Genomic DNA, 56097 nt, shown 5'->3' with positions numbered 1-56097 from the left:
GCTCGAAAGCCGCCGCCATCTGCGCCGATCCCTTACCCGCACCGATGACAATCGTGCGTCCCTTCGGCTTGGCCGGAAGATTGGCGCGGATCACAAGTTCAGGATCGGCAGCCGCGACAGCGGCATCAAAAAGGCTGGTCAGAAAGACACGTGGCTCTAATTTTGTCGTCATACCGCTTAGAAGGCTCCGGGCTGGGACAACCAAACATTGATTATATTCGGAGAGTTGTGGTGGCGTCTTATACTGCGCCACCGTAGCATGATGCTATTTTGCAATGCCGGATATCGACTTCAAAATGGAAGCCCCAAGTGTGTATTTTGGATCCACCATATTACCAAGGCGTACGCGTCCAGACTGGGTCAAAAGCATATAGGCATCGATTTCATCGAAACCAAAATCCGTGGCCATCCAGCGGATCAACTCCCTGTACGCCTGTCGAGCCGCATCTTCCATCGGGCGGGAAGAACCAACCGTCATATAGAATTTTTCATTTTCCAGACGCGGCGTCAGAATAGTCCAGTTCTTGATCAGATCGACCTGAATGGTCGTCACCGTCGGGTGTTCAACGGCCACACCACAAAGTTCGCCATCACCTTGCGCAGCATGACAATCACCGAGAAATAGATAGGCGCCCTTGGTTTGCACGGGCAGGTAGATGACTGCGCCCGGTGCAACATCAGGCAAATCCATATTGCCACCATAATAGTCCGGCACGAGGGCACTGATTGCTTCGATTTCCGGTGCCGTGCCGATTGTACCGATGAACGGTTCATATGGCAGGGTAATACGATCATTCCACTTGACGCCTTTCTCAGCATCTATGTGTAACTTCTTGACCACTTCCGGCAATGTTGGGTTCAGCATCGCGGTATCAGCAGTTGGCACGAGGCCGCCAAATTCTGGCATGATCACAGTCGTGCCGGACGGTTGTTCACCGCGTGGGAGAATTTCCTTGATATAAACCGCCAGAGTATCGCCTTTTTCGGCACCCTCGACATAGATTGGGCCATTCTGAGGGTTGAGAAATGGAAAATTCAAAATCTCCGAAGGTTTGTCGGTCTCTTTACGAATTTTTCCCTCAAAGGCATCATGTGTCTCTGCGGAAATGATCGCGCCCGCCTCTACATGCAATACAGGTTCAACAAAAGCTCCATAAACATACTGGTACTTTCCCTGTACTTCCTCACTGATGTGGTGAGATTTTCCAGCAACACCTTTTGCTACGCCTTTGCGGGCCATGATGGATTCATTAAACCAGGACATACAGGTCTCCTCTATTAAATTTTGTTTTGGCAAGTTCTCGAGCAATTCCCGGCCCGAAACAGACAAATATTGGGGGTAACTCAAAGAGTGGCATCTACCTTCGTCAGACAGCCAGATATCTGCGCACCGTATCGCGATCTTCCAACATCTCGGCTGTGAGAGTTGCCACGATACGTCCCTTGTCCATGACGTAGCAGCGCTGGGCCATGGCGCGGATCATATCGATATTCTGCTCAACGAGAATGATAGACACTCCAGTTTTCTGATTGAGTTCGACTGATAGCTTCGCGATATCCATCACGATGTTCGGTTGAATTCCTTCCGACGGCTCGTCAAGCAGGATAAGAGACGGGCGTCCTATCAAAACACGCCCAATTGCCAATTGCTGCTGCTGCCCGCCCGACATCGTTCCAGCGCGTTGATGCCGTCTTTCTGCGAGAACTGGAAAACGGGCATAAATTTCGTCGTAAAGTTCTTTGCTAGCACCGGGCGTTATAGATTCTCCAACAGCCAGATTTTCTTCAACGCTCATCCGAGGGAATACGTCCCGTCCCTGCGGAACATAGCCGATACCGTGCCGCGCCCGCTTGTGAGGCGGTAAATGCGTAAACTCCTGTTCGTTGAAACTTATTGATCCACGGTCAGCTGGCAAAAGCCCGATAAGCGACTTCATAAGCGTCGATTTACCCACGCCATTACGACCGATGACGGCTACGACTTCGCCTTTGTGCACATCAATGTCGACACCTTGGAGCACGGGCTTTCCACCATATCCTGCCCACAATCCGCGCGTTTGAAGTAGAATTTCCTTATGCATCGGCTTGCCCCAGATAGATTGCGGCGACCCGGTCATCCTTGATGATGTCCTCGATTGAGCCCTGTGCAAAAATTTTACCAAAATGCAGAACAGTAACCTGCTGTGCGATTTGCCGGACAAATGCCATGTCATGCTCAACTGCCAGCACAGTCACTCCCTGCGCGTTCAATTGGTGAACCATTTCGCCGGTGGCAAATGTTTCATCCGGTGTCATGCCTGCTGTCGGCTCATCAAGCAGCAACAATTCCGGTTCGAGGCTGATCGCCATACCGATCTCCAACCATTGCTTCTGGCCATGGCTAAGATTACCGGCAAGTTTTGTGGTGGAATCCTCAAGCTTGAGGAAGTCTAAAAGACGATCGATTTCGCGTTTGAGGTCCGAACCGCGACGCTTTCTCTGAACGGCTATTTCGAGGTTCTGGTAGACACTCAGTTCCTTGAATATTCCCGGCACCTGAAACTTTACACTGATGCCACGATCGATCCGATCAAACGATTTCAGTCGCGTAATTGTATCGCCTTTATAAAGGATGTCACCTTCGCTCGGCAGATACTCACCGAGAATAAGCCGGAAGAGGGTACTTTTCCCCGCCCCATTTGGCCCGATCAAACAATGAATCTCTCCCTTCTTGAGCTGAAGGTTGACATCATTGGTGACATGCAGACCACCAAAGCGCTTATACAGGTTGCGTGTTTCAAGAATATTCATGACGCTGACCTCTTCTGTTTGAAGAACAGAACACGTCCCACCAGATTAGCCAGCCCCAGCACAATACCTTGCGGCGCAAGGAGCACTGTGAACACAAGCAGAGCACCCATTACAATCAGTGCGTATTGAGCGCCATAAATAGTGAGTGCCTGAAACCCTGCGAGCACCAGAATTGTTCCAATCAGCGTCGCTGTGATGTCGCTACGCCCACCAACTGCAACCCAAACAATCGGGAGTGCGGCGGCCGTAATGCTCATGCTTGATGGTGTGATATACTGCCCCCATGCTGTGTAAAGAATGCCCGAAAGACCGGCCAGCATCGAACCTATGATAAAGGCGCCCCACTGATAGAGGCGGACATCATAGCCGAGCATCTCGGCTCTTTGCGGGTTTTCGCGAATGGCAACGAGAACATTGCCAAATGGCGAGTTCAACAGTATCCGCAATCCCAGATAGACGATCAAGACGAGGCCAAGAACGACATAATAGAGCCCAATATCGGGATATAGGGCAATACTGTCACCAAGCCACGGAATGGTAATTGGTGGCATACCGCTCATGCCGTTGAAGCCGTTAAGGCGTGCCTTTCCTATCGCCCATTCCGGACCCGCCGTCTGCGCCATGAAGCGTTCGAGTACCAGCGTTACCGAAAGGGTGACGATGCCCAGAAAGACACCGGTTATCCGCCCATAGAACAGAAAATAGCCAATGATTGCTGCGAACAGACCAGACAGGAGAATTGCCAAGACCAACGCGACAAGTGTAAGGCCGTAGGCATCCCCGATGTTGATTGTGAGCACTCCATAGGCATAGCCCGCAACTCCGAAGAATGCTGTTTGACCAAACGATAAAGCGCCGCCATAGCCCCAGATGACACTGAGTCCCATGGCCATGAATGTCCAAATCAGAAAGTAGACGTTATTTCCAATTGTGTATCCGTCGGAAAACATCGGATAGATGATCGCGAGCAGGACAACGGCAAAGAAGCCACTCCAGAAAACGGGGCCTTTTCCCTTGGTTTGCGGGCCTTCGAAATGCCCGAATAGCTTGATTGCCATTAACCTTTTCCTTTGATGAAAAGCCCTGAAAGGCCATTTGGCAGCACACGAATAACGATGATGACGGCCACAAGCAGTCCAATCTGGCCGAACAGCTGACCATACATGGACGTAAGACTTGCCTTGACGACCGCGAGAATGGCCGCAGCCGGTGCAGTGCCCAGAAAGACATCCGCGCCACCCACAACAACGGTCACGAATGACTCCACGATGAAGCTCGAACCCATTGTCGGCACCAGGGTCATGGTTGGAGCATAAAGTCCGCCGGCAAGTCCTGCCAGGCCGGCGCCAAGGCCAAAAGTCAACGCATAGATATAGTTCGTGTTCACACCGAGCGTTTTAGCCATGTCGGGGACCTGAATGGTCGCACGTGCAAGAATGCCGAAACGCGTCTTGTTGAAGAGGAGGTAGAGGCCTGCGAGAATCGCCAATGCTGCCAGCATCAAGACCATGCGATAAATGGAGAAGGACAGAGAACCCAGAGTGAATGACCCCAATGGAGTACCGATACCCTGCATCGTTGACCCCAGAAGAATGAGCGTTCCCTGTGTCGCGATCAGACTGATGCCCCATGTCGCCACGATTGTATCCAGCGGGCGGCCATAGAGATGGCGGATCACAAGCCGCTCAAGCAACATGCCGATGAGACCGGCCACCGAGGCGCCCGCGATTATCGCCAATGGGAGTGGTAAGCCGGCCTTTGTGGCCATCACGGTCACATAAGCACCGCACATGATAAATTCACCATGCGCGAGATTGATGACCCCCATCATTCCGAAAATGATTGCCAGTCCGCATGCCGAGAGAACGAGAAAAGCAAAAGCATCGCCAAATTGATAAAAGGCAGCGAAGAGAGAACCCAATAGCTCCATCATAAAAATCCTTAATCGGGAGACGTTTGGTCGGCCGGCACGCACCTGGTGCGTGCCGGATCAGACTTTACTGCTTCGAAGGCGGATTAGAGGGTGTGTACTGTTCGCCCGGATTGCTTTTTGTCAGATCGCAACCCGCTTCGCCCAGCCAATAAGGCTTCACGTCGTTCCAGACTTTCGGGAAAGAAACACTGTGGTCATCACCCACTTTAGCAAGATAGATGGTGTGTGACATATGCTGGCTCTTGGGATCAAGACAGGTTTTTCCCGACGGGCCATCAAAGCAGACGTCACCTTCAGCGATTACCTTGCGCAAGTCATCCCGCTTGGTTGATCCACCAGCACGTTCAACCATCTGCTTATAGAGATTGACTGCAATATAGGAATTGGCAGCTTCCTGATTGATATAAGGTTCATTAGGAAACTTGGCGTGGAAGCGTTCGATGAATTCCTTGCTGGCAGGCGTATCAACTTCTTCGATATAGTTTGTCGTCACGTGCATGTTGGCAAGGCTGGGCGGCGTAAAACGCTTGTGCTCATAACCCTGTCCGACATTGACCGATGAAGCCATCGGCAGTTTCAGATTGGCAGATGCGGCCTGTTCATAATAGGAGGCCTGCGCTGTTCCAACCAGCAAAGTCACAACCACATCGGGCTTGGCCGTCTGGATATTCTGAATGGTCTGTGAGAATTGCGACACACCGAGCGGGATGAACTCTTCACCCACCATCTCGCCACCATTCTCCTTGACGATATTGCGGACCCATTCAGCAGAAATCTGGCCGAAATTGTAATCAGCGGCGATGGTGTAAACCTTCTTCCCGTAGGTTTCCATCATCCACGGAATAAGGGTCGAGAACTGCTGTTCCGGTACAGCACCCGTAATCACCATGTTGGCATCGCAGACACCGCCTTCATACTGATTGTTATAAAAGGCAAAGCCATCAAACTGGCGCACGATCGGCCGATAGGCCTCGCGGGAAGCCGAGGAAAAACCTGCAAAAATCACATCAACCTTATCGCGTTGCAGTGCGCGACGCGTAAACTCCTGAAAACGTGTGTTGTCCGACTGGGTGTCATAGATCACCAGTTCAATCGGGCGTCCTGCAATGCCGCCTTTGGCATTGATCTCTTCGGTCGCAAGCTGGATCGCATGGACCTTGCCAATGACAGGCACGACAAATTCGCCAGATTGGTCTTCCAGAACACCGATTTTAATCGGCTCCTGAGCAAGTGCTGCACCAGAAAGAAGCGCAAGCGTTCCCGTTACCGCAAAAGCTGCGGTTTTCTTGATTATTGACATTCTCTATTCTCCTCGGAGGTTAGTTCGCGATCGTTGACCTTTGAGTGGTTTCTGTTTCGCGGTCGTCCACCTTCATCAGCTCGCTGATGAAGTATTCTGCGTATGTTTCAACATTCATTCGCGATTTCATGCTTTCCTTGCGAAGAAGGTTGTAGGCCTCGTCGTCACAAACATTGTGTCGATGCATAATCTCGACAATTGCCTTGATAAGACTCCTTCGTTGCAACCGGCGCATTTCATGAAGAGCGATCGTTGTCTCCATCTGCTGCCTCTGTTGGTAGGAGTTAATGCCAAGAACAATTGCGGAATAAACGATTGATCCGTAAACGGGTTTGCGCAGAAAGGCAGTCGCACCCGACAGCACAAGCCCCTTCAAACGACTGGGCGCTTCAACACCAACCAGGCCGATGATCGGTACACAAGCCAGGCCGCTAACGAGACTGACAGGAAGCGAAAGCGGGCTATCTAGATCACCATCCACAAACAGGACGTCACGATCAGCTTTAAGTTCCGGTTCCAAGAGTTCAGCATTGTCCGCTTTTAGAGGTACATAAGAGACACTCAGACCAAGTTTAGGTAAGGTTGAATCCAAGGCACTGATTGCTCTGAAATCACGTGAAACTATGATCCCTCGGCGGTTATTGAAATTCTGTATGAAGCGGCTGCTCATTGTACAACCCTCAAACTAGCCTGACCAATGGAAGTTACAGCGAGGCTATCGGCCGATACGAGATAGGGATCAGGCCGCACAGGTTCTGGTGCCTCGATGAGTACCTCAAATTCGGCCTCTCGGGTCGATCGTCCAATTCGTGGTGTCAGATAGGCATGATAGGTGTCGGGGTCTATAGTGACCAGTCCTTGAGGCGCCTGTAACTGCATTCCGGCAACAGCGTTTCTAACCAGCATGGGATCGATCGTCTTAGCCGCAGAAATGGCTCTTCCAAGCATTAGTGTGGCGATATAGGCAGCCTCGCCTTCTGCAGCAGGCGGCGGACCATCGGGGAAAGCCTGGTTATATTCGGCCACGAAGCGGCAGTTTTCGGGATTGCTCAGGGTTGAGAAATAGACGGACGAACTGATGTGTCCATTTCTGCATTCGGGTATTATTTCGGTAAGATCGGGTTCGGAAAGATTGCAACTTGCGATTGGAAAACGTTCCGTCTGATTGATGCCGCGTGCCTCACATGCCTGTCGAAACTGCTCGAAAAAGGCGTATGAAGAATCGCCGATCAAAGCATTGAATATAAAATCAGGCTGCTCTTCGAAGATGGTTTCGATGATCTTGCAAAAGTCCGTCTCTCCAACGCCGAGATAGCGCTCAGCCAGAACACGCCCCTTGCGCACATGGATATATTCGCGCAGGACGCGAATGCTTTCCCAGCCCCAGATATAATTCGAACCAACGCAGAAGGCTTTGCGACCATATCGGGTTAAAAGATAATCCATCAATGGTGACATATGATGGTTCGGCGAGGCCCCCGTATAGATCACGTTTGGGGAGCTTTCGAAGCCTTCATAATGGGATGGATGCCAAAGCTGGGCATCATATTTTTCAAAAAGAGGAATGACTTCTTTTCGGCTGGACGATGTATAGCAACCGACTATATGACGAATTCCGGCATCGATCATCTTTTTGGTCGCGACCGAGTATTCTTCCAGATCGCCACCGGGATTATAATGCACGGGCTCCAGAGTGATCCCCAGATCATCATCGGCATTTATTTGCGCACATGCCAGCAGGGTTCCATTCAAGATCGCACGTCCAACTGCTGCGTAAGCGCCAGTAGTTGAAATCAATATGCCGATCTTGCAGGTCAGTTCACCCATTCCACCTCACAAACGACAAAAACCCCGCTAACACGATGTGTTGCGGGCCTCATTGCCACCACGTCCCCTTAGATTATTTTTCTACGCATTTACGGGCAACGTTGCCCCCGCGTTTCGAACATCCAACAAGCTTTTAACCATTCTGTCAAGCTTTTCGTTACCGCTTGGTAATCGGCTGCCCGGTTCGGTCGTCAGGTTGCCAGCAAAGATTCTTAGCGGCTGCCCCTCGCCTTGAATGGAAATGGACCGCTGACCCCCGCATTGGGTTACGTGCTGATTACTAGTCAGGAATGAATTCTTCGCGGCTTGAACGGCAGCAATGGAGCCAAAATCGGCTTTGTCGCAAATTTTTCACTTCTGCTGAGGTATGTGACGCTTGGTTTATGTAGCTAATCGAGGAGATAGCGGATGACGGTTGATTTCAAAGGGACCCATTTCCCCAAAAGTGTCATCCTTTATGCTGTTTTCTTCTATGTCCGCTATTCAGTTTCCTATCGAGATCTCCAGGAAATAATGGCTGAACGCGGCATAGAGATTGATCATGCGACATTGAACCGGTGGGTTGTTCGATACTCACCGCAGATTGCAGCTCAGGCACAGAGACGTAAACGGCCGACACTCGGCTCATGGCGTGTTGACGAGACCTATATAAAGATCAAAGGAAAATGGAGCTATCAGTATAGGGCGGTTGATCGTGACGGACAAACGCTTGAGTTTATGCTCTCGGAGCGCCGACCTTTCGGTTCTGCACGGCGTTTCTTTAAAATGGCTATCGTAAGCAATGGCGTTCCACACAAGCTCGTCCTTGATGAAAGCGGAGCCAATTTGGCTGGGGCTCAGGCTGTCAACAATATCCTTGAGCAGGACCATCGTTTCATTAAGCGGATCACAAAACCGATGATGGGTTTCGAAGCATTTCACAGCGCAGCAGCAACAATCGCGGGCATCGAAGTCGCGCATATGATCCGCAAGAACCAATTTGCAAACGACAATCGATCACCCTCCCAGGTCTTTGCGGAACTCGCAGCATAAGTGCGACCGGAGATAAGGCCGCATTTAATCTGCTGAAAATTTTGCGACACTGCCTTCCCAACTGCTTCAACGACGGCCTTAACTTATGCATAGCGGCTTGCTCACCAGGTAAGGGTTGTGCATCGGCGAGATCGGCAGAAAGAGCATCAAAAAAATATTCGGAACCGCCCATAGCGCTTCGGCGTCGGCGCCCTCTGCGCCTTGAACTAGTCGATATGGTCCTTCCCTTTCCGATATGCCACGTGATAAACAGTCGAAGTTCTGTCTGGTTCACGTCCGACCTGCTACCAGCACGGAGCAGATACGGTTTGCTGACATACCGGTCGCAATCGACTTTGTCTGATAGAGCAGTTAACCTGACGTTCCGAGAGAAAATTTTCCGGAGCCAAGCAGGTCGTCTGTTGTCGTCGGAAATGAAAACTTTGGACCAACTGCCCAGATCAGGGGTGCGTGAACTGCCGGGGTGAGGGAGAAAGTCTATGTGATGTCGCCCAGCCCAAAACGACTGCCCAACTCGCCAAGCGGGTTGGTGTAAACCAACGGAATATCCGTAGGGGAGATGACATTCCAGCGGTCATTGAACCGCATTGGAATTACCGGCTCGATATCGAGCGGAAAGCCCCGCACCTTCCCCACTTCCGCGACCGAAAACCAGATCCGAGTGAACTGGAACACTGATCATAAACGAGGCTGGGTTGGAGACCTTACGCGCAAGCTCGTCAACATCATCATTTGCGGATTGAGCGAGCGATGCCCCCCGTCGTCAGAACCGAGATCATAGCGCCTGCGATAAGTGGCCGGGCTCGTGCACCGTGCCTTGATCGCGAAAAATATATCAATCAGGCAAATTCGCATATGTGCAGTCTCTACATTGATGTCTGGCTGGGACCTCATTATGCGATACGCTCAGAGCGTTATTTTGCCGTCGCTTGGGAGAACGCTACGCCGGTGATCCGGTCTCCATCAAGGCGGTAGACTAGCGATTGTTCTACTGTCGCTCCTGAAACTTTTCGCTCATTTGCATAGCGTGCAAATTGCTTGGCCTTCACCTTGCCCAACCGTTCCTCCAGAGCGCGTTTGTCATCCTTGAGAGCCGGAATGGGTAGTTTGAGACTGGTCAGATCAATACGCGGCTGATCACATTTTACAGCCTTATCTGTCGCGAATTCTGCCGAGATCAGATTAAGAACGGCACCCTGGTCCTTCCTCTTGTTCAAACCGTCCGATATGAACCAGATCCGTCGGGGCAAATTATCGCCCTTTATCTCGTAACAAAGCCAAGCGGTCTCAACCGATGACACGGTATGGCTATGAACAGTACCGCCCGCCACCGACTGAATTTCCTCTAGGGAAGTTTTCCCGAGCGATACATCCTTGTCAGCCAGGCTGATCAGATTATCAAAAGGAACGCTGAATTGAACAACCGTGGCCGTAGCCGTCTCACCACTCAGAACCATGGCCGGAAAGCCACTGAGCTTGTCATTATCTGCCTGCGCTGGGGAGTGTACAGAGACGGTAAATATCGTTCCAATCACGACCGCCAATCCGGCCATCTTACCTGATCCGATATTCATGCGTTTCTCCCTCATCAAGCGATATTGGAAACTGTCATGTGTATGCTGTCTTGTCAGCGGACACACATCTGCCCCATAGGTCCTAGTCTGCCGAAGCCACCGGTTTGCTCATAGAAAGAGGCATTGACAATGTCAGAATAACTGCGTCGCCTTCAGCCCGGTTTTCCGCCGCGAATTCGTGAAAATACTTAACGCGGGCAGAAAGCGGCGTTTCGCCCAACTCAAAATTCCAGCCCGCTGTCGCACCAATGGCAGCCACACGGCCCTTGAACGGGGCCGCGGCCCCATCTCCACTATCGCCGGAAAGCTGCTGATAGTAATAGCCAACCAAACCCGCATCGAACTTGGCATTGATGTGCTTTACGGCTGCCCATTCAAAATGGAACTCATTGCCGGTTCTATAGTCGGTAGCTGGATTTTCCGCATTGAATGTCATACCGACCACACCAGAGATATCCCAGCCGATTGCGGGATCCAGCCAGGTTCCGGCGGCATATATGTCTGCGCCCCAATGGTGAAACGCGATATTGGAAATCTCACCATCCTTATAGTCGCCAATAGGCACATTGACCATAGTGCCGACCTGATAATGAAAATTACCGGCCTGCCAGCCGAGAAATCCGCTAACAATCGGGTCGCCCATGGTAAAGACCGTATCCCGAACGCCCCTCGAAACCTCGCCGAAGCGCGGACCATTCAAAACGACATCGGCTTCGGTCTTCTTCCAGCCAAATGGCAACGATGCGCCCAAACCGAGAGAGCCTCCGGCAATAGTTTCCGGCAAAACCCACAGCACGGTCGGAATATCGATGGCTGCTGTACCCGTCACACCGACGGCCAGCTTGCCGCCTGTCGGAAGACTTTTGCTTCCGCCAAGATCCCCACGATAATAATAAAAGTCGTTTTGAAAATAGACGCCGGGAGGAGGCGTTATACCCGCTGCAGGACCCTTCGATCCCAAAAGGTAGAAACCCGCTCCTCCTTCCGCACTCATTGCAACAGACGGAACAAGCAACGATCCTGCAAGTGACCCCAGTGCCAACATATACAGCGAAATTCGACCCATGACATCCCCTCGACCACGAGCAAACTGCCCAGTATTCTTTCGAATCTATGAATACTTGTTTTCTTGATACTCGTTTCTTTTCGCTTTTCGCGCAATGTCTAATGAGTACGTTACGGTAAATCCCCACCGAAGAAGGATTTCGCACTTCGACTTTAAAAATAACAGCTCGACACGACGATCACCCAACCGTCTGAACTTACTATATAATCAATTCTGTACGGTCGATTTGGGCCACTCTGCCCGCGTCTGTCCAATCTGGATTTGATCCATGATGACATTCGCGACCATGGGTGGAACGCGCATTCCTTCCAGCTCGTTACCGACTGCTTGATGCAGGCCGGGATTGGACTGCATCACATCTTTCAATTCTGCAGTGGCTTCAGTCGGTTTCAGTTGAACGAGCGCCGCCAGGCGAAATCCGACCGCGAGATCATTCTGCGGGGGCAATTGATTGGCAAAGGACAATACATCATGCCAGTCACCCCGCCGGGCAGCATCGAGTGCGAGGACTGTGTGCGCTTTCAAAGCCATGTTGCGCTTCTGCTGTTCACTTTCGTTAATCAAGGCAATGGCTTGATCCCAGTTTTGATTGGCAAACAGGACCAGAGCCAAGGTCGCCTTGATCTCCAGATTATTGGGATTGAGAGCCGCAGCGCGCTTACCAGCCTCTAGCGCATCTCCAATCCTGCCTTTACGAAAACTGGCGTCCATCAAGGCAAACTCAGCTCGATCTGACCATGGCGCGATAGAGACAGCATTCTGTGCAAGTTCCAGACTGCGATTGAGGACATCTTTAGTGACGATTGGTCCGCTGGAGTTTACAAGAACACGGGAAAGAGCAGCCATTGCATCTGTCTGTCGCGGATCGTACCTCAGCGTCTGTTCAAGACAGTTTTGGCCGTCAGGCTGCGCCTGTCCTCTCGCCAGAGATATCTCTGCTTTCAAGACACATGCATTACCGATGAACCGGCTGTCCACATCTGCGGCTAACCGGGTGTTTATGACACCATTTGAAGCTGCCAGCTTTTGTGACAACGAGGACGACAGAGCTGCCCGTATCTGCTCTCCAGACCGCCCCGATCCAGATACCTCTTCGAGGCCTGAACTCACAATAACGTTCTTGATCGCGTCATTTACCTGCCACCAGATGCTTCTGGTCTGGCCTTCAACCCTATACCGCATGCGTACCGTATATGCGGGGAACCGCATCTGGGAAACAATGACCCGCTATCATTGGAACGAAGTGCCAGTGTGTTAAAATCGCCAAGTGCAATCAGCAATGAATCGCGAACTTTTTCAGCCTCGTCATCAAAAGCAGGGTTCTCAGCGCTGAAATCAATTGCAACCATCGGCTTGACCGTGTCAGTAGAGCGATTGGAGAGAAAATAGACGAGTGCTAAAGAGATCAGCAATGCGAAACTGGCAATAGCCAGATCGAGATATTTGAGACGATACTTTAATGTTACGGGCGGCATTGACGGAGGCGGAATCGGATTCTGCAGCAAAAGAGAGTCCGGCGCCTTCATCTTAGCAATTACACGGCGATGGAATGCCAGTGCATACTTGCCTTTTGGCAGCTCTAACTCAATTGGCTTTTCTCTGCCGAAAGCCTCATAATATTGCACCAGAGCAGCACGCAAACGGCTGACTTCTATGCGCACAATCGGATCGATGGAAGGATCGAAACTATCTGGCCGCCCCAGGACATCTATCGCTATTGAATATCCTTTTACCCCGTCGTCACAGCCCGCAAAATGGAGACCTGCGATGTAATTGAGTATGGCTTTGCCCCGATCAGTCGCACGAAAACGCTTGTCCGCAATCAGCTCAGCCAGAGCAGACTTAACTTCCTCATCTGAGATTTCTCGGCCATCAAACGCATTACTATTCCGTGCCATACCACCTCTCGCGGATCCGACATGAGAATAAATTAGCTGTTCGAGAGTATAAAATATGCTCCACATGGGTATTGTCAATATTTATGACGGTTAAAGAATAATGTTCCATTTCGGGACGAAATTACCGATGTGATAAGCAGTATTGTAATACCTCCTCCTCTATTTCCTCGCATATTGCCTCATATTCCAAGGAAATGGGAGTGACTTCCACTTCATCCCGCCGCAATTTCTCCAGCATGTTACTAGCTTCGTCATAAGCCTCGAAAAGACCAATCAGCGGATCGCCAGAAAATTGCTTAAGCTCCGAACGAACAGATGGCAGCTTTAACATGAGTTTACTAAGTCCGCTTCTCGACGCAGAACTAAAGTTACGGCGGACTGCATCATCCTGAGTCACGTGCCACGGTTCTCCCTCAACGGATTTTCATTGCGGAGAATGACACCAAGTTGGGCAGACGGCAGTACGTTACGGTAAATATCGCCGGCGCTGCGCCAGTTTTGCGATGCCTGGCGACGGGCGCCTGTCGGTCGGATTTAACGTAAATGCCGATCACCGGGCATGTTTACTGTAACGTACTTACGCTTACCCCGGATTTGTTCGAGCCTCCCAAAGTTGCCACCGATATGAGCATCGACGACATCCCAATTTGCCTCGTGAACAGGAGCACGGAATGTTGAATAAATCCATCTTGAGGAGGCCGCTATGAAGACGCCTGTCATCCGCAGACTACTTTCAGCGACCGCTGCTTTGGTCATGACAGTGACTTCTGCGACGGTCGTGACACCCGCTTATGCGCAGCAAAATGCACCCGCAGAACCCGCGGCGAAGCCGAACATCCTCGTCATCTTCGGTGACGATATTGGCCAGACCAACATCAGCGCCTATTCGTTTGGTGTGATGGGATATCGCACGCCGAACATCGACCGGATCGCACAGGAAGGGCTGATGTTCACGGACTATTACGCGGAAAACAGCTGTACTGCTGGCCGTTCGTCCTTCATCACCGGTCAGACGCCAAAGCGAACAGGTCTGTCGAAAGTGGGCGTCCCGGGCGCCACTGTTGGCCTGCAAGCTCGAGACGTTACGATTGCACAGGCGCTGAAGCCGCTTGGATATGCAACCGGTCAGTTCGGTAAAAACCACCTGGGCGACCGGGATGAGTATCTGCCAACCAATCACGGGTTCGATGAATTCTACGGCAATCTGTATCATTTGAATGCCGAAGAAGAACCTGAGAATCCAAACTGGCCGAAGGACGATGTAGCCTTCACTAAAATGAATTCGCCGCGCGGTGTGCTTAAGGCAAGCGCCGACGGGAAAATCGAGGATACAGGCGCTCTCACCAAGAAACGCATGGAAACCATCGATGATGAAACAACGGATGCTGCAATCGACTTCATCAAGCGTCAGGTCGACCAGAAGAAGCCATTCTTCACCTGGATGAACACGACGCGCATGCATCTGTTCACCCATGTCCGTCCTTCAATGATTGGACAGAGCGGCATGACCGGCAATTATTACGCCGACGGCATGATCGAGCATGATAACGACGTTGGCAAGCTGCTGAAGACACTGGATGATCTCGGCATCGCAGATAATACCATTGTCGTTTACACGACCGATAATGGACCGAACCGCTTTACGTGGCCGGATGCTGCGAATTCGCCTTTCCGGAATGAAAAGGATTCCAACTTCGAAGGCGCCTTCCGCGTACCGGCAATGGTCCGGTGGCCTGGCCATATCAAGTCAGGACAGGTCTCGAACGACATGTTCTCCGGTATGGACTGGTTCCCGACCTTGCTGGCCGCCGCTGGCGATAACGAGATCAAGGACCGCCTCCTGAAAGGGACGAGTGTTGGTGGCAAGCAATTCAAGGTGCACCTGGACGGTTATAACCAGCTGCCTTACCTCACCGGTCAGGAACCGAAGAGCGCACGCAACGACTTCCCATATTTCAACGATGATGGTGTGCTCGTTGCTTATCGACTAGGCGATTGGAAAGCCGTGTTTGCAGAAATGCAGTATCGCGGCGGCTTCGATGTCTGGCAGCAGCCATTCACGCCGTTGCGTGTCCCCAAGCTCTATCATTTGCGCATGGACCCGTATGAACGCGCCGATATCGTTTCCGATCAGTATTTTGACTGGCTGGTGAGAAACGACTTCAAAATGGCTCAGATCACCATGCACGCAGCCGAATTCCTGCAGAGTTTCATCGAATATCCGCCAAGTCAGGAACAGGCCAGCTTCTCGATTGATCAGATTTCTCGCGATGTCGAAGCGAAGATCAAAGAGAACGCTGCGAAAGCTAAAGCGAACTGACATTCGACACAACGGCACGCGCATCAGCGCGTGCCGTTTCCTCGTTGACAGGAGCTAAGCATGACTGCACGCGACGATATTCTGAAACTCGGCGAACGGGTTGGGCAATCCGTCATCGGGCAGGAGCAAATGGTCGAACGCCTTTTGCTGGGGGTCATTTCAAACGGCCATATACTAGTCGAGGGGCTTCCGGGTCTCGCCAAGACCCGCGCAATCAAAAGTCTGGCAAATAACCTCGAATCGGAACTTTCCCGCATACAGTTCACGCCCGATCTGCTACCAGCGGATGTCACCGGCTCTGAGATCTATATCTCAGACGGTACAAAGAGCGCGTTTCAGTTTCAGCAGGGGCCAATCTTCGCCAATCTCATTCTTGCCGATGAGATCAACCGTGCGCCCGCCAAGGTGCAATCCGCTTTGCTGGAAGCGATGGAGGAACGGCAGGTAACGGTCGGCGGGAAAAGCTATCCTTTGCCAGACCTATTCATGGTGATGGCCACGCAAAACCCGATTGAGCAGGAAGGCACCTATCCTCTGCCCGAAGCACAGCTCGATCGCTTTCTACTTCATATCCGGGTTGACTATCCCAATGAAGAGTCCGAAGCCGCGATTATGCGCCTCAACCGCAACGAGGAACAGGAAGCTCATAGCAAGGCCGCATCAAAAGAAAGGGCAACGCGCCTGTCCACGCAGAGCATCTTTGATGCACGCAAGGAGATCGGAACTATAACCGTATCGGAGCCTGTGGAAAAATACATGGTCGCGCTCGTCTTCGCGACACGTTATCCAGATCGATACAATGCCGATCTCGCGAAGCTTTTACAGGTTGGCGTCAGTCCGCGCGGTGTGATCGGCCTTGATCGCATGTCCCGCGCCTATGCCTGGCTGAAAGGTCGGGACTTTGTCACCCCGGATGATGTGAAAGCGATTGTGCACGACGTCTTTCGACACCGGCTGCTTTTGTCCTATGAAGCACATGCGTCCAACACAACGCCAGACCAGATCATCGACCGGATCACCGAACTGGTGGCCGTGTCATGAAGGCTGGCGCGAGCGTTGAGACCGGCGTTTACGTAGACACCTCTGCGCTCGTCGCACTTGAGGCTCAAGCGCGTGATCTCAGCTTCGTTCAAAAATCTCCCAGCCATCGCCAGCTTGCGGGGCGAATGCGCTCGGCAGTCCGTGGTCGTGGTCTGTCCTTCGAAGAATTGCGGGAATATCTGCCCGGCGACGATATCCGTTCCATCGACTGGCGGGTCACGGCGCGCACGATGAAGCCCGTGGTGCGGGTTTATAGCGAAGAGAAGGAACGCCCTGCGCTCGTGATCGTCGATCAGCGTATCAATATGTTCTTCGGCAGCAGGCGCTCGATGAAATCCGTCACAGCAGCAGAATGTGCAATGCTCTGTGCGTGGCGTATTCTGGGTTCGGGTGACCGGGTCGGCGGCATCGTATTCGGCGACGCAGACACGTCGCAGATCAAACCGCAGCGCAGCCGTAACGCGGTCATCGGACTGGCCAGTCAGATTGCGGAGAAGAACGCCGCGCTGAACGCCAGTTACGCCCCAGAACCCGCGCCCTCGATGTTGAATGACGTTCTGTACCGTGTCAGCGCCATTGCCTATCACGACTATCTCGTGATCGTCGTCAGCGACTTCGATGGACATGACGATGCAACCCGCGACTATCTGCTGCAGATATCAAGCCGCAATGACGTGATCTGTCTGCTGGTTTACGATCCTTTCCTGCTCGACTTGCCGACGAGCGGCGATCTGGTCGTCAGCGGAGGCACCACGCAGGCTGAACTAACCTTTGGCAAAGGGTCGATGCGCAATTCCATCGACAGTTTCGCGCGCAATCGCGGGCGCGAATTTCGCTCCTGGCAACGCGAGCTTGGGCTCCCCATGCTGCCTATCTCCGCGGCAGAAGAAACTACACCGCAGTTGCGCAACCTGCTTGAAAAGTCCATGTGGCGTCAAAGGAGACGATAGTGGATCAAACGACAGAGACTGCTCTGCGGTCACTTCACGATATTGCTGTTCCTCCGCCAGTCTCATGGCTGCCACAGACCTGGGGATGGGGATTACTGGCCGCCTTTCTGCTGTTGGGGATTGCCATCCTCACCGTCCGGTGGGTGATCCGCTATCGGCGCAATGCCTACCGGCGCGAAGCACTCCACGCTCTCGAGAGCATTTCCAACAGCACACCCACAGGACGGTCCCCGGCGATAGAAATTGCCGAACTCATGAAACGTACGGCACTATCTGCCTGGCCTCGTACTGACGTCGCAACACTTTCGGGCAGCCAATGGGTAGGTTTCCTTGAGCGCCACAGCCCGGAGCCGCTCGGAACCGACCTGAAAGCACTTCTGACGAGCCGGGAATATGAACCCAACCAGCAAGTTAGCGACCTGCCTGTCATCGTCACTCAGGCCCGGCTGTGGATCGAGAGGCATCATGTATGAACTCGATCATTCGTGGTTTCTGCTTTTGTTGCCGCTGCCGCTGCTTTTGTGGTGGCTCTTGCCGACCCATCGCGTCTCAACCGCTTCAATCCGGCTCCCCTTCTTCAAAGATGTAGCGCGAGCGGCAGGCGTAGAACCAACGGAAGGCTCGGTCGTTCCGCAGCGGAGCTGGTGGCAGATTGTTCTCGACATGCTGGCCTGGTGTCTGCTTGTGTTGGCTTTGGCGAGACCGCAACTGATCGAGCCGCCGATTGTCAAATCCATATCGCAGCGCGACATCCTGCTGGCGCTTGATCTTTCACAATCGATGGACACGCGTGATTTTGCGACGCCAGGCGGGACATTGGACACGCGCATTGATGCTGTCAAAACGGTGGTTGCGGACTTTGTTTCCAGACGCGCGAACGACAGGTTGGGTTTGATAGCCTTTGGCGACGCCCCCTATCCGCTGGCCCCGTTCACCATGGGCCACGATTTGATCCGTACAATGATCGGTTCGCTTGTGCCCGGTGAAGCCGGTCCCAGAACAGCGATGGGCGACTCTATCGGTCTTGCCATTCGCATGTTCGAAAAGTCGAATGTGCCAGAAAAGGTGCTTATCCTGCTATCCGATGGCAACGATACGGCCAGCAAGATGCCGCCGCTGAAAGCTGCAGAAATAGCAAAAGATGACCATATCGTTATTCACACCGTCGCCATCGGTGACCCGGACGCGACCGGCGAGGATAAAGTCGATACAAACACACTGCAGTCAATCGCTGCACAAACGAACGGCCGTTACTCCTTCGGTCAGGATCAGGCCAGTCTCGCCGCCATTTACGATATGCTGGACCGGATAACACCACAGGAACAGAAGGAGTTGGCATGGCGGCCGCGACGGGAACTATTCCAGTATCCGGCGGCGCTATCGCTCATGGTATTGATATTTTCTCTTTGTCTTAGTGTTGCACAAGCACGAATGGCGCGGAGAGCTGCAGCATGATCTCCGTTTTTCACTTCCTGCGCCCAGCCTGGCTGATCTTACTGGTATTGCCACTGATCATGGTTTGGCTCGCCGCTCGATCCTCAAACGTGAAACAGAAGTGGAAAAATATGATCGCTCCACATCTGCTCGAACGGTTGGTCATCGAAGGAGACACCAGACGAAGGTTTCAACCTGCAACACTGCTCGCGCTTGTTATGGTCGTCATGATCCTCGCAATCGCCGGTCCAAGTTGGGATAAGGAAACGCCGCCTTTCGTGCACGACACGGCATCACTTGTAATCGCAGTTGATCTTTCACAGACAATGGATGCGATCGACATCAGCCCCAGTCGCCTCGAGCGAGCCAAACTTAAAATTCATGACATTCTGGCAAGCAGAGCTGGCGCCAGAACAGCCGTGATCGCTTATGCGGGAACGGCTCATCTGGTTCTGCCGCTCACGGATGACGCCGATCTGATTGAATCATATACCGACGCCCTTTCCACCGGTATCATGCCACGTCCGGGCAAAGATACGGGCGCAGCCCTGGCTCTTGCCTCCGATCTCCTGAAAGAAGATGGTTCATCCGGCACGATACTGTTTCTGACGGACGGGGTGGAATCCTCAGCGATCAAAACACTGGATAATGAGCTGGATAACGGCGTCGTGGTACTGGTCATTGGCACAGAAAATGGCGGTCCGATCAAAACCGGCGACGGCGGCTTTCTGTCTTCGGACGGTGGCACACGCCTTGTTACCAGGCTCGATACCGAAAGCCTTGCGCAACTGCGCGCCTCAAACTCGATTGCAGTCACAACAGTCACCGACGATGATGCAGATATTCGCTGGATCACCGAACAGATAAAGGGAAATTTTGCCCAACAGCAATCGGATAAGGAAAGTCGATGGCGCGACGGCGGATGGTGGTTTCTCATCCCCGCCATGCTGCTATTTGCATTTACATTCAGGCGCGGCTGGGTGGTTCGATTGGGGAGCGTTGTCGTTGCTTTTCATCTGATTGGTAACGATTCAGCAAGCGCCGGTTCATTCGAAGATATGTGGCTGACCCCGGATCAACGGGGACAAATCGCCGTCAGGAACGGCGACTTTTCGAAAGCCGCTGGACTTTTTCGCGATCCCATGTGGCGCGGTGTCGCTGAATATCGTGCCGGGAAATATCAGGAAGCCATCAATGCGTTTGCCATCATCGACAGTCCCGACAGCTGGTACAATCAAGGCAATGCCCTCATGCACTTGAAGAAGTTCGAGGAGGCTGTCACAGCCTACGAGAAGGCGCTAAAGGCGAAGCCTGAATCGGAGGACATTCAGGCCAACCTTGCGACGGCGAAACGCCTTTTGCAAGCGCAGCAGAAAGAAGAACAGGATCAAGATGAAGATCCGGATTTAAAGCCGGACAGTGTACAGTTTGATGACAAGGGCAAGGAAGGCAAAGATGTTGAAATTGCCGCTTCGGAAACGACATCTCAAATGTGGATCAAGAATATAGCCGTCAGCCCGGCAGCTATGTTGGCGCGCCGTTTCTCAATCGAAGCGGAAGGCGGCGTCAAATGAGCATTCTGTTTCGCCTCGTCGCTTTCACCCTGCTTTTGACAGCCAAGTTAGTCGTCAGCGACGCCTTGGCGCAGGAACCTATCATACGTGCAAAGATCGAAGAAGCCGGCACTCTCGTGCCGGGTCAGCAAGTCCATCTCGTGTTGAATGTGCTTGCTCCAGGGTTCTTCATCTCACCCCCACAATTTCCGCTGTTCGCACTCCCGCACGCCCTCGTAACGCTGCCTGACGAACGGTCCCAGAACGTTACGGACACCATAAACGGCGTTCAATTCAGCGGCATTCAAAAGCGCTATTCCATCATACCGCAGGTCAGTGGCAGCTATAATATTCCGTCAATCCAGATTTCATTTGGCTATCTGGAGGACGGAAATCGCAAGCAAACAACCGTGACCAGTGCTCCAGTGTCTTTCACCGTCGATGCAGCTCAACAGGATGGCCAAACTGAATTTGCTGCCGGTTCTCTGGAGCTATCGCAAAATTTCGACAGGCCACCGGACAAGTTGCAAACGGGAGACGCGCTGGTCAGAACACTGATCATTACCGCAACGGATACGGTGGCGATCACCATTCCGCCCGTCGATGTTGGAACACCACAAGGGCTGGACCAGTATGTCAAACCGGCGACAGTCGCAGATAACGTTTCTGTCGGACGACAAACTGCAAGCCGTCGCATCGAAACAATCGTTTATACCGCTTCCAAGGCCGGAACCTTCTCCCTACCCGCAATTTCGTATCACTGGTTTGACGTCCAATCACAGCAGATTGAGACCGCCACTTTACCGGAAGCAACCGTAACGGTTGCCGCAGGCACAACAAAATCTGCTCCGCTCGCTGAGCCAGCCAGCAGTAGCTTGGCAAGTTGGCAGCTCCTTTGGAGGTTAGCGTTACCCGTGCTTCTGCTCGCAATCGTTCTGGCCCTTGTTCTGCGATATAGAGTGCAGCTCTCGAGGATTCTGCACGAATGGAATGAGCAACGCCGGAATTCGTTTCATCATCTGAAGCGGCAGACCCTGCGCATTATCAAAACAGGCGATGACGCCCAAATCAATGCTGCGCTGCAAGTCTGGTCGCGACGTCTTGGTTATTCTTCCATCCATGATTGGGCCGCAGCCGCGAACGACGGGGCGCTTGTCGCACAGGTCGAAACTCTCCAGCGGCAGTTATACGGAAAGGGCCACTGCGCGGATATCGACCGGCACGTTCTTGCTCACGGCGTTAGGAGCCGCCTTTCTCATAAACGCGCCCCAAAACCGCCCGCGCTTTTGGAACTGAACCCCTGACCTATCCGCCGATTTACCGTAACGTACTTCCCGCTGGAGCGACACAAAGGCAAGCTTTCTACAATTTCGCGGAGGATGACGATGGGTATGAACGCTTCGAGCAAACGTTATTCCGAGCAGGTTTCAGACGAAATGGCCTGGATACCAGGCGGCACGTTTATGATGGGGTCGGATGATCACTATCCCGAAGAAGCGCCGCGCCATCCCGTGAAGGTGGACGGGTTCTGGATCAGCACGACACCTGTCACCAACCGGCAATTTTCACGCTTCGTCGAAGAAACGGGCTATATCACGTTTGCCGAAAGAGCCCCGGATCCAAAGGACTATCCGGGCGCCCTCCCTGAAATGCTGCGTGCAGGATCTCTTGTCTTCACCCAGCCCAAAAGGGTGGAAGGCCACGATATCAGTCAATGGTGGAAATTCAAGTTCGGCGCCAACTGGCGTAAGCCATTGGGTGGGCTTAGCGATTTGCGCGGCAAGCTCGATCATCCAGTCGTGCATGTGGCGCACTGCGATGCGCTTGCCTATGCGCAATGGGCAGGCCTTGATCTGCCGACCGAAGCCGAGTTCGAGTTCGCGGCTAAAGGCGGCCATGAAAATCTTGAATATGCGTGGGGCGACGAACTCATGCCGGGCGGTGTTGCCATGGCCAATACCTGGCAAGGCGTATTTCCCATAAAAAGCACGAAGCCAAAGGGCCGTGAAAGAACATCTCCCGTGCGGTCGTTCCCCGCCAACGGTTATGGCATCTATGACATGATCGGCAATGTATGGGAATGGACCAATGACTACTGGACTTCCAAACATCCCGAACCTGCTCCAAGTCCGTGCTGCATCCCGCACAACCCACACGGAGGAGAAGCCATATCGAGTTTTGACACCAACCAGCCCGATATCCGTATAGCAAGGCGGGTGCTCAAAGGTGGGTCGCATCTGTGCACTCCGGACCACTGCCGCCGTTATCGTCCGGCAGCGCGGCATGCTCAACCGGAAGATACATCGACAAGCCACGTGGGTTTTCGTTGCGTGAAACGCTAAATAATTACGGGAGAAGACTGCATGCGTTTTTGTTCCACGGCACTGACCATTCTGCTCTTGTTATTTTCTACTCCCGTAGCATTCGCTGCGGACCTCGCCTTCTGGAATGATGTCAAATCCAGACAGCAGATTGTCGATTTTGTCGATAAAGTGACAAAAGAGGGAAGCAAGGATTATGTTGCGCCTGCGGACCGGATCGCTGTGTTCGATAATGACGGCACGCTTTGGACCGAACAACCCTATTACTTCCAGTTGGCCTTCACGCTTGACCGTGTCAAAGCTTTGGCACCCTCTCATCCAGAGTGGAAGACAACAGAACCGTTCAAGTCCATCCTGGCCGGTGATCTGGCTGGCATCGCAAAAAGTGGTGAGAAGGGTGTTGTCGAACTTGGCATGGTTACCCATGCCGGTATGACGACAGACGAATTCAACAAAATCGTCACAGATTGGTATGCAACGGCCAAGCACCCAAAGACCGGCAAGCCTTTTGCGGAAATGACCTTTCTGCCCATGCGCGAGCTGCTCGATTATCTGCGTGCTCACGACTTCCAGACATTTATCGTGTCCGGCGGTGGTGTGGAGTTCATGCGCCCCATGACGGAGAAGGCTTACGGCATACCTTCGCAACAGGTCATTGGCAGCAGTATCAAGACACAATATGCAATCGAGAACGGCCAGCCCGTGTTGAAACGCCTGCCGGAGATCGATTTTATAGATGATGGTCCCGGTAAACCGGTTGGCATCAATCGGGTCATCGGCAAAAGGCCGATTTTCGTCGCGGGCAATTCGGATGGTGATTACGAAATGCTGCGGTGGGGTACCAGTGCTCCAAACAGCCTCGGCATCATCGTCCATCACACGGATGGAGACCGGGAATATGCCTACGACCGGCATTCTTCATTCGGAAAACTGGACAAGGCATTGACCGAAGCCCCGGAGAGAAATTGGGTTATCGTCGACATGAAGAATGATTGGAAGAAGGTGTATGCCTTCGAATAAGCCTCTCATCCCCCATGTCATCTTTTGCAATCCATAGTCATTCAAGGAGGGCTCCAATGCCTATCGACAGGCGCATTCTCCGATGTACAGCAAGCGGGCTATTTTTACTCGGCATGATTACCATATCTGCCGCGCAAGATGGCAAGGCCGCATCCGACAGGATTGAACCTGCTTCAATTCAAGCCTTAGAGAATATGGGTAAACACTTGCAGTCGCTGCAGAAGTTCTCCCTCAACTCACAAACCAGCGTAGACGCTGTTCTGGATACCGACCAGAAACTTGAGATCGGTGGCGAGATTTCCTATGAGGTGGAAAGGCCGAACAAGCTGCGCATCGACCTGAAAACAGACGTCGTGCAGGGTGAGTTCATCTATAACGGAACAACATTCACCTATGTCTCCCCGAGCAACAATACATATGCTCAAGCTCCTGCCCCCGCGACAATCAAGGAAACGCTGGAGGAAGCCGCTCAGAAATATCACCTGACGTTTCCACTAGCGGATCTGTTCGCCTGGGGTACGCCGGACGCGCCCATCGGCGAAATCGCCGAAGGGTTCCATGTCGGCATTGCAATGGTGAACGGGAAGCCGACTGATCATTGGGCTTATCGTACTGGCGATCAGGACTTTGAAGTCTGGATAGCATCGGACGGCCCACCCTTGCCTCTCAAGGTTTCACTGGTGGACCGTGACGATCAAACCCGTCCACGCATGACCGCCGTTCTCGATTGGAACGAAGCACCCGATATTCAGGCGAGCGCTTTCGAATTCGCCCCGCCGGCTGATGCGCAGAAGCTCCGCTTCCTGGAAGAGGGGAACCAGCAATGAAACTCTTTCGCGTCACGATAGGAATTTTATTCGCCACGGCGATGATTGCCCCCCAGATTGCCGAGGCTCGTGGTGGCTTTGGCGGACGTATGCCGCGTATGAATTTGGGCGGTGGCGGAATGCACGGGTTCGGTGGCGGCTTTCATGGTCCCCAGATGGGCGGCTTCAACGGGCCAGCGCATTTCGCGCCGCGCTTTAATCCATCAATACCGCGTCCTCGCGGCGGCAATGTTCCACATGTGAGAACGGGCCCAAGCCTGCATCCAGCGCATCACCCTGCACCTGGTCCACATCCCGCACCACACCCGACTCCGCATCCAGCGCCGAAACCACATCCCGGACCGGGTCCTGCCCCCCATCCGGGACCAGGACCACATCCTGTGCCGCCGCCACCTCCACCTCCGCCGGGTCCATACTGGCCGGGCTATTGGGATGGCGGTTGGGGCCCCGCAGCAGCGGCCATTGTTGGCACCGCAGCAGCCGTGGCCATCGGTTCGGTCATTGCCAATGTTCCGCCGGATTGCACCAATGTTGTCGTCAACGGCATAAGCTACAAGGACTGCAACGGAAACTGGTTCGAGCCAAAGTATAACGGACACACTGTTGTCTACGTCGCGGTGACTCCGCCAAAGTAAAACAAAACGCCTGCTTCGTCATCAGGGGCGAAGCAGGCGAATAATTTTGTGAGAGTCGACCGGAATTATGGAAAAGTGGGCTATAGACAATTGAAAAGGACTTCATTTCCGATAATTTATACTCGCTCACAGATTGGCGTCAAATTAGGGGAAATCTGTATGTCGTTGGTTGTTCGCACAGGTCTCGTTCTGCTTTTTTCGGTCGCCATCAGCAAAGTCACCATCGCGCAAGAGCATCAGGCGGTCAATGATGCAAATAACCCCCTGACGCCAAAGATCACGGTTAACTTTCATAACTACTATGCGCCTGAAATTTACGGACTACCCGACCGTCGGTCCAATCAGTTTCTCCTGCGTGGTCTGGTGCCCGCTAAAATAGCCGGTCTGCCGCAATTATTGCGTTATACGCTGCCCATCGCCACTGCACCCGAGTTTCCCAACGGTTACGCAACGGGATTGGGCGATCTGACGCTGATGGATATTTTCATCCTCCCCAAACACGGCGACATCACATTCGGTGGCGGCCCGATATTAGTCATACCAACCGCTACCGACGACGCTCTTGGCAGCGGTAAATGGCAAATTGGTGTTTCAGGAGTAGTTGTTGCTCCACAAAGCTGGGGCCTATTAGGTGGTCTTGTGACGTATCAGGCGTCGTTCGCCGGTCATAGTGACAGAGACAACGTCAGTTTGGCGACGGTAGAGCCGATCATAAATTACAATTTGAGGGGTGGTTGGTATCTGCGTTCAACCGCAACATGGAATTTCAATCTAGAGGACAACGAAGGTTATATTCCGGTTGGTTTTGGTATTGGTAAGGTCTTTGAGCTGGATAAAGGCATCACTATGAATGCCTTTATCGAACCGCAGTACACAGTTTGGCATCAAGGTGATGGCCAACCGAAGTGGCAGATATTCGCAGGCGTCAATTTTCAGTTTCCGGTCAAAAAATAGGGTTCCATAGCAACACCGTTGCCAAAGCTGGTAAAGCCTTCTTTCTGCAAAAGGAGCCCGAACCAGCTTGATTGTGAGCGCAACGAATAGCCCACGTCTTTCGTGATTGACGGAATGGGTTTTGGCTGTCAGTCAGAACTTCTGCTTTGCCCGCTTCGGCATAAAGTAGGTCCGGATATTGACAAGTGCTTCGGCGACGTCAGTGACGTCCTTGCGGGTGGCTTTGCGTTTTGTCTCTCCGAGCTTTCGAATTGGCGCAATGATATCGCCAGTGACGGCATGACCGCGAAGAACCGGCTGCCAAAGTCTCGGCGCGTATCCTGTTGCCAGCAAAAAGCAGACGTCCCAATCGAACGGATCACAGGTTTGGTCATCGATCCTGGTGAACCTGGGCCGGTGGTCTTTCGGGGTTTCGGAAAGGCTTGTCGAGATACGGTTATATTCCGCAACGATAGTCTGCACGGCCCGATGTTCGGTTGTTTCCATCGGCAGGTTCAGGGCGTCCGGGCCGGTCAGTTCCGGGATCCATTTGCGTGGGTCAATGAACTTTGGGCCAATGATCAGAGCCGTAAGATAACCATCGAGACCGCTCATTGACCAGATTGGCGATGCCGGACGGCGTCCCCTGATAAAGGCTTCGAACGCCTCGTCATCGAGCTTCGGACGTGCCGTCATCTCCTGGCTGTTGTGCGTCATGCCGCCCGTCGCTCCTGCTGCATCATCGCTTCACGCTCAGCCTTCCAGGTCCACGGCAGGAGGCTTTCCATTTCAGTGGCTTTCACTTTGCCGCAGATGATGCGCTCCAGCACATCGGCAAGCCAGGTCTCAGGATCCACACCATTCAATTTGCAAGTATTGACGAGCGATGCGATGACCGCGAAGGACTTTCCACCCCGCTCGTTGCCCACGAACAACGAATTCTTCCTCGTCAGGGCCACGGACTTCATTGAACGCTCGACGACATTGGAGTCCACCTCGACCCGGCCATCATCAAGGAAGGCTGTCAACCCGCTCCAATGGTTGAGCGTGTAGCCGATGGCCTTGCCAAGCGCCGATTTCGCCGACACCTCCTCGCGCAGTTCAGTGAGATGGGCTTTCAGCTCTCTCATGACTGGAGCGGCCTCGCGACGTCTCACGACGAGCCGGGTATCGGCACTTTCGCCGCGCAGTTTTGCTTCAATCCGATAGATTTCCGCAACCCTGGCAAGAACCGACAAAGCCTCCGAAGAGCCCGTCAGCTTGACGACATCGACAAACTTGCGCCGAGCATGGGCAAGGCAGAAGGCCAGCCGCATGGGGGCGACATTGCTTTTGCCCCGACGTTTGACCATGGTTTTATAGGCTTGGTATCCATCGACTTGAAGCACGCCGGTAAACGACGACAATTGTCCCTCGATCTCGCGGGCGCTGCGGCTTTCGGCAAAGATATAGGCCACGGCCGGTGGTGCCGGACCATTCCATGGACGGTCGTCAACCGCCTGCGCCCATAACTGGCAGACCTTGGTTCGTTTGCGCCCCGGATCGAGCTGCGGCAACGGCGTCTCGTCACAGAACACCCTCGGCTGTGAGCGGATAAAAACGGTAAGCGTGTCATAGAGAAGCTCCAGCCACCAGGCGACCCGCGTGACCCAGGTGCCAAGCGTGCCACGATCAATACTGACACCACAGGAGGCCAGCATCTGTGCCTGGCGATTGAGCGGGAGATGCCAGGCAAACTTCGAAACAGCGACATGCGCGGCAAACGCCGTGGTCACCATGCCACCGTCCATCACCCGCGCCGGTGCAGGTGCTTGCACGATGGCACTCTCACAGGCCCGGCATGCATAGCGCGGCCGGATCGTCCGCTTGACCCGGACAACAGCAGGTACGATGTCGAGCGCCTCGCTGACGTCCGTGCCGATGCAATGCAGTTCGAACGAACAGCAGGGGCAAATCTTGCTCTCCGGCTCGATGATCTCTTCATGGCGCGGAAGATGCTTCGGCAAGCGGCCGATATTGCGGGCAGGTGACCGCCGTGCCTGTGTTTTGTCTTCACCGACCGGTGCGGCATCGTCATTGGCTGCAACGGGAATATCGCTTAGATCGCCCAGGTCGAGCGTTGCCTGGGCCGGATCGATGATCGTCATCTTCTCCGACTTCGTCCCGAAGAGCTGGCGCTCAAGGAAGGCAACACGCGCTTTGAGATCGGCATTCTCTTCGTCGAGCGAGAGAATAATCCGGGTCAATTGCGCAGCATCCTGGGGCAAGGGATCGGGTCGAAGCAGCATGACTGACCCTACCATATCAGCCTGAATTTTCAAGCAAAACCAATAGGATCAGCCTGTTTTTGAGGGGCGTCTCACCGCGTTTCGCCTGACCCGCGTCCAGTCAATGCCCGCCAGCAAAAGCGAGAACTCCTGGGCACTCATCTGTATTGCACCATCGCGGATCGGGGGCCAAACAAACTTTCCGCTTTCCAACCACTTCGTCGCCAGGATCATGCCTGACCCATCCCAGTAAATGCAGCGAAGCCGATCCAGACGCCTGGCGCGGAACACAAACACGTCGCCACAATAGGGATCGGCCATAAGTGCTGACGCCACCAACGCCACAAGGCCATTCATGCCGCGCCGGAAGTCGACCGGTTGCGTTGCCACCATGATCTTCACGCCACTCGGCGAAACGCCGATCACCGGCGACCTCGCAAGGCCGCCACCATCGCTTGCGCCAGTTCTGGTGCTATCGGGCCAATAACCGTCATGCGCGCGCCAGCAATCTCGACCTCAATTCGACCGACGCCAAAGTGGGCCACATCTGGCGGCGAGCCTGGGACCGACGCTTGATCGCCAGTCACCGTCACCGGCACGAACATCGCCTGTTGCGCACTGACCCTCGCGGATCGTTGAGACGTCAGCCCAGCGTCCCGACGCCAGACGTTCAGCAAGCCGCGATTGACGCCCCAGCGCCGGGCAACGGCTGAGATGTTCACATCAGGTTCCGCGCTTTCCGCAAGGATCCGTGCCTTCTCCTCGTCAGTCCAATTGCGCCGCTGACGCCGGCCGGTAATCACCTCGATCCGATGGTACTTTCCCTCATGCCTGGCTTCATCCATGTCTTCAAGCATGGCATCAGCGCGATCTCCAATCATCTCGGTCCGCTCCTATCAATAAAGAAGCTTATCTCGCGGCATCATTCACAAAAGAAAAGGTGGGCTGTTCGTAGCGCTCACGCTTGATTCGGGTTTTCTCCTCGAAAACGGTGCCTCATGGCGCCATCGGGTGGCGTCGCCTTAACGGAAATGTGCGGAGTTGGATGATACGCACGGTGCATGACCGAAGAGCACCAGCTTCGCTATCGCCGCCATCGTTTTCCAGCCGAAATCATCGCGCATGCAGTCTGGCTCTACTATCGGTTTCCGCTCAGTTTTCGCGACGTTGAAGACCTACTTGCCGAGCGCGGCATTGAGGTCTCGTTTCAGACCGTCTCGGAATGGGTTGCAAAGTTCGGTCTTAAATTTTCTTATCAACTGCGCCACCGCTCGCGAGGCCAATTTGCCGACAAATGGCAGCTTGATGAGATGGTAGTGACGATCAAGGGAAAGAAACATTGGCTGTGGCGCGCCGTTGACGCCAACGGCTACGTGCTCGATGCCTTGTTGCAGAGCCGGAGAAACAAACGTGCAGCCCTGCGGCTAATGCGCAAGCTGCTGAAAGTCCAAGGGATAGCCCCGCGCGTCATGATCACTGACAAACTGCGTTCCTACTCTGCCGCAAAGGCCGAACTAATGCCCGGTGTCGAGCATCGTTCGCACAAGGGGTTGAATAATCGGGCAGAGAATTCGCACCTTCCCGTGCGAAGGCGAGAGCGGCGTATGATGCGTTTCAAGTCAGCGCAACAATGCCAGCGTTTCGTTTCAACCCACGGCCAGATCGCAAACATCTCATTGCCGCCGCCCAGCGTCAACTCCGCTCCCAAGCCGCCGAGATATGGCGCGATATCGCTTTGTCCGGCACCGTCTGAAAATTCCGCCTAAACGCACTCAATATTTCGAAGATCCGTTAAGGCGACGCCACCCCCGTGCCTAACGCAATGACAAGACCGACAGAGGCGGAACTGTAGCCCGCCTTCACGGCGAAGACAGGTGTATAGACCGAATAAACCTGCCACCATGATGATCTGCGAACGGCTAGAAACCAAGCCAGAACCAGTCTTGGCTGCGAAGTAAAAAGAACCAGATCCTTATAGCTCGCCATGGGAAGCTTTATGGTGGATTGAATTTTCGCGGCCGACGGTATCAATATCCTGAGCAAGAAAGGGACCCCTTTGGGGAAACCTGACGGTGTTCATTACAGGACTGCGTATGCATCTGACTTCGTTGACAATGCGTGTTCGTGCAGCCCATCGCTGACAACGAATAAATTCGTTGGACCATAGGTTGTAAAACGTTGCATTGTATCGCGAGCTTCAAGATTTAAGTTCCTGGGACTACATGCTGAAATTATGCGAAATTCTGAACTGGGATAAGCTGTCCGGACATACCATCATCGCCGGAGCTGGAGCATTGGCTGCCGACGTCCATTCAGTAACGGTCATTGATGCTCCGGATGCGGTGAATTGGGTGAAGGCGCACGAATTCGTCGTAACCAGCACTTATCCGGTGCAGCAAAGTCCGGATGCCTTGCTGGGTCTGGTCGAACAACTCGCCGCACGCAATGCCGCTGGACTCGGTGTCAAACTAACCCGGTATCTTCTCGAATTCCCAAACGATGCGCGTCTGCGGGCAGAAGAGCTGGGTTTCCCGGTCATTTCCCTGCCAGGGCCGCTGGCATGGAGCGATCTGATCGGCAAGGTGTTCGCCGACGGTGGCCAGAAGGGGCGCGAAGCGGCTTCCCTCAGTGCTATCTATCGCGCTTTTTCCCAACACCGAAGGGCCCTTGGATCATTGCGCGAGTTGTTCGAATTGGTCGCCGGGTTCGTCAATCTGCCGCTTTTGATTGCAGTGGAGGATGAAACTGGTCTGCAGGTTGAAAGTCGGGGGATAAGTGCCTCTAAGGCAGAAACACTTGCCGAAACGCTCATCCACCGCGCTCCGAGCGACACGGATCCGGACGACTTCCCCCTGCGGCTCAAGGCGGGAGGTGAAAAGGTGGCTGTTGCACGATCCGCTATGGGCCCCGATGGTGGAGGCTTGGTAGCCGTTCTTGAGCGCGAGGAACCTGCATCCAATGTCGATCTCGAATGTCTTCGCCTGTCGGCCCATCTTTTGCAGTCACTGATCGATGCCAGTGCTGGCACGCGTACGCTGATGGCTGGTAATGCCAGAATGCTTCGTGATCTCGTTAACCCATCGCTGTCAAGGGAAGCCAAGGCGCTTATCGCCTCAAAATACATGTCGACCGCAAGCCTGTGGAACATCGTTGTGATACGCATATTTGAGATCAGTGATCCAGATCGTTCGTTGCTCAACCTGCGCTTGCGCCAGTTTTCGCGGCGGCATACGGCATTGATGCTTGTCGATGACGATGGTGACGAATGCATGCTGGCAATACCGGTGCCACAAGACAGTTCGCGCATGCCGGAAGCTGCATTGAAAGAATTGCAAAGGATTCTCGACGGGCAGGCGCGTCGCAGCCCTGCTTTTCGCTACGGGGTTGGAGCTTCAGGGCCGTCATCACTGCTGCGGGCCGACCATCTCCGGCATGAAGCGAAAGAGGCCCTTTCTTTCGATCTGAAGCTCAACGGATTCAATCGCCTAAGTAGGCACGATGACGTGTTGCTGCTACGGCTTTTGGCGCATCCGGCGATCATAGAGGAAAGTCGAGCAAGTTTTCTGAGGCTGCTGGAGCCGCTGCTAGCCATGGGCAGCCAGGGACTAACGCTGACCGATACGTTACGGATATGGCTTCGCGAGGATGAAAGCATACCCCGCACCGCCGAGCTTCTCGGACTCCATGTCAACACTGTACGGCAGCGGCTGGAGCGCTGCCGTACAGTGTTGGGGATGAATGAACTCGGGACCGATATCAAGCTACGTCTTTATATAGCCTTGCAACTGCTGCCGATGCTATAGCCAGAAGTGCCCCGATATAGATCAATGCTTTCCCGGTGCATTTACTGAACCGGGTTTTCGAGCGTGCCGATGCCGGAGATTTCGATACTGATCTTATCTCCGGATTTCATCGGGCCGACGCCGGAAGGAGTGCCGGTGATGATCACGTCGCCCGGCTCCAGGGTCATGACCGAGCTGACAAACTCGATAATGAAGGATGTCGGGAAGATCATGTCCGCGGTGGTGGAATCCTGCCGTACCTCTCCGTTCTGAAGCAGGCGAATGCTCTGATTATCAGGATCCAGACCGGTCTGGATGAATGGACCGATCGGCTTGTAAGTGTCAAACGACTTAGCCCTTGTGAACTGCTTGTCCTTGATCTGCAGGTCACGGTTGGAAACGTCATTGGCACACGTATAACCCAGCACCACGGAAGATGCCTCGGCAGCCTGAATGTTGCGGGCACGCTTGCCGATGACGATGGCCAGTTCTGCTTCAAATTCGATACGCTTGTCCTGGCTGTCCAGCACGATCGCCTCATTCGGTCCGATGATAGCTTGCGGCGAGCACATGAACAGCATCGGCTCATCCGGCAGCGCCAGTCCCGATTCACGAGCGTGCAGAACGTAGTTCAGACCGACGCAAACCAGCTTGCCCGGCTTTACCGGCGCGAGCAGCCTTACCGCGTCGAGCGGCAGCGTTGCAGGCGAAGGCCTGATTTCGCCGAAGGGACCATCGGGCAGGGCGCGCACCTTGTCGTCTTCGAGCAAGCCCCAGTGTTCTGCGCCGTTGTGGGCGAAGCGTATAATCTTCATGGCAATGTCCTGTGTGTAGGGGTCAGTATTTGTTGTAATGTCCATTCAGCCAGCTGATGGACCGCGCCATCGCTGTTTCTGCATCTGGAACCTGGAAGTGCTCGGCCGTGATCCAGCCGTCATAGCCGATCGCGGCGAGGTCGTTCAGCGCTGCCGTAATGTCCCAGCTTCCATCTCCGACGGCTTTGCGGTCGCTGTCGCAAACATGGTAATGCCAGAACAGATCACCGGCCGCAGCGAGGCTGTCGCGGTGGGTTTCTCCCTCGATGGTGATATGAGCGAGATCCAGCATCAGTCCGATGTTTGCGCGCTGAAGGGAGCGCACGAAACTGGCCGCTTCAGCCGTCCCCATCAGGAAATTCGCATACTGATGATTGACCGGTTCCAGAACGATGCGGGTATCGGGGCGCGCATCGGCGGCCGCCTGCATTCCTTCGGTGACCCATGCTTCCGTCTGCGCGCGCGCGATACCGTCGAGATAGCGGCCGCGCATGCGCCCCACATTGACCATTGCCCCGAACCGGGCTGCAAGGTCCATGGCGGCGATCATCCGCTCCAGCGTCTCGGCACGGCGCGCCTGATCCGGATCGGCGAAGGAAAGCTTGTCCTCGCCATAAACCTCGCCGGTGCAGATGGCCGGCATGGCAAGACCTGCATCGGCAAGCTGCCGCTCGATCAGGGCATGGTCGAGGGCGCGAGGATCACGCACAAGCAGCTCCACCCCGTCATAACCCAGTTCCCGAATGCGGGCGAAACATGCCGGGGCATCACCCTGTATGGCGGTGACGTGAGCCGGCGCCACTTCCGGCGTGGCATACATATAAGCCAGTTTCATTGCATGAACCCCAGATTGTTGCGCTTGATCATCTCTGCATGGATGACCTCCTTGCGCAGCACGCTGACATTGGGAATGGCGAACTCCTGAATCTGGAAATATTCCGCCTTGGCCTGTTCGCCGCGCGCAGTGCGCATGACGAGATCGACAAGCTCCTCGCCCATCTGACGCAACGACTTGGTGCCCTCCAGAATGTCGCCTGCGCTGATGTCGATATCATCGGGCATTTCGCGGAAGACGCGGTTGTTGGAGCTGACCTTAAGCACTGGGGCGATGGCCGAGCCGGAGGGCGTGCCCTTGCCGGTGGTGAACAGCACCATATGGGCACCGCCGATGATCTTTCCGGTTACGGACGAGATGTCATAGCCGGGCGTATCCATGATGATCACGCCCTTCTCGCGCGGGGTTTCGCCATAATCGACCACCTGTGTGATCGACCGCGTGCCCGCCTTGTAGATGCAGCCGAGCGATTTCTCCTCAATCGTCGTCAACCCGCCTTCGATGTTGCCTGGCGAAATGAAGACGCCGCTGTCATCCTCAGTGGTCATCGACAGCTCGATTTCATAAGCCTTGATGCGGCGCATCAGTTCGTCACGCACTTCAGGCGTCTTGCCGCGCCGATAGAGAACGCTTTCGGCGCCCACCATTTCGGTGAGTTCCGACAGGATCACGGTTCCACCAGCATCGACGATGATATCGGCGGCCTCCCCGACCGCCGGATTCGCGGTGAGCCCGGAGAAGGCATCCGAAGAGCCGCATTCAAGTGCGATGATCAACTCCGACAGATCGCCTTCGTCTGTCGGCTGCTCTGCCAGTTCGGCCTTCATGCGTTCCACAATCCCGACGCCGGTTTCGGATGTGGTACGCGAGCCGCCGGCCTTCTGCACCACCAACCGCTCGACCGGCCGACCGGACGCCTTGATCGCGTCGAACACCTTGGAGCCCGAGGCTGTCTCGCAGCCCAAGCTGACTACCAGCACCGCTCCCACATTGGGATGCAGGCCATGACCGATGAAGGCTTCTTCGGTCGTACGGTTTTCCTCCGCGTCAAAGGTACAGCCGTAAGGATGCATGAACGTCGCAGCACCGGTGCGATTGGATATTTCCATGGCAACGCGGTTGACACAGGCGACAGTCGGGATCACCAAAACATGATTGCGAATGCCTATGCGACCGTCCGGTCGGCGATAACCCTGAAACTTCATGGTCAAATTCCTTTCAGTCTCGTCAGTGACGCCGGGCCTTCACGCCCCAGCAGTTGTGAACATGAACGTGCTCGCCTTCTGCAATATCCTGTGTGGCCTCGCCGATGACTTCGCCATATTTAAGGATATGCTCATATTGCATGATCGGCCGTATCGCGAGTTTGTGGCCTGCTGGCATGTCGCTGAGCGCAGTGATCTCCCTGGGCTCGCCTTGACCAGTGATAAGTACCGGTTCTCCCGTCGCAACCTGATCGGTCAGCGTTGCAACATGGTCCTTGGTACGAATGAGAATAGCCGTTACCGGCATGTCGGTGTTCCTCCTTCACGCTTCGTTGAACATTGCCGGAATCGCTGCCAGCAACTGCTTCGTGTATTCGTGGCGCGGCGCAGACAGTACCTCCAGCCCGGTCCCAGCCTCGACGATCTCACCGTTCTGCATGACTACGATACGGTCGCACATTCGGGCCGCAACCCGCAGATCATGGGTGATGAAGAGCATGGAAAAATCGAGCTTCTTCTGCAGGTCCTCGAATAGATCCAGTACCTGGGCCTGAACGGAAACATCGAGCGCTGAAACCGGCTCATCGGCAACGATCAGGGACGGATTCATGGCAAGCGCCCGCGCAATCCCCACCCGCTGACGTTGCCCGCCGGAGAATTCGTGCGGATAACGGTTGGCGGCATCAGGGCGCATACCAACCAATTCAAGCAATTCCTGCGCTTGCCGCCATGCCTTGTCCCGCGGCACGCCCTGTGTGATGGGGCCAATGGCGATAGAATACCCGATACTCATTTTCGGATTAAGAGAAGAGAACGGGTCCTGGAAGATCATCTGGACACGTCCGTTCCGATGCCCTGCGAGCGACTTTTTCCCATCCCGTTCTGAAGCGGTGAAAATCAATTCGCCACCATCGGGTTTCTCAAGGCCGACCACGCATCTGCCAAGTGTCGATTTGCCCGAGCCGGATTCGCCAACTATGCCAAGTGTCGAGCCGCGTTCCAGAGTGAAGCTGACTTCTTTCAGCGCTTGAAGCTTGCGGGGCGTACTGAATATTCCCGACGACATGAAATAGGTGCGCTTCAATTTCTTCACCTCAAGCAGCGGCACCGACGGGACCGTGGTCGTCCGTGACATCGCTGTCCCGGTCGGGATGGCGTCTATGAGCTGACGGGTATAGGCGGATGATGGATTGCGCAGAACATCACTGGCGGTCCCCTGTTCCTCGATGCGACCGTTGCGCATGACAATGACTTCATCCGCAATCTCAGAAATCACGCCGAAATCGTGGGTGATGAAAAGAACGCCTGTTCCGCGACGTTCGCGCAGCGACGCGATCAACTTTAGGATCTGGGCCTGTGTGGTTACGTCGAGCGCCGTGGTCGGCTCGTCACATATAAGAAGGCGTGGTTCCAACATCATCGCGCAAGCGATAACCACACGCTGTCGCTGGCCACCTGAAAGCCGGTACGGATAACTTCCGTAAAGCTCTTCTGCTCGCGGCAGACCTACATCCCTCAAGGCTGATAGGGCACGTTGTCGGCGCTCTTTAGCGGGCAGATTTAGGTGGATTTCCAGAACTTCCTCAAGTTGGGCGCCGATTTTCATCAGTGGATTAAGCGCTGCCATGGGTTCCTGAAAGACCATGCCGATCTCGCGCCCTCGCAAAGCCCGTTTTTCGACTTCGTCAATCTTTAGAAGATCACGTCCCCCGAAGACTATCGATCCGGCGGTCGCCGCCATATGTGGCTGAGGCAAGAGACCCATGATGGCATCGGCAATGGTTGATTTCCCGGAACCGGATTCACCTACGATACAGACCGTACGGCCAGCAGTCAGGCTGAAGGAGACATTTGACACAGCAAAAGGGCGGTCTGCGTCACGAGGAAGCGAAATGTCGAGGCCTTCGACGGTGAGCAATGGGGTGGAGTAGATCGTCATCTCCGTCACCTGTTGCGCGAGTGAATGTTAAGGGCGTCATTGAGCGCTTCGCCCAGAATGTTGAGCGCCAGCACGGTGATGGCGATGGCCAGTCCTGGAAAGGTTGCCATCCACCAGGCCTGCCGCAGAACGGTGCGCGAGGCACCAATCATAAAGCCCCAGCTCATTTGGTTAGGATCGCCCAGTCCAAGAAAACTAAGGCTCGATTCAAGCAGAATGGCGGTGGCCACCATGAGCGAAGCCATGACGATGATGGGAGAGGCGACATTGGGTAGCATTTGGCGAAACATGATCCTGAGAGCGCCCTGCCCTTGCAATTTCGCCGCCAAAACAAAATCGCGGCTGCGCAGTGACAGAAATTCCGCACGGACCAGACGCGCTACGGGTGGCCACGAAACCACACCGATGGCTGCGACGATCGAGCCTACTGAGGGTTGAAGCACTGCAACCAACACCAGCGCCAGCGCGAAGCTTGGTACGACCTGGAATATCTCGGTGAAGCGCATCAAAGCACTGTCGATGTGACCGCCGCCATAACCGGCGATAGCACCGATAACGACTCCGATAACCACCGAGACAATAGTTGAGACCAGCCCAATCAGCAGCGAGACGCGCCCTCCCCAAACCAGTCCCGCAAGGATATCGCGGCCGGTCGTGTCAGTGCCGAGAGGAAAGCGCATGTCTGTCATCGGCGGCAAGAATGGTCGTCCACCCATGGCCCAAGGCCCGCGCGGGAATAGCAAGGGAGCTAGCAACGATATCGCAACAATTGCGAACAGAATGATCAGACCAACCCATACTTCCGTACGGGTGAACATGCGGCGAAAGACAGTTTTCTCGCTCACAGCGCAATCCTCGGGTCAATGATAGTGTAGATAACGTCCGTGATGATGTTGAAGACAATCGCCAGCGCCGCGGCAACCAGGAAGGCGCCTAGCAGCAAGTTGTAATCACGCTGTAGCAGCGCATCAAACATCAACCGACCGATACCCGGCCAGGCGAAGACGGTTTCAGTCATGATCGCGCCGCCGACCATATTGCCTGCCTGGAGCCCCGCCAGCGTCACCACCGGCAACAGTGCGTTACGCAGGACATGGCGAAACTGTATCCGGGATTCAGTCGCGCCCTTCGCACGAGCGGTCTTGATGAAAGCCAGCTGGGCTATACCGATCATGTTGGCCCGGGTCATGCGGGTGTAAACTGCGATATAGAAGAATGAGAGCGCCAGAGTGGGCAGGATGAGGTGTTTTGCGACATCTAGAACTGCAGCTATGCCAGATAGATTTGCTCCCACGGAACTGTAGCCAAAGGCGGGCAGCCAGCCGAGCTTTATAGAGAAAATCAGCACGGCCATGAGTGCCAGCCAATACATGGGTGCAGCGTAGAAAATCAGGGCGGCAAAGCCAATGATCCTGTCCACGAATCCGCCGGGGCGTCGACTGGCAAGAACGCCTAGTCCCACCCCCACGACGAGCGAGAATACGAAGGCGCACAACGTTAGCAGCAGCGTTGCCGGCAATCGGTCGGCGATAAGTTGGGTAACCGTCTGCTGCTGGCGGTAGGAAAAGCCCAGATCAAATGTTGCAACGCGGGAAATGTAGGTCCACCACTGGGAAAGCAGTGGCTGGTCGAGCCCGTACTGAAGACGCAGGGCCTCCAGGAAACGCTTATCGACCGCTCCAGCCTCGCCTGCCATCACGGCCACCGGATCTCCCGGCGCTGCGCGAATGAGCAAAAAATTGAGGGTAGCGATCACAAAGAGCGCGACCACTCCCTGTATAAGGCGGCCCAACAGAAATTTCAGACGAGTCACACTCTTTGCCTCTCGTTGGCTGAAAATTGCGCAGCCCGATTGTTCGGGCTGCCATGGCAGGCAAGCCTATTCGATCCGGGCGTGTCCAAGGCTGTCATTCAGACCGACAGCAGATGAGATCAGGTTTTTGATGTTCGAACGATGGATGGTCGGCCAGATCATTTCGAACAGCCAGGCAAGCGGCACTTCCTCGGCAATGAGCGCCTGGGCTTCCTGATAGATGCTTGCGCGCTTCTGCGGGTCAATTTCGACTGCTCCAGCATCGAACAGAGCATCGAGCTCAGTGTTGGAGAAGGCTGAAACATTGTTCCAGGGCGAGCCCTCGATGATATTGGACGTGGTATAGAGGCGAGCTACGCCCAGAGCCGGATCGCCATACTGGGACATGTAAGAGAAGGCAATGTCATAATCCTTCTCGCCAAGGCGCTGGTTCCAGCCAGCGACATCGGTGGCTGTGAGTTCCACCTGAATGCCGGCTTCGAGAAGGTTCTCGCGGGCGATCTCGGCAAGGCGCTGCCATGTTTCGCCATAGGGAAGCGGCAGCAGCCGGATAGGGCTTCCATCATAACCCGCTTCGGAAAGCAGGGCCTTGGCCTTTTCCACATCGCGGGGATACTGCTTGATGTCTTCCGAATAGAAGCGAGTGGAGCTGTTCCACGGGCTCGGCGCCACCTTGGCATAGCCGAAGAAGGCGATGTCGCGCATACTTTCGCGATCAAGCGCATACATGATAGCCTGGCGAACCCGCTTGTCATTGATCCACTTTGAGCCGTTGTTGAGCCACAGGAAACACTGCGAGCCTTGAAATTCCCACCCCTTGGTGGTCAGTTCGGAGTTCGGCAGTTCGGCGAGGCGCTGGATATCGAAATATTCCACAGCACCGCCCGGCAGGACATCGACCTTTCCGGTTTCATAAGCGGTTGCGCGGCTGGCTCCATCTGGAATCACGTGAAAATAGACCGCATCGATTGTCGGCAAGTTTTCCTGATGATAGCTTTCATTGGCCACCAGCTTAAGGTAAGAGCCGCGCTGCCATTCTGCGAATTTCAGTGGGCCGGTTCCAATCGGCGCGGTGTTGACCGGGTTGGTATTGTAATCCGTGCCTTCATAAAGATGCTTCGGCAGCATCGGCATTGAGCCCACCTCGAACGACTGGATGAAGGGCGCAAAGGGATGTTTCATCCTGAAGTCAACCTTATAGGGGCCATCTGCAGTAATAGTTTCAACCGCGGTCAGAAAATTCCGGACGCGAGGATGGGTTTCGCGCAGCATCTTGTCGAGGCTGAAGACGACATCTTCCGATGTGAACGGTTTTCCATCATGCCACAGCACATTTTCCTTCAGCTTGAACGAATAGAACATGCCATCGGGTGCTTCCTCCCAGCTTTCGGCTAACAGAGGATGAGGCTTTAACTCGGCATCAAAGCGTAGCAGCCCTTCGAAGATATTGCCGCCCACCATCTGTGACGGCACGTTCTGATAAATACCTATCATAATGCCGGGCGGCTCAGGCTGCACCACGACATTCAATATTCCGCCGCGGGCCTGTGCCCTGGCCATGAGTGGAATGCCACTCAGCGCTCCCGCACCCAGGGCAGCTACTGAAATCTGCAGGAATTGACGACGATCAACCGACATTAATGTTCCTCCTCAAAGTTTGTGGTCCCTCTTGGTGGGGACTCTTACATTTAGCGCCGGCAGGCCATACATCGGCGCGAGATCGCCCCTGTTATCAGGGGGAGCATAAAAACCGACAGGCAATGCCTGTGTAGATTTGGCGGGCCGTCAGGAAATCCGGAATGTCGAGGCTTTCGTCCGTCTGGTGCGCCTCGCCAGGATCACCTGGCCCTAATATGAGAATATCCGAACCAGGCGTCTGCAAAACCGAGCCGTCAGTGAAATAGCTGGCACCGCCGGCTACGCGTTCGGTCAAACCAAGCTCACTTCTGGTTTCCAGAGCAGCGCGCACGATACCGCTGTCGACCGCTGTCTCAAGTGCAGGAAGGGAGTTGATCGTTTCGACAACGATCTGTCCACCTTCATATTCGGCTTCTGTTTCGCGCGCGACAGTGCGGATCGATGCCAATATGTCATCATGGTTCTGGCCCGGCAGGGTGCGCATATCAAATTCAGCGATAGCGCGATCGGGAATGACGTTGACCTGTGCGCCGCCCTTCATTCCTGTCAGGCAAATGGTGGGGCGGCCCAAAAGCTGGTCTTCTGCTGCAAACAGGTCAAGCTCAAGCAGTTTTTGCCGGAACCGGATCACCATTTCCAACGCGTTAAGTCCCCTTTGCGGCATGGACCCGTGACCGGTGCGGCCCGTAGCGGTAAACGCCAGCCAAAGTGCGCCTTTGTGGGCACGCACCACCCTATTGGATGTCGGCTCGGCGATGACCATTGCGTTGAACGGCGGAAGGCTGCCGTCGGCGGCCATCAGCCGGGCGCCTTCCGAGCCGGTTTCCTCGCCGTACGTTACGGCCAGCGAAAGTCGTCCTGACCAGCCCTTCTCGATCTGCATGTCTAACATGCTCGCAACGAGGGCAGCGAGGCCACCTTTCATATCAGAACTCCCTCGGCCATAGATGCGCGCACCCTCAATGGTCCCGCCGAATGGCGGCTTTTGCCATTCGCGGTCGCCAAGTGGTACCGTGTCGCAATGTCCGCAAAAAACCAGATGCGGACCAGTGCGTCCACTATCGAGCGTTGCCACCAGATTGGCGCGCCCCTCGTCACCCAGCCTGATAGCGGTAGGGATACTCCGCGCAGCCAAGTAACGGGAAAGTTCGGTTACAAAACCGGCCTCTCTGGATTGCTGTGCGGTCGTATCGTGACGCAGCATCCACTGCAAAAGCGCTATGCACTCGTTGTCGGAAAGACAGCCCGATCCAGCCACCGGAAGCCGGTTGTCTTGTCTGGCAGGCTCGAGATGCAATTGAAGCACGATCATTTACCTCGCTAAATTAATGACATCGTATTCACTCTCGTTGCATCGTGTCTATTGTGTAATTGTACATTGTACCGCATGTATATTGTGCGGATTCACATTGATTAAGAGGCGTGAAGGCAACTGAAGTTCTCTGCTCGCAGATTGAATGCAGCTTCACAGCCTTATGTGTGGGAAATACATCGGCAGACATGTTTCACCCCTGAATCTTGTTATCTTTGACGGACAAGCCACGTGGGAATTTTCGGCTTTCCGCTGGTCCACGACATCGCCGTTATGAGTTTCGCATCAGGGCGAGTCCTGTTTTCCGACTAGGCTATCCAGAACGCCTATTTCGGTATCGTCACCACCGTCATGGCGATCATCATTGAGCGCGTCGCAACAGATTGCGGCTATCTTGGGAGCTTTAACGAGCTGTTTGATTTGCTGCCGTTGAGCAGGACAGTCAGCGCTAGAAATTTCGACATCACCGATGATGGGCCACAATGTGGGACCTTTGGAAACGAGGGCATTTTCCATTTCAGGCGGTGTAAGGGCGAATGCCGATGCGCTGTTTGCAATTCGGTTTCGTTTGTCACGCCCACAGTTATCTGGTTTGCCCTGTCTACGGAAATCCTGGTCCGTGCGTCTATATATGAATTGCTCCGCCGAAGGCCGCCAGCACAGACTCGTGCATGGCTTCGCTCAAGGTCGGATGTGGAAAAACCATGTCCATCCATTCTGCTTCCGTTGCCTCCAGCTTGCTGCCGATAACATAGCCTTGAATGAGTTCGGTGACTTCCGGTCCGATCATATGCGCTCCCAGCAATTCACCCGTCTGCGCGTCAAAAATCGTTTTCACCATGCCTTCCGCCTCGCCTAAAGCAATTGCCTTGCCATTGCCGATAAACGGGAAACGACCGACCCGAAGCTGATAGCCCAGCGAACGCGCCTTCGCCTCACTTAAACCAACAGATGCGATCTGAGGGGTGGAATAGGTGCAACCAGCAATCTGATTGCGCTTAATGGCATGTACCTGTTTACCGGCAATGAATTCTGCCACCATAACGCCTTCATGGCTGGCTTTATGAGCAAGCCATGGAGCTCCGGCAACGTCACCGATCGCAAAGACGCCATCAACTCCGGTGCGGCAGAATTCATCCGTTACGATATGTGACTTTTCCACCTGCACGCCGAGCGCTTCAAGCCCTAAATTCTCCACATTACCGACAATCCCGACCGCCGAGATCACGGTATCAAATTCATGCAGAACTATACCAGAGCTAGTTTTAATATGCGCTTGAACATACCCATTTCGGCGCTCCAATTGCGTAACCTGCGCGTTTTCAAGGATCTTCATGCCTTGTCGGACAAATTGCTGCTTGGCCAGATTTGAGATTTCATCATCTTCAGCTGGCAAAATGCGCTCCGATACTTCAACAATCGTCACTGCACTACCAAGGGCGTTGTAGAATGAGGCAAATTCTACGCCGATCGCACCTGAGCCAATAACCAGAAGTTTTTCGGGGGTTCGTTTTGGTTGAAGCGCATGTTTATAATTCCAGACCAGTTCGCCATCAGCTTCAAGGTCTGCCAATTCACGCGCTCTTGCGCCGGTCGCTATAATAATATTCTTTGCACTCACAGTCTGTGTGCCCTCAGTGCTCTTCACGCTCACTTGGGCCTGCCCGACCAATGTCGCCTCACCTGCAATTACGCTGATTTTGTTCTTCTTCATCAAATGGTTGATACCGGATGATAATTGACCGGCAACAGAACGACTTCTGGCCACCACCGCACCCAACTCATAGCCGATATTATCAGCTTTCAAGCCGAACTCTTTGGCGCGCTGCATCTGACGTAAAACTTCGGCCGAACGCAACATGGCTTTCGTTGGAATACAGCCCCAATTGAGACAGATCCCACCTATCTTGTCACGCTCGACAATAGCAACCTTTAGCCCCAATTGCGCGGCTTTGATAGCGGCCACATAACCACCAGGGCCTGCACCGATGACGATGATATCAAATTCAGTTGCCATAGGCGTATTCCTGTCTGTTTATAAGTCAAAGAACGGTCAAGAGGACCCGTCGCGGAAATGCCATCACAAAGCATTTCTGACGAAGCTCCCGGCAGATAAAGAGAGATCAGTAGTCGGCGCGCCCGCCCGACATATCAAACACGGCACCGGTTGAAAAAGATGCGCGCCGTGACGCTACAAAGGCCACCAGTTCGGCCAGCTCTTCCGGCAAGCCAAAACGATTCATCGGAATTTTAGCCAGTAATTTGCCAACATATTCTTCCGGCCAATCATCAAAAATACGCGTGCGAATAGCACCCGGTGCCACGCAATTGACGGTCACACCAGTTGTTGCCAATTCACGTGCCAAGGTTTTGGTCAATGAAATGATTGCGGCTTTACTGGCGGCATAGGCTGCGATTTGCGGGCTGGCCTCTTTACCAGCCACCGAGCCAATCGTGACAATGCGGCCATAGCCGCGTGCCACCATATCTGGAATAACCGCCTGGCAGCACAATAAAGCACCCGTGACATTCACCTCCATCACCCGGTTCCAATCCTGAGCCGAAACCTCGGCCGTAGGTAAGTTCGGGCCGGAAATCGCTGCATTACAAACCAGTATAGAAACTTCACCGAGCGTTTTTTGCGTCGAAATCAGTGCTGTTTTTACGGCATCGGCAGAAGCAATATCAACATGGCACCAATGCGTGGAACCAATATCAGAAAACTCTTCTGCCGTCTGGCGTGCGGCCTCTGCATCCCGATCCCAGATCGCAACCCGGGCACCCAGTTCCAGAAACTTTTTGGCCACCACTTTGCCAAGGCCACGACCGGCACCGGTAATGATCGCTGAACGTCCCTTCATGGTGCTTCCTTTGCCAGGGTTTCAGGCTTGCCTTGCGCCTTCTGAAAAAACCGTACCGAGATTTCTCCAACCAATCCGCGACGGAAAGACAGAATGCAAAGAAGGAAAACCACACCTATGATAACGGAGAGCCATTCGCCCACTTTATCCGCCAAAAAGTTTTGCAGCAGGATAACAAAGAAAGCACCCGCCACTGGCCCGCCCAATGTGCCAAGACCACCAAGAATGCACATCATCACCACTTCGCCGCTGAGTGCCCAATGCAGGTCATTGAGTGACTCATAGCTGAGCGCCAATGCTTTTAATGAGCCAGCCAAGCCTGAAAGCGCAGCCGACAAAACAAATGCCAGCACTTTATAGGTGTTAACATCGTAGCCAAGCGAAACTGCACGCGGTTCGTTTTCGCGAATTGCGGTCAGCACCTGCCCGAATGGGGAAGTTACGATGCGATGAATGGCAAAGAGAGCCAGCACAAAACAAACCGATACCAGCGCATATAAAGTCAGGTCATTTTCGAGATTGAAAACGCCTAAGAAAACACCACGCGGAATACCATGAAAGCCATCGTCACGCCCTGTCCATTCCATCTGCATGGCAATGAAATAAATCAGCTGTGAAATGGCAAGCGTAATCATGGAAAAGTAAATTCCCTGACGACGGATTGCTATCAAACCGGCCAAAAGGCCAAGAAGCGCGGCCGATGCAACTGCAATCAGCAGCCCTAATTCCGGCGGCAGACCTAAATGCTTGGTTGAGACGCCCAGCGCATAACCGGCAACGCCAAAAAACATGGCATGACCGAAAGATAATAGGCCCGTATAGCCCAGCATCAGGTTGAATGCGGAAGCAAAAAGCGCAAAGCAAAGCAGCTTGATCAGCAGCATCGGATAAACGAAAGCAGGGGCAAACACCAATGCGGCAATACCAGCCAGCAGAAGTAAATTTCGCTTCATTGTCGATTCTGTCAGATTAGTCATCACACGCCTCACTGCTTACCGAAGAGGCCATGCGGGCGAACCAGCAAGACCAAAATCATCAATACGAAAATTACGGTTGCCGACGCCTCCGGATAATAAACCTTGGTCAAACCCTCGATGAGGCCCAGGCTTAAGCCGGTGATGATAGAGCCAAGGATCGACCCCATTCCACCAATCACCACCACACCAAACACGGTAATCACAATCGAATGCCCGATTTGAGGTGTCAGCTGCATCAATGGTGCGGCCAGCACGCCAGCAAATGCTGCCAGCGCCACGCCCCAGCCAAAAACCAATGTGATGAGCAAAGGTACATTGACACCAAATGCCTGCACCAATTTCGGGTTTTCAGTGCCAGCGCGCAAAAGCGATCCAAGACGAGTGCGCTCAATCACAAACCATGTGAAAAGACAAACGCCCAAGGCGGCAACCACAACCCATACGCGGTAAAGTGGCAAGCGGATTGAGCCTAAATCAATCATACCGCTCAGCGATGACGGGACCGCATAGCGCAAGCCCGACACACCGAAATAAACGCGCACCAAACCTTCCAAAATCATTGCCAATGCGAATGTCACCAGCAGACCGTAGATGTGGTCAAGTTTATAGATGCGCCACAGAATGGTTTTCTCGATAACGGCACCTAAAACGGCAGCTCCCACTGGTACGAGCACCAGCGCCCACCAGTAATGAATGCCGAAAACGGCCATCAGCAAATAGGCCAGAAATGCGCCTAGCATATACATGGTGCCGTGCGCGAAATTGATAATGTTGAGCAGCCCGAAAATGAGCGACAAACCCAATGACAACAGCGCATAGAAACTGCCATTGACAAGACCGAGTAAGAGCTGTCCGTAAAGAACGGGCGCAGGAACGCCGAAAATCTCGGTCATGGTCACACTCCAAGAAACGTACGGATTTCGCTCATCCGCGTCGCCAGTTCGGCTTCTCGAATTTCCTCGATCACCTGTCCGTGCTCGATTACGAAGAACCGGTCGGCGAGCGGTGCGATAAAACGGAAATTCTGTTCAACGATGAGAATGGTAAAACCGCGCGCTTTCAGCTTTTCGATGACGCGTGCAAGGGTCTGCACAATCACTGGTGCCAAACCTTCTGAAATTTCATCAAGCAGCAAAATATCTGCTCCCGTTCGCAAAATACGAGCCAGCGCCAGCATTTGTTGCTCGCCACCCGAAAGCAACGTGCCACGGCTGTTGGCGCGTTCCTTTAAATTGGGAAACATTGCGTAAATCTCGTCCAAAGACATCGCCATGCCGGAGTTCACTTGTGTGACAGGCGGCAAAAGCAGGTTTTCCTCACAGGTCAGAGAAGAAAAGATGCCCCGCTCTTCAGGGCAATAACCAAGCCCCACCGCAGCCATGCGATGCGGTGCGACATTGCTCATGTCGCGACCTTTGATTTTGAGCGTACCGGTGCGCTTATCCAGCATCCCCATAATTGCACGCAAAATGGTTGTACGCCCGGCACCATTGCGCCCGATCAGGCTGACAACTTCACCCTTTTTTACATCCAGATTAACATTATGGAGAACGTGAGACTCACCGTACCAGCCACTGATATTCTGCAGGGAAAGAACCGCATCAGCCATGGTATACCCCCGCCAGTTCGGTTTCTGTACCCATATAAGCTTCCAGCACACGCGGATCGGTTGCCACTTCTTGATAGGTGCCTTCGGCCAGAATTGCGCCGCGCTGCAAAACTGAAATCCGGTCACAAATGCCTGCAACCACTTTCATATTATGCTCCACCATCAAAATGGTGCGACCGACGGAAACCCGCTTGATCAGCTGGGTTACCTGCTCCACATCCTCGTGCCCCATACCTTGAGTTGGTTCATCCAGCAGCATCAAACGCGGCTCCATTGCCAAAGTAGTGGCAATTTCAACCGAACGTTTGCGCCCATAAGGCAGATCTGCCGCCTTTGCATGAGCAAAATCCTGCATATCCACCTGTGCCAGATAGTCCATCGCACTTTTGTTCAGGTGATTGAGCGACTTGCCGGACCGCCAAAATGCATAAGTCGGAGCAAGGCGGCGTTGTAAGGCAATACGAACATTTTCCAGAACCGTCAGATCAGGAAAAGTTGCGGAGATTTGAAAACTGCGCACGATGCCCTGCTGAGCAAGTAAAGCCGGTTTTTCATAAGTAATATCCTTACCCTGAAAAAGAAACTGGCCCGAACTAGGCTGCAAGAATTTGGTCAACAAGTTGAAAACAGTGGTTTTTCCGGCTCCATTGGGACCGATGAGGGCGTGAATATCGCCCTCCCGAACCTTCAAGGAGACATTGCTGACTGCACGGAAACCGCCAAAATCTTTACACAGTTCTACTGTCTCAAGAATATGGGTCATGAATATCCACTCAGCCTTTTTTGACCAGCGGGCACGCACTCTGTTCAAGTGGTATAAAGGCCTTATCTGCCGGAATCGTGTCCAGCACGGTCAAATAGTCCCATGGATACTTGGATTCTTCAGGTGTTTTCACCTGTACCAGATACATATCATGCACCATCATGCCGTCTTCACGGATGCGACCATTTTCGGCAAACATATCGTTGACCGGAGTTTCTTTCATCTTGGCCAAAACAGCCTGTGCATCTGAACTGCCCGCCGCTTTCACAGCATTGAGGTAATGCAACACACCGGAATAATCGCCTGCATTGACCATGTTCGGCATTTTGCCAACACGATCATAAAACCGCTTTGACCATTCACGGGTTTTGTCAGTGCGATCCCAATAGAAGCCATCGGCAAACACCAGACCGGACGCATCCTGCAGACCGATACCGTCAATCTCGTTAATCAGCAGCGTGAAAGCCACCATCTTCTGATCGGCGCCAAGACCAAATTCTTTCAGTGCCAGAATGGAGTTGGTCGTATCCGATGATGAGTTGGACAGACCAATAACCTTGGCGCCTGAAGAAATCGCCTGCAACGCATAAGAGGAGAAATCGGTTGCCATAAATGCCGGATGCTTGACCGTTCCGGTCAATGTGCCATTGGCGGTCTTAATCGCATCGGTCACGGCCTGTTCAACCGACAAACCATAAGCAAAATCCGAAACAATCAGATACCAGCTATCATCGCCGCCATTAATCAACGCCTGCACCGGCGCGTTGGAAACGGAATAAGCGTTGAAAGCAAAATGAACTGTGTTTGGTGAGCAGGCATCACCGGTAATCTTGCTTGAACCCGCACCGGTGACAATCACAACCTTGTCTTTCGCCTTGGCAATTTCCATCACGCCAAGTGCGGCGGCGGAATTGGACAGGTTGATAATCATATCCGTGCCATTGTCATAAGCTTCGCGCGCTTTCGTAACGGCAATATCCGGCTTGTTCTGATGATCGATGAAATCAATCTGAATAGGCTTATCGAACAGGGTACCGCCGAAATCTTCCACGGCCATCTTAACCGCTTCCATGGCACCTTTACCGCCGTAGTCAGCCGTCGGCCCGGCCAGATCGGTCATCAGTGCAATGCGCACTGCATTTTCTTGCGCTTGCACCGGCATCGACAAAACTGTCCCTGCCATCAAAGCCAGTAAATAACCAAAAGCTCTTTTACTAAAAGTCTTCTTCCCCGAATTCATTTTCATTGCATTGCCTCCCACTTTTATTTGGCTCCAATTCGCCATTTTTGGACGTGCAACGACACGCTTTCTCAGCCGGCAGAAAGGCTCCACAACCTTTGATCCTGAACATGAAATGTATATGCCGCTAAGAGCGTGCGGCTGCTCCCTCAACCCACGCACAGACGGGTCACGGCCCCTCTATGGCGAAACGCTAGAATGTTGCGTATCATATGTAAAATACATATTAGTCATGCAAACGATAACTAAATTGCATGACAGGCATTTTTATGCGGGGGGAAGGCATAATGAAAATCCGGCAGCTCGAATATTTCATGCATATCGCCAACACATTGAATATCACGCATGCAGCAGAGCGCGCAAATGTTTCGCAACCCGCCCTCAGCCGCCAGCTGCAACTGCTGGAAGAAGAACTTGGCGCTCAGCTTGTCGAGCGCCGTTCGCGCGGCGTGGCACTAACGCCTGCCGGTCAGCGACTGGAAGATCATGTGCGCTCACTCATCCAGAATGTGGAGCTCATCAAAGAAGACATCATCGCCACCGAGGCCATCCCTACCGGCACATTGCGTATCTCAACCGCCTACTCATTGCGCGGGCTGCTGATTGCCGATGTGATTGCAGAGTTTCACCGCCTCTATCCGCAGGTCAGCCTTGAGGTACAGGAAGGCACTTCCATTAATGTGCGCGAATCACTCGTGACCCATCAGGTGGACCTGGCAATTTACTCTGATCATGGTGCGTCACGCGGGCTGATCCGCCAGACACTTTGTTCTGAAGCTCTCGTTTTGCTGGCACATGCAGAAGCAAAGCTATCCATGGACAAACCCGTACCTGCCTCTGCCCTCGCCTCGCTTGATCTTGTGCTAACGGCAAGCCCCAATGGTCTGCGCCGTGTGGTTGATGAGCTTTTGCCACCCGGCCAGCAAGCACAAAATCCCCCTATTATTGTGGAAACTAACTCCATCATTATCGACCTTGTAGCGCGAGGACGGCTGCATAGTATTTTACCTTACAGCGCCACCCATATGGCCTATAAGCGCGGCGAAATTTCCATCGCACCTATTAAAGGCATTAGCTGGCCATGGACAATGGCAAGCTCACGCGACAGGCCCACCACCGCAGCTATGCGTGTTTTTTGTGAACTTGCTTTTGCCTATACGCATAAACGCGTGGAAAGTGGCGAATGGAAAACTGCAGAACTACCCCCTGTCAGCTAATCTGCTTTTACCGCAACACCGGCACTTTCCGACAATATTCACAGAATGGCAGGTATAGCTTTATTGGCTAATAATAATTCTGTCATAACCAAAAACTATTTCTGACATATCTTCATTGAGTTTGTTCTTCTTGATCAAAAATGCTTGCGTAAGCGAAATGGCTGCATCCAAGAGGGGTACAGCCTGATGATCCGGGAGGAAAAAACTCGTGGCAAAAAATGCCCCAAATGCTGCACGCGGCGCTTCGAACACCGACACTCAAATTACAGCCGCTTCTACGCTGCGCATCAACCGCAATGTACCGGATTTAAGCCGCGATGATATGATTTCGCTGGCACGCACCATGCTTTTGATCCGTCGTTTTGAAACCCGCGTTGAAGAGCTTTTCAAGCTTGGAATCATCAAGGGCACAGCGCACTCATCTGCCGGTCAGGAAGCTATCGCGGCAGGAGCGTGCTTCTCGCTCAACAAAAATGATTTTATCACCACCCACCATCGCGGCCACGGCCATTGCATCGCCAAAGGCGCTGACTTGAATGGTATGATGGCCGAACTTTTTGGCCGCATCGGTGGTATTTGCGGTGGTATCGGCGGTTCCATGCATGTGGCCGATATTGATCTCAATATTCTTGGCGCCAACGGCATTGTCGGCGCCAGTATGGGGCTTGGTGTTGGCGCAGCCCTTGCCGCCAAACAACGGGGCTCCGATGATGCTGGTATTGCCTTCTTCGGTGACGGTGGCTCCAATGAAGGTATTTTCCATGAAGCGCTCAATCTGGCGGCTTTATGGAAATTGCCGATCATTTTCTTTTGCGAGAACAATTTTTACGGCATGTCGACGCCATTTGAACATGCAACTGCTGGCGGCACTGTTGCAGGACGCGCCCAATCCTACGGCATTCCGGGTGAGCGCATAGACGGCAACGATCCGGTCGCCGTCTACGCAGCTGTCGCCGAAGCATTAGCTCGTGCCAGAGCCGGTGAAGGCCCGACATTGATTGAAGCGGTAACCTACCGCCACGGCGATCATTCTGTACGCGGCAATCTGCTCGGCTATCGCTCTGATAATGAAATTCAGGAATGGCTTAGCGTCGACCCGTTGAAACGTATTCAGCAACGTCTGGCCAAAGACTGGGATTTTGACGAAGACGCTTTTGCAGCGCTTGAAGCCGAAACCAACGAGATCATTGAAGATGCGGTTCGTTTTGCAGAGAAATCCGCAGAACCTGAGCTTCAATCACTCTTTGATAAAGTGTTGGCTCCTGAACGCGTGCCATCCCCGCCACCTGCTCCGGGCAATCGTGAAATCACCTATGTCGAAGCCATTCGCGAGGCCATCTCTCAGGCCATTGAATCCGACGAAACCGTCTTTTTGATGGGGGAGGATGTAGGGCCCGTTGGCGGCACATTTGGTGTCACCCGCGGCCTTCATGACAAATTCGGCGGAGATCGCATCATGAATACGCCGATTTCCGAAGGTGTTATTGCTGGTGCGGCTGTGGGCGCAGCCCTCTCCGGCCGTCGCCCGATTGCCGAAATCCAGATTTTTGATTTCGTCACCTTCATGATGGATCCGATTGTCAATCAGGCAGCAAAATTGCGTTTCATGCTTGGTGGAAAAGCCAATGTTCCGCTGGTTTTCCGCGGGCCGCAAGGCGGTGGTATTCGTCTTGCAGCACAGCATTCACAGTCTTTGGAGGCGTGGTTTGCGCATATTCCAGGACTGACCGTTTTGGCACCATCCACCCCCTATGATGCCAAAGGACTGCTGACTTCCGCAATCCGCAGCAATAATCCGGTAATGTTCCTTGAACATAAACTGCTTTATCTGGGAGGTGCCGCTCCGGTTCCGGAAGAAGCCTATGAGATTGAAATCGGCAAAGCCGATATCAAGCGCGAAGGGACAGACATCACAGTCATTGCCACACAGGCAATGGTCGAGCGCGCACTTTCCGCCGCTCAGACATTGGAGCGTGAAAATATCAGCGTAGAAGTCATCGACCCACGCAGCCTGCGCCCATTGGATATGGATTGCTTCTTGCGTTCGGTAAAGAAAACCAGTCGTTGCCTCATTGTCCATGAGGCATGGAAAACTGGCGGCCTGGGCGGCGAAATTGCAGCCCAGATCAACGAACAAGCTTTTGACTGGCTGGATGCGCCTGTCGAACGTTTGGGAACACTGGAAGTTCCAATGCCATATAATGACCGCCTGGAACGCGAGGTCATGCCAACACCGGCCAGCATTGCAGCCACCATCCGCCGTATGTGCCATCGCAACCTTGAAAATCAGGCGAGGGGCTGAGCATATGTCTGTTATCATTAAAATGCCCGCCATTTCGCCCAGCATGACAGCTGGAAAGCTCGTCTGCTGGCACTTTTCAGTCGGTGACAAGGTCAAGCAAGGCGATGTGATCGCTGAACTTGAAACCGATAAAGCAGTGATGGATATCGAAGCGCCGGAAGATGGTGTATTGGAGCAAATTCTGGTGGAAGGCGACACGCCCGATGTGCCGGTGGAAACAACCATTGCCGTGATTGGCAATGGTGCTTCCGCCCCTGCCCTACAACCAGAAGTAACGCTTGTCGAAACGCAACCATTAACGAACCTGCCTGCCACAGAAAGTGATGAGCCGATATTGCGTATTTCGCCGCTCGCGCGTCGTCTTGCCAAAGAATTCGGCATTGATACCACGCTCATCACCGGCACGGGGCCAAGCGGCCGTATTCTGGCTGACGATATTCGAGAGGCAAAAGCAAAAAGCGCTGCATCACAATCAGTGACACCCGCAATTGCAACTCCCAGCCAGCCAGCGCAATTAAGCCATGGCATGAGCCTTGAGCCGCATAATTCCATGCGCCAAACCATTGCCAGACGGCTGGTAGACGCCAAGCAAACCGTGCCGCATTTTTATCTGGAAACGTGCTGCACCGTGGATGCGCTGCTGGCCGCTCGCAAAGAACTTAATCAAGCCTTGGAAAAGGCTGGCAGTGAACTGCGTGCCACTATCAATGACCTGATTGTCAAAGCCTATGCGCTTGGCATTGCCCGGACGCCGGAGGCAATGGTCACCTGGTCGGATGAAGGGCTGATCCGCCATGAGAGCGTTGATATCGGTCTGGCGGTTGCCCTCGATAAGGGATTGATCACACCGATCATCAGAAATGCCGCGCAACTATCAGCCGGTGCATTGGCAAAAGCGACGAAACAAGCAATCGAACGCGCCCGCGAAGGCAAGCTTTCATTTGAGGAATATTCCGGCGGTTTGGCAGGTATTTCAAACTTGGGCATGTATGGCGTCAGCAGTTTTTCGGCGATCATCAATCCGCCGCAGAGCATGAACCTGGCAGTTGGGGCGGTTGAAAAAGAACTAAGCCTGCAAGATGGCCAGGTTTGCGAAATACATGTTATGCGCCTGACACTTTCAGTCGATCATCGTGCGATAGACGGCGTGGCGGGTGCAAAAGTACTGCAAAGCCTGAAGACGATCATCGAAAACCCGATCCTCTTGTCTTCATGATGGATAAAAGCATCAAAGACTTGTTTGGTTTAAACGGCCAGACTGTACTCATCACCGGTGCAGCACGCGGCATTGGTTTGGAGACCAGTCGCCTGCTCGCTGCAGTGGGTGCGCGCATCTTCATGGTCGACCGGGACGAAAGCGCTTTGCAAGAAGCCCATGTAAATCTTGTGGCAACCGGAGCAGATGCGGCAATGTTTACAGCCGATCTGGCCGAACCGGATGCACCGCAACGCATTTTTGAAAGCTTTGATCGCCAATATCAAAAACTCGATATTCTGATCAATAATGCAGCATTGGTGCAACGCCTGGCAGCAACAGAACTGACGCCGGAACGCTGGCGTCAGGCAATGACAGTCAATCTTGATGCCACATTCGAACTTTGTCGTCTGGCACATCCACGTTTTAAATCCAATGGCAGCGGTGCCATCGTCAATATGGCTTCTATCATGGCGCTTTCAGGCGGTGGATTTTATCCCATCGCTTCTTATCACGCCTCGAAAGGCGGCGTCGTCCATCTTACCCGTGCTTTGGCAGTGGAATGGGGCGCCGATGCCATTCGCGTTAATGCTATTGCACCCTCATGGATTAAAACGGACTTCAACAGTGATTTTTTGGAGCAAGACGGCATTGCGGAAACCCTGCTTGCTTCAGTACCATTAAAAAAGTTCGGTACGACACAAGATGTGGCCGCTGCCGTTCTTTATCTGGTTTCGCCTGCCGCAAGCATGATAACCGGTCATATACTGGCAGTGGATGGCGGATTTCTTGCGCATTAGAGCGCGTTTCGATCTGATTGGCGCTCTAACTACCTATGATCCAAGCATAATCTCGATCGCCCTCGTTTCACTCCGGTCGAATTATGCTCCAATATAATCAAAGGAGAAAATATGTCTGTGACTTTTAACCATACCGGCATTACCGTCAAAGACCTTGATCATAGCGAAGCCATGTTCCGCGATCTTTTTGGCTTTGAAACAATTTCGAGAGCTGCGCGTGACCCGCAAATTATCTCTAAAGTCATTGGTGTTGAAAGCGCCGAGGTAGAAATCGCTTATATGCGCAGCTCCACCACAACGGTTGAATTATTGTGCTACTCCGCTCCCCACGACCAAAAGGCCTATACGCCACGTGCCTGTGATATTGGTTCACTCCATTTGGGTTTTAATGTACCCGACATCGATGCAGCTTTGGAGAAGGCAAAAAAATACGCACTTAACCTGATGGGTGATGTGGTGATTATTGATGCAGGCCCCAATAAAGGTTCACGCATCGCCTATTTAAGGGATCCGGTCGATGGCGTCGTATTAGAACTCATCCAACCTCCACTCAAGTAAACGATGACGTGAGGAACTAATTTATTGAAGTCAAGAACATGGCGAGCAGCGTCGAGCCCGGCGCGCCCAGTTACTCTCTTGTTCAGATTGCCAGTCAGAATCTGCTTAACTCGGAGCACCGTTTCCTCGTCCATGAGCAAGATTGATAGAGACATTCACTAAATAATTGAATCTACCGGGGTTCGGCTTAAGACTCATTATGGAAACTACTCTGCACAACACCAGCGGTAGCTCGATCTACAGAACGGGCGGAGGGAACCACTGCTGTGCCGCAGCTCTGATTGCGGCCTGCTGATCGAGGCGGTCACCTAGAAATCCTGCCATGTCAGAGACGTGACAGTCGATTCCGGCCACAACTGACATCTAGCCGGTCTGCGCGTTTTCTTTCGTGAGCGTCCGGCGAAAGGATTTTCGCTGGGTCGAGAGATGCAATCTATGGGCTTCGCTTAGCCTCATCTGCCATGACACGCTCGATCATTTCGGGATCGCATAGTTGATCGAGGAGGAGCTGGCGG

The 56097-nt window shown here is 53.6% G+C and carries 55 protein-coding genes and 1 pseudogene; 20 read left to right on the top strand and 36 right to left on the bottom strand.

The window, feature by feature from the left end:
- The 9 genes from F9K91_RS22835 to F9K91_RS22795 form a co-directional block, all read right to left on the bottom strand.
- Positions 1-172 (bottom strand): DUF4147 domain-containing protein (locus F9K91_RS22835; protein ID WP_151678808.1); only part of this gene is annotated, 172 nt, incomplete at its 3' end.
- A 93-nt stretch (positions 173-265) separates the two neighbouring features.
- The gene (locus F9K91_RS22830; protein WP_151678807.1) at positions 266-1264 is read right to left on the bottom strand and encodes an acetamidase/formamidase family protein; all 999 of its coding nucleotides are present in this window, start codon (positions 1262-1264) and stop codon (positions 266-268) included.
- A 103-nt stretch (positions 1265-1367) separates the two neighbouring features.
- Positions 1368-2081: an urea ABC transporter ATP-binding subunit UrtE gene (gene urtE / locus F9K91_RS22825; RefSeq protein WP_151678806.1), complete on the bottom strand. Its 714-nt coding sequence runs from the start codon at positions 2079-2081 to the stop codon at positions 1368-1370.
- Positions 2074-2790: an ABC transporter ATP-binding protein gene (locus F9K91_RS22820; RefSeq protein WP_151678805.1), complete on the bottom strand. Its 717-nt coding sequence runs from the start codon at positions 2788-2790 to the stop codon at positions 2074-2076. The genes urtE and F9K91_RS22820 overlap by 8 nt, the downstream gene beginning before the upstream one ends.
- Positions 2787-3848 (bottom strand): ABC transporter permease subunit, encoded by a 1062-nt coding sequence (locus F9K91_RS22815; RefSeq protein ID WP_151678804.1) that lies wholly within the window; start codon positions 3846-3848, stop codon positions 2787-2789. The genes F9K91_RS22820 and F9K91_RS22815 overlap by 4 nt, the downstream gene beginning before the upstream one ends.
- Complete coding sequence (locus F9K91_RS22810; protein ID WP_151678813.1) at positions 3848-4720, bottom strand: ABC transporter permease subunit; 873 nt, start codon at positions 4718-4720, stop codon at positions 3848-3850. The genes F9K91_RS22815 and F9K91_RS22810 overlap by 1 nt, the downstream gene beginning before the upstream one ends.
- 67 nt (positions 4721-4787) lie before the next feature.
- Positions 4788-6023 carry an urea ABC transporter substrate-binding protein gene (locus F9K91_RS22805; protein WP_151678803.1) on the bottom strand — a complete coding sequence of 412 codons (1236 nt, stop codon included), beginning with the start codon at positions 6021-6023 and terminating at the stop codon, positions 4788-4790.
- A 19-nt stretch (positions 6024-6042) separates the two neighbouring features.
- Positions 6043-6693 carry an ANTAR domain-containing response regulator gene (locus F9K91_RS22800; RefSeq protein WP_151678802.1) on the bottom strand — a complete coding sequence of 217 codons (651 nt, stop codon included), beginning with the start codon at positions 6691-6693 and terminating at the stop codon, positions 6043-6045.
- Positions 6690-7850 (bottom strand): transporter substrate-binding domain-containing protein, encoded by a 1161-nt coding sequence (locus F9K91_RS22795; protein ID WP_151678801.1) that lies wholly within the window; start codon positions 7848-7850, stop codon positions 6690-6692. Before F9K91_RS22795 ends, F9K91_RS22800 begins: the two co-directional genes overlap by 4 nt.
- Positions 7851-8258: 408 nt before the next feature.
- Here F9K91_RS22795 and F9K91_RS22790 point away from each other — a divergent pair, with 408 nt between their 5' ends.
- On the top strand, positions 8259-8882 hold the full coding sequence (locus tag F9K91_RS22790; RefSeq protein ID WP_151678800.1) for an IS6 family transposase: 624 nt from the start codon (positions 8259-8261) through the stop codon (positions 8880-8882).
- A gap of 477 nt (positions 8883-9359) precedes the next feature.
- Here the strand turns inward: F9K91_RS22790 and F9K91_RS26085 are convergent, their stop codons facing one another.
- The 6 genes from F9K91_RS26085 to F9K91_RS22765 all read right to left on the bottom strand — a co-directional run bounded on the left by F9K91_RS26085 (position 9360) and on the right by F9K91_RS22765 (position 13817).
- Positions 9360-9509, bottom strand: a complete 150-nt coding sequence (locus F9K91_RS26085) for a hypothetical protein (protein ID WP_167522262.1) — start codon at positions 9507-9509, stop codon at positions 9360-9362.
- A gap of 287 nt (positions 9510-9796) precedes the next feature.
- A complete protein-coding gene (locus F9K91_RS22785) occupies positions 9797-10456 on the bottom strand; it encodes a hypothetical protein (protein WP_151678799.1) in 660 nt (219 codons plus the stop codon).
- Positions 10457-10538: 82 nt separating this feature from the next.
- Positions 10539-11522, bottom strand: coding sequence for a SphA family protein (locus F9K91_RS22780; RefSeq protein ID WP_151678798.1), 984 nt, complete (start codon positions 11520-11522; stop codon positions 10539-10541).
- A gap of 207 nt (positions 11523-11729) precedes the next feature.
- A complete protein-coding gene (locus tag F9K91_RS22775; protein WP_167522261.1) occupies positions 11730-12632 on the bottom strand; it encodes a tetratricopeptide repeat protein in 903 nt (300 codons plus the stop codon).
- Positions 12633-12655: 23 nt separating this feature from the next.
- On the bottom strand, positions 12656-13420 hold the full coding sequence (locus tag F9K91_RS22770) for a hypothetical protein (protein WP_151678796.1): 765 nt from the start codon (positions 13418-13420) through the stop codon (positions 12656-12658).
- Positions 13421-13541: 121 nt separating this feature from the next.
- Positions 13542-13817 (bottom strand): hypothetical protein, encoded by a 276-nt coding sequence (locus F9K91_RS22765; protein ID WP_151678795.1) that lies wholly within the window; start codon positions 13815-13817, stop codon positions 13542-13544.
- A gap of 306 nt (positions 13818-14123) precedes the next feature.
- Here F9K91_RS22765 and F9K91_RS22760 point away from each other — a divergent pair, with 306 nt between their 5' ends.
- The 12 genes from F9K91_RS22760 to F9K91_RS22705 all read left to right on the top strand — a co-directional run bounded on the left by F9K91_RS22760 (position 14124) and on the right by F9K91_RS22705 (position 26475).
- Positions 14124-15740, top strand: coding sequence for an arylsulfatase (locus F9K91_RS22760; RefSeq protein WP_151678794.1), 1617 nt, complete (start codon positions 14124-14126; stop codon positions 15738-15740).
- A 60-nt stretch (positions 15741-15800) separates the two neighbouring features.
- Positions 15801-16781, top strand: coding sequence for an AAA family ATPase (locus F9K91_RS22755; protein WP_151678793.1), 981 nt, complete (start codon positions 15801-15803; stop codon positions 16779-16781).
- Complete coding sequence (locus tag F9K91_RS22750; RefSeq protein ID WP_151678792.1) at positions 16778-17731, top strand: DUF58 domain-containing protein; 954 nt, start codon at positions 16778-16780, stop codon at positions 17729-17731. Before F9K91_RS22755 ends, F9K91_RS22750 begins: the two co-directional genes overlap by 4 nt.
- A complete protein-coding gene (locus tag F9K91_RS22745) occupies positions 17731-18204 on the top strand; it encodes a DUF4381 domain-containing protein (RefSeq protein WP_235913391.1) in 474 nt (157 codons plus the stop codon). The genes F9K91_RS22750 and F9K91_RS22745 overlap by 1 nt, the downstream gene beginning before the upstream one ends.
- Entirely contained in the window at positions 18197-19186 is a 990-nt protein-coding gene (locus F9K91_RS22740; protein WP_151678790.1) for a VWA domain-containing protein, read from the top strand. The genes F9K91_RS22745 and F9K91_RS22740 overlap by 8 nt, the downstream gene beginning before the upstream one ends.
- Positions 19183-20739: a VWA domain-containing protein gene (locus tag F9K91_RS22735; RefSeq protein ID WP_151678789.1), complete on the top strand. Its 1557-nt coding sequence runs from the start codon at positions 19183-19185 to the stop codon at positions 20737-20739. Before F9K91_RS22740 ends, F9K91_RS22735 begins: the two co-directional genes overlap by 4 nt.
- Positions 20736-22022, top strand: a complete 1287-nt coding sequence (locus F9K91_RS22730; RefSeq protein WP_151678788.1) for a BatD family protein — start codon at positions 20736-20738, stop codon at positions 22020-22022. Before F9K91_RS22735 ends, F9K91_RS22730 begins: the two co-directional genes overlap by 4 nt.
- A gap of 81 nt (positions 22023-22103) precedes the next feature.
- Entirely contained in the window at positions 22104-23060 is a 957-nt protein-coding gene (locus tag F9K91_RS22725) for a formylglycine-generating enzyme family protein (RefSeq protein ID WP_151678787.1), read from the top strand.
- 21 nt (positions 23061-23081) lie between these two features.
- Entirely contained in the window at positions 23082-24059 is a 978-nt protein-coding gene (locus tag F9K91_RS22720) for an HAD family hydrolase (RefSeq protein WP_151678786.1), read from the top strand.
- Between the two features lie 56 nt (positions 24060-24115).
- Entirely contained in the window at positions 24116-24886 is a 771-nt protein-coding gene (locus F9K91_RS22715; protein ID WP_412842199.1) for a DUF2092 domain-containing protein, read from the top strand.
- Positions 24883-25521, top strand: a complete 639-nt coding sequence (locus tag F9K91_RS22710) for a hypothetical protein (protein WP_151678785.1) — start codon at positions 24883-24885, stop codon at positions 25519-25521. The genes F9K91_RS22715 and F9K91_RS22710 overlap by 4 nt, the downstream gene beginning before the upstream one ends.
- Before the next feature lie 159 nt (positions 25522-25680).
- Entirely contained in the window at positions 25681-26475 is a 795-nt protein-coding gene (locus F9K91_RS22705; RefSeq protein WP_151678784.1) for a hypothetical protein, read from the top strand.
- A 132-nt stretch (positions 26476-26607) separates the two neighbouring features.
- Here F9K91_RS22705 and F9K91_RS22700 read toward each other — a convergent pair whose 3' ends face one another.
- Genes F9K91_RS22700 through tnpA form a run of 4 tightly spaced genes read right to left on the bottom strand, consistent with a single transcriptional unit; the run spans position 26608 to position 29602 of the window.
- Positions 26608-27171, bottom strand: coding sequence for a UPF0149 family protein (locus F9K91_RS22700; RefSeq protein WP_012093613.1), 564 nt, complete (start codon positions 27169-27171; stop codon positions 26608-26610).
- The gene (gene tnpC, locus F9K91_RS22695) at positions 27168-28742 is read right to left on the bottom strand and encodes an IS66 family transposase (protein ID WP_011983062.1); all 1575 of its coding nucleotides are present in this window, start codon (positions 28740-28742) and stop codon (positions 27168-27170) included. The genes F9K91_RS22700 and tnpC overlap by 4 nt, the downstream gene beginning before the upstream one ends.
- Before the next feature lie 48 nt (positions 28743-28790).
- Positions 28791-29147 (bottom strand): IS66 family insertion sequence element accessory protein TnpB, encoded by a 357-nt coding sequence (gene tnpB / locus F9K91_RS22690; RefSeq protein WP_012092503.1) that lies wholly within the window; start codon positions 29145-29147, stop codon positions 28791-28793.
- Positions 29144-29602 (bottom strand): IS66-like element accessory protein TnpA, encoded by a 459-nt coding sequence (gene tnpA, locus F9K91_RS22685; RefSeq protein ID WP_011983064.1) that lies wholly within the window; start codon positions 29600-29602, stop codon positions 29144-29146. The genes tnpB and tnpA overlap by 4 nt, the downstream gene beginning before the upstream one ends.
- Before the next feature lie 180 nt (positions 29603-29782).
- Between tnpA and F9K91_RS22680 the strand changes: the two are divergent.
- A pseudogene (locus F9K91_RS22680) lies at positions 29783-30474 on the top strand (IS6 family transposase).
- Between the two features lie 38 nt (positions 30475-30512).
- Here F9K91_RS22680 and F9K91_RS22675 read toward each other — a convergent pair.
- Positions 30513-30707: a hypothetical protein gene (locus F9K91_RS22675; protein WP_151678783.1), complete on the bottom strand. Its 195-nt coding sequence runs from the start codon at positions 30705-30707 to the stop codon at positions 30513-30515.
- Between the two features lie 197 nt (positions 30708-30904).
- Here F9K91_RS22675 and F9K91_RS22670 point away from each other — a divergent pair, with 197 nt between their 5' ends.
- The gene (locus F9K91_RS22670; RefSeq protein WP_151678782.1) at positions 30905-32524 is read left to right on the top strand and encodes a PucR family transcriptional regulator; all 1620 of its coding nucleotides are present in this window, start codon (positions 30905-30907) and stop codon (positions 32522-32524) included.
- A gap of 41 nt (positions 32525-32565) precedes the next feature.
- Here the strand turns inward: F9K91_RS22670 and F9K91_RS22665 are convergent, their stop codons facing one another.
- The 16 genes from F9K91_RS22665 to F9K91_RS22590 all read right to left on the bottom strand — a co-directional run bounded on the left by F9K91_RS22665 (position 32566) and on the right by F9K91_RS22590 (position 49516).
- Positions 32566-33318 (bottom strand): fumarylacetoacetate hydrolase family protein, encoded by a 753-nt coding sequence (locus tag F9K91_RS22665; protein ID WP_151678781.1) that lies wholly within the window; start codon positions 33316-33318, stop codon positions 32566-32568.
- A 22-nt stretch (positions 33319-33340) separates the two neighbouring features.
- On the bottom strand, positions 33341-34153 hold the full coding sequence (locus tag F9K91_RS22660; protein ID WP_151678780.1) for a sugar phosphate isomerase/epimerase family protein: 813 nt from the start codon (positions 34151-34153) through the stop codon (positions 33341-33343).
- Positions 34150-35358 carry a UxaA family hydrolase gene (locus tag F9K91_RS22655; protein ID WP_151678779.1) on the bottom strand — a complete coding sequence of 403 codons (1209 nt, stop codon included), beginning with the start codon at positions 35356-35358 and terminating at the stop codon, positions 34150-34152. Before F9K91_RS22655 ends, F9K91_RS22660 begins: the two co-directional genes overlap by 4 nt.
- Before the next feature lie 22 nt (positions 35359-35380).
- Positions 35381-35665 (bottom strand): UxaA family hydrolase, encoded by a 285-nt coding sequence (locus tag F9K91_RS22650; protein WP_151678778.1) that lies wholly within the window; start codon positions 35663-35665, stop codon positions 35381-35383.
- A gap of 15 nt (positions 35666-35680) precedes the next feature.
- A complete protein-coding gene (locus F9K91_RS22645; protein WP_151678777.1) occupies positions 35681-37297 on the bottom strand; it encodes a dipeptide ABC transporter ATP-binding protein in 1617 nt (538 codons plus the stop codon).
- Between the two features lie 5 nt (positions 37298-37302).
- On the bottom strand, positions 37303-38115 hold the full coding sequence (locus F9K91_RS22640; RefSeq protein WP_151678811.1) for an ABC transporter permease: 813 nt from the start codon (positions 38113-38115) through the stop codon (positions 37303-37305).
- Between the two features lie 23 nt (positions 38116-38138).
- A complete protein-coding gene (locus F9K91_RS22635) occupies positions 38139-39110 on the bottom strand; it encodes an ABC transporter permease (RefSeq protein ID WP_151678776.1) in 972 nt (323 codons plus the stop codon).
- Between the two features lie 66 nt (positions 39111-39176).
- On the bottom strand, positions 39177-40748 hold the full coding sequence (locus F9K91_RS22630; RefSeq protein ID WP_151678775.1) for an ABC transporter substrate-binding protein: 1572 nt from the start codon (positions 40746-40748) through the stop codon (positions 39177-39179).
- Positions 40749-40842: 94 nt separating this feature from the next.
- Positions 40843-42060: a M20 family metallopeptidase gene (locus F9K91_RS22625; protein ID WP_151678774.1), complete on the bottom strand. Its 1218-nt coding sequence runs from the start codon at positions 42058-42060 to the stop codon at positions 40843-40845.
- Positions 42061-42685: 625 nt separating this feature from the next.
- Positions 42686-44077, bottom strand: coding sequence for a dihydrolipoyl dehydrogenase (lpdA, locus tag F9K91_RS22620; RefSeq protein WP_151678773.1), 1392 nt, complete (start codon positions 44075-44077; stop codon positions 42686-42688).
- A gap of 106 nt (positions 44078-44183) precedes the next feature.
- A complete protein-coding gene (locus F9K91_RS22615; RefSeq protein WP_151678772.1) occupies positions 44184-44921 on the bottom strand; it encodes an SDR family NAD(P)-dependent oxidoreductase in 738 nt (245 codons plus the stop codon).
- The gene (locus F9K91_RS22610; protein WP_208852725.1) at positions 44918-45898 is read right to left on the bottom strand and encodes a branched-chain amino acid ABC transporter permease; all 981 of its coding nucleotides are present in this window, start codon (positions 45896-45898) and stop codon (positions 44918-44920) included. The genes F9K91_RS22615 and F9K91_RS22610 overlap by 4 nt, the downstream gene beginning before the upstream one ends.
- A gap of 8 nt (positions 45899-45906) precedes the next feature.
- Positions 45907-46791 (bottom strand): branched-chain amino acid ABC transporter permease, encoded by an 885-nt coding sequence (locus tag F9K91_RS22605; protein WP_151678771.1) that lies wholly within the window; start codon positions 46789-46791, stop codon positions 45907-45909.
- Between the two features lie 2 nt (positions 46792-46793).
- Positions 46794-47507, bottom strand: a complete 714-nt coding sequence (locus tag F9K91_RS22600) for an ABC transporter ATP-binding protein (RefSeq protein WP_151678770.1) — start codon at positions 47505-47507, stop codon at positions 46794-46796.
- Positions 47500-48270, bottom strand: a complete 771-nt coding sequence (locus tag F9K91_RS22595) for an ABC transporter ATP-binding protein (RefSeq protein WP_151678769.1) — start codon at positions 48268-48270, stop codon at positions 47500-47502. The genes F9K91_RS22600 and F9K91_RS22595 overlap by 8 nt, the downstream gene beginning before the upstream one ends.
- Positions 48271-48280: 10 nt before the next feature.
- Positions 48281-49516, bottom strand: a complete 1236-nt coding sequence (locus F9K91_RS22590; RefSeq protein ID WP_167522260.1) for an ABC transporter substrate-binding protein — start codon at positions 49514-49516, stop codon at positions 48281-48283.
- A gap of 281 nt (positions 49517-49797) precedes the next feature.
- Here F9K91_RS22590 and F9K91_RS22585 point away from each other — a divergent pair, with 281 nt between their 5' ends.
- From F9K91_RS22585 to F9K91_RS22565, 5 genes are all read left to right on the top strand, one after another.
- On the top strand, positions 49798-50727 hold the full coding sequence (locus tag F9K91_RS22585) for a LysR family transcriptional regulator (protein WP_167522259.1): 930 nt from the start codon (positions 49798-49800) through the stop codon (positions 50725-50727).
- A 208-nt stretch (positions 50728-50935) separates the two neighbouring features.
- Entirely contained in the window at positions 50936-53029 is a 2094-nt protein-coding gene (locus F9K91_RS22580; protein ID WP_235913388.1) for an alpha-ketoacid dehydrogenase subunit alpha/beta, read from the top strand.
- On the top strand, positions 53007-54245 hold the full coding sequence (locus tag F9K91_RS22575) for a dihydrolipoamide acetyltransferase family protein (protein WP_167522258.1): 1239 nt from the start codon (positions 53007-53009) through the stop codon (positions 54243-54245). Before F9K91_RS22580 ends, F9K91_RS22575 begins: the two co-directional genes overlap by 23 nt.
- Entirely contained in the window at positions 54242-55024 is a 783-nt protein-coding gene (locus F9K91_RS22570) for an SDR family NAD(P)-dependent oxidoreductase (RefSeq protein ID WP_151678765.1), read from the top strand. Before F9K91_RS22575 ends, F9K91_RS22570 begins: the two co-directional genes overlap by 4 nt.
- Positions 55025-55135: 111 nt before the next feature.
- Positions 55136-55582: a VOC family protein gene (locus F9K91_RS22565; protein WP_151678764.1), complete on the top strand. Its 447-nt coding sequence runs from the start codon at positions 55136-55138 to the stop codon at positions 55580-55582.
- Positions 55583-56097: the final 515 nt, after the last annotated feature.

Origin of the sequence: Brucella tritici (assembly GCF_008932295.1) — a bacterium.
Taxonomy (GTDB): Bacteria; Pseudomonadota; Alphaproteobacteria; order Rhizobiales; family Rhizobiaceae; genus Brucella; species Brucella tritici.
Note: the sequence above shows the minus strand (reverse complement) of the source record. Positions and strands in the feature narration are given on the sequence as shown.

Excerpts from the sequence above, each read along its gene's own strand:
- F9K91_RS22830 (WP_151678807.1), bottom strand. The coding sequence starts at position 1,264 with ATGTCCTGGTTTAATGAATCCATCATGGCCCGCAAAGGCGTAGCAAAA.
- urtE (WP_151678806.1), bottom strand. The coding sequence starts at position 2,081 with ATGCATAAGGAAATTCTACTTCAAACGCGCGGATTGTGGGCAGGATAT.
- F9K91_RS22820 (WP_151678805.1), bottom strand. The coding sequence starts at position 2,790 with ATGAATATTCTTGAAACACGCAACCTGTATAAGCGCTTTGGTGGTCTG.
- F9K91_RS22815 (WP_151678804.1), bottom strand. The coding sequence starts at position 3,848 with ATGGCAATCAAGCTATTCGGGCATTTCGAAGGCCCGCAAACCAAGGGA.
- F9K91_RS22810 (WP_151678813.1), bottom strand. The coding sequence starts at position 4,720 with ATGGAGCTATTGGGTTCTCTCTTCGCTGCCTTTTATCAATTTGGCGAT.
- F9K91_RS22805 (WP_151678803.1), bottom strand. The coding sequence starts at position 6,023 with ATGTCAATAATCAAGAAAACCGCAGCTTTTGCGGTAACGGGAACGCTT.
- F9K91_RS22800 (WP_151678802.1), bottom strand. The coding sequence starts at position 6,693 with ATGAGCAGCCGCTTCATACAGAATTTCAATAACCGCCGAGGGATCATA.
- F9K91_RS22795 (WP_151678801.1), bottom strand. The coding sequence starts at position 7,850 with ATGGGTGAACTGACCTGCAAGATCGGCATATTGATTTCAACTACTGGC.
- F9K91_RS22790 (WP_151678800.1), top strand. The coding sequence starts at position 8,259 with ATGACGGTTGATTTCAAAGGGACCCATTTCCCCAAAAGTGTCATCCTT.
- F9K91_RS22785 (WP_151678799.1), bottom strand. The coding sequence starts at position 10,456 with ATGAATATCGGATCAGGTAAGATGGCCGGATTGGCGGTCGTGATTGGA.
- F9K91_RS22780 (WP_151678798.1), bottom strand. The coding sequence starts at position 11,522 with ATGGGTCGAATTTCGCTGTATATGTTGGCACTGGGGTCACTTGCAGGA.
- F9K91_RS22770 (WP_151678796.1), bottom strand. The coding sequence starts at position 13,420 with ATGGCACGGAATAGTAATGCGTTTGATGGCCGAGAAATCTCAGATGAG.
- F9K91_RS22760 (WP_151678794.1), top strand. The coding sequence starts at position 14,124 with ATGAAGACGCCTGTCATCCGCAGACTACTTTCAGCGACCGCTGCTTTG.
- F9K91_RS22755 (WP_151678793.1), top strand. The coding sequence starts at position 15,801 with ATGACTGCACGCGACGATATTCTGAAACTCGGCGAACGGGTTGGGCAA.
- F9K91_RS22750 (WP_151678792.1), top strand. The coding sequence starts at position 16,778 with ATGAAGGCTGGCGCGAGCGTTGAGACCGGCGTTTACGTAGACACCTCT.
- F9K91_RS22740 (WP_151678790.1), top strand. The coding sequence starts at position 18,197 with ATGTATGAACTCGATCATTCGTGGTTTCTGCTTTTGTTGCCGCTGCCG.
- F9K91_RS22735 (WP_151678789.1), top strand. The coding sequence starts at position 19,183 with ATGATCTCCGTTTTTCACTTCCTGCGCCCAGCCTGGCTGATCTTACTG.
- F9K91_RS22730 (WP_151678788.1), top strand. The coding sequence starts at position 20,736 with ATGAGCATTCTGTTTCGCCTCGTCGCTTTCACCCTGCTTTTGACAGCC.
- F9K91_RS22725 (WP_151678787.1), top strand. The coding sequence starts at position 22,104 with ATGGGTATGAACGCTTCGAGCAAACGTTATTCCGAGCAGGTTTCAGAC.
- F9K91_RS22720 (WP_151678786.1), top strand. The coding sequence starts at position 23,082 with ATGCGTTTTTGTTCCACGGCACTGACCATTCTGCTCTTGTTATTTTCT.
- F9K91_RS22715 (WP_412842199.1), top strand. The coding sequence starts at position 24,116 with ATGCCTATCGACAGGCGCATTCTCCGATGTACAGCAAGCGGGCTATTT.
- F9K91_RS22710 (WP_151678785.1), top strand. The coding sequence starts at position 24,883 with ATGAAACTCTTTCGCGTCACGATAGGAATTTTATTCGCCACGGCGATG.
- F9K91_RS22705 (WP_151678784.1), top strand. The coding sequence starts at position 25,681 with ATGTCGTTGGTTGTTCGCACAGGTCTCGTTCTGCTTTTTTCGGTCGCC.
- F9K91_RS22700 (WP_012093613.1), bottom strand. The coding sequence starts at position 27,171 with ATGACGCACAACAGCCAGGAGATGACGGCACGTCCGAAGCTCGATGAC.
- tnpC (WP_011983062.1), bottom strand. The coding sequence starts at position 28,742 with ATGCTGCTTCGACCCGATCCCTTGCCCCAGGATGCTGCGCAATTGACC.
- tnpA (WP_011983064.1), bottom strand. The coding sequence starts at position 29,602 with ATGATTGGAGATCGCGCTGATGCCATGCTTGAAGACATGGATGAAGCC.
- F9K91_RS22675 (WP_151678783.1), bottom strand. The coding sequence starts at position 30,707 with ATGGCGAGCTATAAGGATCTGGTTCTTTTTACTTCGCAGCCAAGACTG.
- F9K91_RS22665 (WP_151678781.1), bottom strand. The coding sequence starts at position 33,318 with ATGAAGATTATACGCTTCGCCCACAACGGCGCAGAACACTGGGGCTTG.
- F9K91_RS22660 (WP_151678780.1), bottom strand. The coding sequence starts at position 34,153 with ATGAAACTGGCTTATATGTATGCCACGCCGGAAGTGGCGCCGGCTCAC.
- F9K91_RS22655 (WP_151678779.1), bottom strand. The coding sequence starts at position 35,358 with ATGAAGTTTCAGGGTTATCGCCGACCGGACGGTCGCATAGGCATTCGC.
- F9K91_RS22650 (WP_151678778.1), bottom strand. The coding sequence starts at position 35,665 with ATGCCGGTAACGGCTATTCTCATTCGTACCAAGGACCATGTTGCAACG.
- F9K91_RS22645 (WP_151678777.1), bottom strand. The coding sequence starts at position 37,297 with ATGACGATCTACTCCACCCCATTGCTCACCGTCGAAGGCCTCGACATT.
- F9K91_RS22640 (WP_151678811.1), bottom strand. The coding sequence starts at position 38,115 with ATGTTCACCCGTACGGAAGTATGGGTTGGTCTGATCATTCTGTTCGCA.
- F9K91_RS22630 (WP_151678775.1), bottom strand. The coding sequence starts at position 40,748 with ATGTCGGTTGATCGTCGTCAATTCCTGCAGATTTCAGTAGCTGCCCTG.
- F9K91_RS22625 (WP_151678774.1), bottom strand. The coding sequence starts at position 42,060 with ATGATCGTGCTTCAATTGCATCTCGAGCCTGCCAGACAAGACAACCGG.
- lpdA (WP_151678773.1), bottom strand. The coding sequence starts at position 44,077 with ATGGCAACTGAATTTGATATCATCGTCATCGGTGCAGGCCCTGGTGGT.
- F9K91_RS22615 (WP_151678772.1), bottom strand. The coding sequence starts at position 44,921 with ATGAAGGGACGTTCAGCGATCATTACCGGTGCCGGTCGTGGCCTTGGC.
- F9K91_RS22610 (WP_208852725.1), bottom strand. The coding sequence starts at position 45,898 with ATGACTAATCTGACAGAATCGACAATGAAGCGAAATTTACTTCTGCTG.
- F9K91_RS22605 (WP_151678771.1), bottom strand. The coding sequence starts at position 46,791 with ATGACCGAGATTTTCGGCGTTCCTGCGCCCGTTCTTTACGGACAGCTC.
- F9K91_RS22600 (WP_151678770.1), bottom strand. The coding sequence starts at position 47,507 with ATGGCTGATGCGGTTCTTTCCCTGCAGAATATCAGTGGCTGGTACGGT.
- F9K91_RS22595 (WP_151678769.1), bottom strand. The coding sequence starts at position 48,270 with ATGACCCATATTCTTGAGACAGTAGAACTGTGTAAAGATTTTGGCGGT.
- F9K91_RS22590 (WP_167522260.1), bottom strand. The coding sequence starts at position 49,516 with ATGAAAATGAATTCGGGGAAGAAGACTTTTAGTAAAAGAGCTTTTGGT.
- F9K91_RS22585 (WP_167522259.1), top strand. The coding sequence starts at position 49,798 with ATGAAAATCCGGCAGCTCGAATATTTCATGCATATCGCCAACACATTG.
- F9K91_RS22570 (WP_151678765.1), top strand. The coding sequence starts at position 54,242 with ATGATGGATAAAAGCATCAAAGACTTGTTTGGTTTAAACGGCCAGACT.
- F9K91_RS22565 (WP_151678764.1), top strand. The coding sequence starts at position 55,136 with ATGTCTGTGACTTTTAACCATACCGGCATTACCGTCAAAGACCTTGAT.